Origin of the sequence: Erythrobacter westpacificensis (assembly GCF_039542285.1) — a bacterium.
GTDB lineage: Bacteria > Pseudomonadota > Alphaproteobacteria > Sphingomonadales > Sphingomonadaceae > Alteraurantiacibacter > Alteraurantiacibacter westpacificensis.
Window position 1 is genome coordinate 283262 of sequence record NZ_BAABHV010000017.1, and the last position, 57671, is coordinate 340932.

Sequence of the window (57671 nt, forward strand, 5' to 3'; positions counted from 1 at the left end):
GCCAACGGCATCGTGAACGTGTCCGCCAAGGACAAGGGCACGGGCAAGGAACAGCAGATCCGCATCCAGGCCTCCGGCGGCCTATCGGATTCCGACATCGAACAGATGGTGCAGGATGCCGAGAAGTTCGCCGACGAGGACAAGAAGCGCCGCGAATCCGCCGAAGTCCGCAACAACCTCGACAGCCTGGTGCACGCCACCGAGAAGCAGCTCGAGGAAAACGGCGACAAGATCGACGCTGGCCTGAAGGGCGAGATCGAAACCGCGGTTTCCGAAGCGAAGGAAGCTCTGGAAGGCGGCGAGATCGAAGCCATGAAGGCCAAGAGCGAAGCCTTGACGCAGGTCGCCATGAAGATGGGCCAGGCCATTTACGAGAAGGAACAGGCTGCCGGCGCTGATGCCGCTGCCGACGCCGCCGCATCCGACGATGCCTCCGCGCCCGGCGAGGAGGAAGAGGTTGTCGATGCCGAGTTCACCGAGGTGGACGAAGACAACGGCAAGTCCTGATCGGTTTAATGATGGACAAACCAACCGCCACCGACGCTTCCCGCGCCGGTGGCGGTACGGTTTGGGGGTTCTTTAATGTCTGCGACTGAAGTCGATTTCTACGAACTGCTTGGTGTCTCGCGCGATGCCGATGGCGCGACGGTCAAGTCCGCCTATCGCAAGATGGCGATGAAATACCATCCGGATCGCAATCCGGGCGATGCCGAGGCGGAAGCCCGGTTCAAGGCGTGCAGCGCCGCCTACGAAGTGCTGAAAGATCCGCAGAAGCGCGCGGCCTACGACCGCTACGGCCACGAAGCCTTCCAGCAGGGCATGGGTGGCGGTGGTGGCCATCACGGCGCCGAGTTCAGCGATCTCGGCGATATTTTTGAAACGATTTTCGGCAGCGCGTTCGGCGGCGGTGCCAGCGGCCGGGCCCGTCCGCGTCGCGGGGCGGACCTGCGCTACGACATGCAGGTTTCGCTGGAAGAAGCGTTTCACGGCAAGTCCACTCAGATCACCGTCGAAGTGGCCGCGACCTGCGACACCTGCGAAGGCTCCGGCGCGGAGCCGGGCACCGGCAAGCGTCGCTGCGAACTGTGTCACGGCCACGGCAAGGTTCGCGCGCAGCAGGGCCTGTTCGTGATCGAACGCCCGTGCCCCACATGCAGCGGCCGCGGCGAAGTGCTGGAACAGCATTGCCATTCGTGCCGTGGCGAGGGCCGCGTGGACCAGGAACAGGTTCTCGATGTCGAGATACCGCCCGGTGTCGATAACGGCACCCGCATCCGCCTCTCCGGCAAGGGCGAGGCCGGTCCCATGGGCGCACCGGCGGGCGACCTCTACATTTTCGTGCACATCAAGGAACACCCCGTCTTCGCCCGCGAAGGCACGGCCCTGTTCACCCGCGTGCCTGTCAGCTTCACAGTTGCCGCGCTGGGAGATACAATCGAAATTCCCGGTCTCGATGGCGAGAAGCACTCGATCGATATTCCTGCCGGCATCCAGTCCGGCAAGCAGCTGCGCAAGCGCGGCGCCGGCATGCCCGTGCTGCAAGGGCGCGGTCGCGGCGATCTGGTGGTCGAAGTAATGGTGGAAACGCCCACCAAGCTCTCATCCCGCCAGAAGGAACTTCTGCGTGAATTCCGCGAGACCGAAACGGGCGAGGAATGCCCGGAAAGCCGCGGCTTCTTCGACAAGCTAAAGGATGCCTTCGGGGGCTAACCCGCTCCCAGCTTGGCTATGATCTCACCCCGCAGCGCCGCGATCAGTCGCGGGCTGCAATTATCGCGCGCGTCCTCCTCGTCGCAGATTGCCAGGAAAGCATCGCGCTTCACGGCCAGGCAATGCGCCTCGTCGTGGCCGCCGGGGATTGTCGAACAGACGAGGTCGATCATCCGTTCGGCACCGTGAAGGCGACCCCAGAGATAATCGTTCTCGCGGTAGGCGCGGCTGAAGAAGGCGCCGAAATTGAAGAACTCGGTGCCTCTCAACGTGGCCGCCGTGCCGCCATCGCGGATGGCCTTGGCGTCTTCCGGGCTGATCCGGTCGACCTTCACCGGGTCAAATTCCGTCAGGCCCTCGTTCCTCAGCAGTGGAAGCGTGGCCACGTCGTAGAACGGGAAGCCGAGGTAGGCGAGCAGTACGCGACGCCGCAGGTCCTTGGGCATCGCACCCAGCGCCTCGCAAAGCACCTCTTCCGCCGCTTCGTCCGTTGCCCGCAATGCGCGCCGCTGGGCCAGTTCATCGAGGAACCGCGCTGGATCGTCCATCACCCCTGCGGCAATATCGTCGAAACCGGCGCCGAGATTCTGCGGGTCTTCCTTCGCGAAATAAAGCGTCAGCGTGCGATAAACGGCGTCCCGCGCGTCCTCCAGGCCCTCGTCCGGGATATCGGGATCGTGCTCCCAGTCACGTGAGAGCCTGCGGGCCAGCAGGCGGAGGCGGCGGATGCGGAAGGCAAGGTCATGGTCGCGGAAGAACGCGATCGCCGCCTCGCTCGCGCCGCTGCCCTTGGCCGCGCTCAGACTGCTCATGTCGTGCGCGTCGATTTCCTGCCGCAGACGCGCCGCGATAACGGGTGCGCCGGGCATTTCCGCCGTGTTGGCGGCCCGTCGAGCGAGGTCTGCCAGCCTGTCGATAATGCCGCTGAGCTTCGCCTGCGCGTAGGACTGAAAGGCGTAACCGGCCTGTTCCGCCGCTGCCTGCTGGGCCCGCGCGCGCCAGTTGGCGAGGCGCTTGCGATTGGGGCGATCGAGGAACAGCGTTCGGCCAAAAAGCCTGTCCACCGCGCCTTCCACTTCAGGACGCAGCGCCGCCACCATCTTGCGCAACCGCTCCGCTTCGCGCGTCTGCTCTTCCAGCACTTCGAGGTTATCGCGGATCGGCTGTTCGCGTGGGATGGCGGAGAGCGAGCCCGCAATGGCACCGAAGAAACTCACCGGCTTGACGGCCTCGCCTTCCTCGGGACGCGGACGGCGAGGGGAGGGATCGATATAGACGAAGCGCCGGTCCACCTCGCGTTGAGCCGGCCGCACGGTGAGAGCCTCGATAGCACCCTCGAACGGCGCGTTGTTCAGCACCGACCCATCGACCAGCGCGACATGATCCACCGTGCCACGCTTCACGTGGGTTGGCATGATGCGGCGCAGGAACTGTTCGCGTTCCTGCCAGTCTCCGCCGCAAACCTCGTCGATCTCTGCAATTCGCAGAGGAGGAAAAGCGCCCGGAAAACTCGCGGTCGCGCGTGCAGCAAGGGTGAGTTCGCACAGCCGCGCAAGGTTCTGACCACCGTCGAGCGGGGTGTGGGCACGAAAGCCGATGGGCATACGGTGTTCCGGTTCCTCCACCTGCGGCGGGCTGTTGAGCCTGAGAGTCTCGAGCCGCCCGCGAAAATCGGTAGCCGTTACCAGAAGGTCGAGCGGATGGCGCGGCGGCAGGAGCGGGGCGCCGGACTGGCTCTGCTCCATTGCCAACAGGGCGTTATGGATGAGCCGCGAGAAGCCCGCACCGGAGAACGGCGGTTCGAACCAGCGCCCGCGCACCAGGCTCGAAATCTTGCGCCGAACCTCGGTTCGGGTTTCGACCGCAACGGTTTCTGTCACGGTGTTGCCCGGGCCGCGCGTCAGATACCAGACGATCGGCCGCATGTAGACGCGCGCTGCGGGCGACCATGGCCGTGCCTCGGGCTCCACCAGTCGCTCGACATCGGCGTTCTTCAGCCACAGTTCCGTCAGCGGCTCCAGGCTCTGGCCGGAATGGATGGCCTGGGCAAGAAACACGGCGTTGATCCCGCCTGCACTGGCCCCGGTGATGATATCGGGCAGGATCCGCAGGCGCAGGCCGCGCTCTTCCTCGATATGGCGCAGCATATCATGGTAAACCGCCTCGACACCCGATAGTCGAGCGCGATCCGAAGCATGGTAGGCCCGGCTGGCGCGAGCGAGCTTCCAGATTTCCTTGGTAACGCCGTGCATGTAGACCGCCAGGCTGACACCGCCATAACAGACTAGCGCAATTCTTAGCTCTTTCTGCCGCATCACCTGTTCAATGGCAGATGGGACGCGCCGTGGCCAGATGCCGAATTCTACGCGCTTGCGTTCCGCTTTCGTTCCGGTTAGCGGTGAGCCATGGCAAAGCCTAAGAAGCGCTTCATCTGTACCGACTGTGGCAGCGTATCCCACCGCTGGCAGGGGCAGTGCCCCGATTGCTCGCAGTGGAATTCGCTTGTCGAGGACACGCCCGACACGGCGTTTACCGCAAAGCACGATCTCTCCAGCGGCGGCAGGGCGATTGCCTTCGAAACGCTGGATGCGCCGACGAAGCCGCTGTCTCGGCGGACCACCGGCATCGCCGAGTTCGACCGTGCGCTGGGCGGCGGGCTGGTGCCCGGTGCCGCCATCCTGATGGGCGGGGAGCCGGGCATCGGCAAGTCCACCCTGCTGTTGCAAGCGGCAGCCAGGATCGCTCAGGAAGGCGGCAATGCCGTCTATGTCAGCGGAGAAGAAGCGACCGGACAGGTCCGGATGCGCGCGGCGCGGCTGGGCCTGTCCAAGGCCCCGTTGAAGCTGGCGGCGGCAACCTCGGTGCGCGATATCCTCACCACCCTGGGGCAGGACGAGCCACCGCAATTGCTTGTCGTCGATTCGATCCAGACCATGCATTCCGACATGATCGAAGGCGCGCCCGGCACTGTCAGCCAGGTGCGCGCGAGTGCGTTCGAACTCATCCGCTACGCCAAGGAACGCGGCACCGCGCTGGTATTGGTCGGCCACGTTACCAAGGACGGCAATATCGCCGGGCCGCGCGTGCTGGAACACATGGTGGATACCGTGATGAGCTTCGAGGGAGAGCGCAGCCACCAGTACCGCATCCTGCGCTGCCTGAAGAACCGCTTCGGCGCAGTGGACGAGATCGGCGTGTTCGCGATGGAAGGCCACGGGCTGGACGAAGTGGGCAACCCGTCCTCGTTGTTCCTCTCGGGCCGGGACGAGCCTATCGCCGGGGCCGCGGTTTTCCCCGCGCTGGAAGGCACGCGCCCGGTGCTGGTGGAAATACAGGCGCTGATTGTTCGGCTGCAATCGGGCGCGACCCCGCGCCGCGCAGTAGTGGGCTGGGACAGCGGGAGGCTGGCCATGCTGCTGGCCGTGCTGGAGTCGCGCTGCGGCCTCAGTTTTTCAACGGCGGAAGTCTACCTGAACGTCGCGGGCGGATACCGCCTGGCCGATCCCGCCGCGGACCTGGCCGTTGCCGCTGCGCTGATCAGTGCGCTGGCAGACAAGCCGTTGCCGGCCAGCGCAGTGTGGTTTGGCGAACTCGCCCTGTCGGGGGAGGTTCGCCCGGTCGCCCACGGAAATGTGCGACAGAAAGAGGCGGCAAAGCTTGGCTTCAAGACCGCTTTCGGCCCTGCGGACGGGGGGCAGGACGTGTCTGGCTTGCGATATACGGACATCGGCGCGGTCTCGTCTCTCGTTGACCGGGTCATGGCATCAGCATAAGCCCTTCGCCGGATGACGGGATTTGATCTGATCGTTTTGCTGATCGTCGGCGTCGGCGCAATCGGCGGGTTTCTGCGCGGATTCGTGCAGGAAGTCTTGTCGATCATGGCATGGCTCCTGGCGATCTTCGCGATCCGCTTCCTGCATACGGACCTCACCGCCGCCATCCTTGAATTCATGGGTTCGCCCATCACGGCATCGATCCTCGCCTTCGCACTCCTGCTACTCATTCCCTATGCCGCGATGAAGCTGATCGCTCGCATCGCCGGACGATCCACTCGCAAATCGGTGCTGGGGCCGATCGACAGGGTGCTTGGCTTCGGCTTCGGCGCGCTGAAAGGCGTGATTATCGTTGTCATCGCCTTCTCCCTGCTGGTGCTGGGATACGATACCGTCTGGGGCGCAAAAGGTCGCCCGCTGTGGATCGCGGAAGCGCGCAGTTATCAGCTCGTCGATGCCGGATCGCGCGCGATGGTGCAGATCATTGCGGAACGCCGAGCGCGATTGCAGGAAGAAGAGGCGGAATGAGCGCCGAGAGGCTCTATACCCCCCAGATGCTGGCGGCCGCGGTAGAACTGGCGAATGTCCCGCCGCTGACCGGGGCCGACACCCATGGCTCGGCCCGTTCGCCTGCCTGCGGCTCCACGCTGGAGCTTGATCTCCGCATCGACGGGCAGGGGCAGATCGCCAATCTTGGCATGAAGGTGCGTGCCTGCGCAGTGGGTCAAGCCGCCGCCGCCATCTTCGCGCGTCATGCGAAGGGCAGGAGCGCGGCCGAAATCGATTCAGCGCTCGCCGATCTTACGGCATGGCTGGAAAGCGGTTCTGCCCAGCCGGACTGGCCCGATCTCGACCTGATCACACCCGCGCGCGACTATCCCGGTCGTCACGGGGCCATGCTGTTGCCGTGGAAGGCCGCCAGCGAGGCCCTTTCCAGCGCGAACGCGGCGGGCTAACGCTTCTCTCGTCGAATTCTCGGGGGAGCACATGGCGACAACGGCCGCAAGCACACACCACGAACCCAGCGCCAAGGAAATCCGGCTGGTCATCGCCGCCAGTTCCGCCGGGACCATCTTCGAATGGTACGATTTCTTCATCTACGGCACGCTCGCAGCCCTGATTGGCGCGGCGTTTTTCCCAAGCGACAACGAGACGCTGCAACTGCTGCTGGTCTGGGCTGGTTTTGCCGTGGGCTTCGGTTTCCGCCCCCTGGGGGCGATTTTGTTCGGCTTCCTGGGAGACCGGCTGGGTCGCAAGTACACCTTCCTCGTCACCGTCACCCTCATGGGCGTGGCGACAGCGGGCGTTGGCCTGATCCCGACAGCGGCGACCATCGGCATTGCCGCGCCGATCATCGTCATCCTCTTTCGCATCCTGCAAGGGCTGGCGCTGGGCGGTGAATACGGCGGGGCCGCGATCTACGTGGCCGAACACGCGCCGCCGGAAAAGCGAGGCTTCTACACCAGCTTCATCCAGGCCAGCGTGGTCGGCGGATTCGTTCTCTCCATTCTCGTGGTGCTGGCCTGCCGCGCGCTGATCCCTGCTGAGGATTTCGCCGAGTGGGGCTGGCGCGTACCATTCCTGCTTTCCCTCATCCTGCTCGCAATCTCGCTGTGGATGCGTTTCAAGCTTTCGGAAAGCCCGGTGTTCCAGGCCATGAAGGAGGCAGGCGAGACTGCCGGAAATCCCTTCATCGAGAGCTTCACCTATCCGGGCAACAAGCGCCGCATCTTCGTGGCCCTGTTCGGCATTACCGGCATCCTCACCACCATCTGGTACACCGCGTTCTTCTCCAGCCTCTCATTCCTGCGCGGCCCGATGCGCATGGAAGAAGGACTGGTGGAGGTCATCATGCTCGTGTCTGGCGCAATTGCTATGAGCTTCTACCTCGTCGTCGGCAAATGGTCGGACAGGGTGGGGCGCAAGAAGCCGATCATCATCGGCGCGCTGCTAACGCTGGTGCTGATCTTCCCGCTGTTCTGGGGCATGGGCTCGCTCGCCAATCCCGGCCTGCAACGCAGCGCCGAGGAAGCGCCGGTGGTGGTGAGCGGCCCGGACTGCAGCTTCGATCCATTCGCCGAGGTGCAGGCAACCCCCTGCGGCCGCGTGCTTCAGGATCTGACCGCGCTCGGCGTGCCTTACGACCTAGAGGGCGATGCCAGCCAACCCGTCGTCTCCATCGGCGCGGCAAGTCTCGATTACAGCGCGCTCGGTACGGACAATCGCAGGGCGGCCATTCAGGGCGCGCTGGAATCGCAGGGCTATGATTTCTCTGTCCAGACCCCGCCGCTGGCCAACGTCCTTGGCATCGTTGGCCTGCTACTCGGCTTCGGCATGTTATCTGCGCTGACTTACGGTTCGGTCGCGGCACTGCTGGCGGAGATGTTTCCACCGCAGATACGCTATTCCTCGCTCTCGATCCCCTACCACATTGGCGCGGGCTACCTTGGCGGCTTCCTGCCGCTGATTGCAGGCTACATCCAGGCGCGAACGGGGGATGTCTATTCCGGCCTCTGGTACACATGGGCCGTCGTCGCCTTCGGCGCGGTCGTGGCATGGTGGGGCATCAAGGGCGGACCTCCGCGCGAATTCTCCGATGAACATTCCTGAATTGCCGCCGGCGACCCTGCGCCTGCGGATCGACACTGCGGCCCTGTCCGATAACTGGCGCGCGATGAACAGGCTATCCGGCGCCGCCACGGCGGGCGCTGCGGTAAAGGCAGATGGCTACGGCCTCGGCATCGACTACGTGATGCCCACCTTGCTGGGCGCAGGGGCAAGGCAGTTCTTCGTGGCGCACTGGAGCGAGGTGCCCGGCGTACTTGCCTACACTGGTGGCGGTGACATCGCCGTGCTGCACGGGGTGGGAAATACGCAGGAAGCCGCCTTCGCCAAGGCAACAGGCGTCCTACCCGTCATCAATTCGCTCCACCAGGCCCAGGTCTGGCTGGAGGCGGGCGGCGGGCCGTGCCACCTGATGGTGGATACCGGGATGAACCGGCTCGGGGTCGAGACCGGTAACCTCGGCGACCCGGTGATCGGGCAATTGCAGGTCGATACGCTGCTTTCCCACCTGGCGTCGGCGGACGAAGAAACGGCGCAAAACGAGACGCAACTGCGGGCGTTCCGGCAGGCATCGCAGCAGGTGAAGCACAATGCGCTAAGCCTTGCCAACAGCGCCGGAATTGCCTTGGGGCCGGATTATCACTTCGATCTTACGCGGCCCGGCCTTGCTCTTTACGGCGGCGTTCCGCGCGGCACGCTGGCCGGTGTCGTGTCGCAGGTCGCCTACGTCGAGGCCGCCGTGTTGCAGGTGAGGAACCTGAGCCCCGGCGACAAGGTGGGATACAACGCCGTGTTCACCGCAACAAAGCCGATGCGCGCGGCCACGGTATCGCTGGGCTATGCCGATGGAATCCTGCGATCATGGGGCACGAAAGGTGCGATGCAGCATGGGGACCGGAAACTGCCGATAATCGGGCGCATCTCGATGGACATGGTCATCCTGGATTGCACCGGCACCGATCTTTGCGCAGGCGATTTCTGTAGCCTTTCCTATGATTTGCCGCAGGCTTCTCGAACGTCCGGCCTGTCGCAATACGAGCTTTTGACCCTGCTCGGCCACCGCTTCACAAGGGTGTGCTGACGAGAAGGATTGGCAATTTCATGCTGCAAGTGCTAAGCATGAAAAAACAAAAGCGCAGGAAATCGCATTATGGCCGCCAAGAATACTGCCGATGGTGAAACGATCATCATCAAGAAGTACGCCAATCGTCGCCTCTACAACACGCAGTCCTCCAGCTACATCACTCTGGAAGACCTGGCGCGGATGGTGCGCACGGGCGTGGATTTCCAGGTGCTCGACGCCAAGACCGGTGGTGACATCACGCACACGATCCTGACGCAGATCATCATGGAGGAAGAGGCCAACGGGGAGCACATGCTGCCCGTCAGCTTCCTGCGCCAGCTGATCGCCATGTACGGCAATTCCATGCAGGCCATGATGCCGCCCTATCTTGAAGCGACGATGGAAAATTTCCAGTCGAACCAGAGCAAGCTGCGCGAGGCGTTCCAGTCCAGCATGGGGCCCGATGCCTTCACCAAGATGGCCGAACAGAACATGGCGATGTTCCAGGCCGCAGCAGGTGCGTTCATGCCTGGCGCCAATGGCGCGCCGGTGGCTACGCAGCCGGAAACGAAGTCCGACGATATCGATGCCCTGAAAGAGCAGATGGCCGCGATGCAGCGCAAGCTGGACGAACTGGGCAAATAATTCCCCGACTGCGGATAGCCGCTTTCACGCAAAACTCGACATCGCCCCCGCACAGCGTCATGGGGGCGTGCACCTTCTTTCTGCCCGCGAGATTCGCCGATGTCTGCCATTCGCCACGCCCTCAACACCAAGCGCGAGGATGATTTCGCCGCCTGGTACCAGGAAGTCATTTCAGCCGCCGACATGGCCGAGGAATCGGGGGTGCGCGGATGCATGGTCATCAAGCCTTGGGGCTACGGTATCTGGGAACGGATGCAGCGCCTGCTGGATGACCGGATCAAGGCTGCGGGCGTGCAGAACGCCTATTTCCCGCTGTTCATCCCGCTCAAGAATTTCGAGCGCGAGGCCGAGCACGTCGATGGCTTTGCCAAGGAAATGGCCGTCGTCACGCATCACCGCCTGATTGCAGACGGGGAAGGGGGCCTGATCCCCGATCCCGAAGCCAAGCTGGAAGAGCCGCTGGTTGTCCGGCCGACGTCAGAGACGATCATCGGCGATGCCATGAGCCGCTGGATCCAGTCGTGGCGCGACCTGCCGCTGCGGCTCAACCAGTGGGCCAACGTGGTACGCTGGGAAATGCGCACCCGCATGTTCCTGCGCACCAGCGAATTCCTGTGGCAGGAAGGCCATTCCGCCCACGCAAGCGCGGAAGAGGCGCAGGCAGAAACCATGACGGCGTTGGAAATGTATCGCGCCTTTGCCGAGGAAGACGTGGCCATCCCCGTGATCGCGGGCGAGAAACCGGAGAACGAGCGTTTCCCCGGCGCTGTCGAAACCTGGTCGATCGAGGCCATGATGCAGGACGGCAAGGCGCTGCAGGCAGGCACCAGCCACTACCTCGGCACGAATTTCGCCCATGCCGCCAACATCAAGTACCAGAACGACGCCGGGCGCGAGGTGCTGTGCCACACGGTTAGCTGGGGGGTTTCCACCCGGATGGTCGGCGGCCTAATCATGGTGCATGGCGACGATGACGGGCTGCGCGTGCCGCCCGCGCTCGCGCCGTTCCAGGTGGTAATCCTGCCGATGCTGCGCGACAAGCCGGAGGACGAGGCGCTGCTCGACTACTGCGAGGGACTTCGCGCCGCGATCGCCGGGCAGACTGCGCTGGGCGAACCGGCCCGCGTGCTGCTGGACAAGCGCCCCGGCAAGGCCGCGGCCAAGCGCTGGGACTGGGTCCGCAAGGGCGCGCCGGTCATCATCGAGGTTGGTGGACGCGACATGGAAAACGGCGTCGTCAGCCTGCTGCGCCGCGATGCGCTGTGGAACACCGAAACCGGCAAGCCCGCGTTCCAGAACCCGGAGCGCGATCTTTGCGCGCAGAGCATTCCGGGCGTGCTGGCCGACATGCAGAACGGCATGCTGGTGGCAGCGCGCGAGCGGCGCGAGGCGAACATCCGCCGTGACATATCGGACATGGACGCGCTGGCCGAACATTTCAGCCGGGAGGCGAAGTATCCCGGTTGGGTCGAAGTCCAGTGGGCGAAGCCGACCGGCGATGCACTCGCCAAGGTGGTCGAAACCCTGAAGGAGCTTCGCCTCACCCTGCGCAACGTGCCGATGCACGCACCGCCCGCAGACGGCACCTGCATCTTCACCGGCGAACCCGCCGTGGAGCGGGTCTACGTCGCGCGCGCCTATTGATCGGAAAGGGTGAGGCCGCCCGGCCTCATTCCTCCGGCAATCCCTGCTCCAGGTCTTCGCGGAACGCGTCGAACGAGATATCGCGTCCCACGAAATCGCGTACCAGCTCGGCTGCGGGCTTCGTGCCGCCCGGCTCCAGCACCAGTCGGCGATAGTCTGCGGCGGTTTCGGGGTTGGTCAGCCCTTCTGCCTTGAAGCGGCTGAACATGTCCGCAGCGATCACGCGCGACCAGCCGTAGGTGTAGTAGGCCGCGCCGTAGCCATCGAGGTGCCCGAAGGCCGCCTGCATTTCGGATGTGGGGGAGATCGGCACCAGCGAATAGGTCTGCTGCCATTCGCGCGCCGCCTCGCCGAGGTCATCGGGAATCGGCTGCGTGTAGTAGTTGTAGGAGGTGGCCGTCAGCCCCAGCTGGCGCATCTCGAACATGCCCTGGTTGAAATGACGCACGGCGTTCATCCTCTCCACCAGGTCGCGCGGGATCGTCTCGCCCTCTGCGTTCACCGCGAAAGTGGCGAGCGTGTCGTAATCGTAGACCCAGTTTTCGAGGATCTGCGAGGGCGCTTCGATGAAGTCCCACTCCACGCTGATCATCGAGTTGCTGGCCATTTCGTGACGGCTGCCGAAGATAAAATGCAGCACGTGGCCGAATTCGTGCAGGAAGGTGGTCACCTGTCCGTGCTCCATCAGCCCTTCGGGCATGTTCTGCACGAGCGCGGCGACGGGCACCTGCCCATCGGCGGGCGAGCCTGCGTAAAGCGGCACCACATTGGCGTGGGTGTACTTGCCGGGGCGCGGGTGCGAATCGAGATAGAAGCGCCCTATCACTTCGCCGCCTTCCACGAGTTCGTATGCGCCGACGCTGTCGTGCCAGACGGGCGTGTTCCATTCACGCACTTCGACGTCGAACAGTCGCTCGGTCAGGTTGAAGATCCCGTCGCGCACATCGTCGTGCTGGAAGTACTGCCGCGCTTCCTGCGGGTCGTAGTCGTAGTTTGCCTGCTGAACCTTAGGGCCAAGCCAGGCAAGCTGGTAAGGCTCGATCCGCTCGGCACCGGGGCGCAGTTCCTTGAGCATCGCGAACAACTGCGCATAGTCGGCCTCTGCCACCGGTCGCGCCGCCGCATCGGTCTGCTCGATCAGGTCCTCCACCTGGTCGGGCGTGTTGAGCATCCGGTTGTCGAATTGCAGCGCGGCGTAGTTCTCGAAACCGGTCAGTTGCGCCAGTTCGTCGCGCAGCGTGAAGATCTCGCGCAATACCTCGTCGTTGGCGGGCCATGCGCGTTGGCCGTAGAGTTCGGAATAGCGGCGGCGCAGGTCGTCGCTCTCCGCATAGGTCATCACCGGCACATAATCGGGCGACGCCGTGGTGAGCGTAATCATGCCGTTCTCGCCCACTTCGCGCGCATTGATGTAGTCCTGCGGCAGACCGGCGAGCTCTTCGGGCGAGACTTCAATGGTCCGCACGTCCTCGGCAATGTTCTGGGCAAACTCGGTGGAAAGGTCCGCCAGCCGGGCGTTGATTTCCTGCACCCGCGCGCGCTGCGCATCGTCCAGCGAAACGCCTGCGCGACGGAAGGCGTCCATCGTCGTTTCGTAGAAGCGTTGGTTGGCCGGATCGGCACCGGACACGTCGAGTTCCGATAGCCGGTCATATATCGGGCGCGAGAGCGTGATCTCGCTAGCAAGCCCGGCGATCCGCGCCGCGCACGCACCGCCCGCCGCGCGCGCTTCGGGTGTCAGCAGAACTTGCTGGTAAAGCCCTGCTTCCGAACTGGCGGAGAACAGCAGCGCGGAAAGATCGTCGAAGCGGGCGAGGGTGTTGGCAACCGTTGCCGCCTCGGCATCGCCCAGCATGGCATCGCGGTAGAGATCGATCTGGCTGGCGTAGTAGTCGCAGCGATCCTCGATCTGGTCCACCGTGGGGTCGGTCATCACAGGGCCGAGCAGGTTGTAGGCCTCGCCCGCCTGTGCAGGCGATGCAAGCGCGGTGGTGGCAGCCAGTGCCAGTGCAAACTTTCTCACGATGATGTTCCCCTTCATGCCCGGACGGGCGGAAGCGGCGATGCTAGAACGAACCGGTTACACCTGCAATCGGCCACCTTGCATTGGGGCCGGGAATGGGCGACTTCTCGACGAATGCGCCATTATCTCCTGCCAGCGGCATGCATCGCCGCCTTCGCCACGCCCGTCCTCGCCCACGAAACAAGCGGCGATCCCGCCGCGCCCGTTTCGCAGGAGCGGTTGCAGTCCGATGTCGAGACAATGGTCTCCTTCGGCACGCGCCACACGCTTTCCAGCCTCGACGATCCCGAACGCGGCATCGGTGCGGCGCTGGACTGGGGCCGGGCAGAGTTCGAGGAAGCAAGCGCGGCTTGCGGCGGTTGCCTCGACGTCAGCTTCGTGGAGCGCGAGATGGGCGGTCGGCGTATTCCCGAGCCGGTGCTGATCCGCAACGCCGTCGCCATCCAGCGCGGCACGGAGCGTCCGAACGAGGTCGTCATCATCCAGGGCCATATCGACAGCCGCGCTTCCGACGTGATGGACGCGACAAGCGAGGCTCCCGGTGCGAACGACAATGCCAGCGGCAGCGCGCTTGTGCTGGAAGCCGCGCGGGTGCTGAGCCAGCGCGAATATCCCACAACCATCGTCTACGCCCTGCTGATGGGCGAGGAGCAAGGGCTTTACGGCGGGACCCTGCTGGCGGACTACGCGGCGGAGCAGGGCTGGACCGTAAAGGCCGTGCTGAACAATGACGTGGTCGGCGGATCGTGCGGCAGCGACGGGGTTTGCGACGCGGAGCACGTGCGCGTCTTCTCCGAAGGGGTGCGCGCCGACGCGGACGAACAGACCCGCGCCATGATGCGCAGCATGGGCGGCGGCAACGACAGCCCCAGCCGCAACCTCTCGCGCTTCCTCGACCAGTTGGCCGAGGGCGAACCGACCGGTCTCGACGTAAGGCAGACCTGGCGCAGCGATCGCATGGGGCGGGGCGGGGACCACCTGCCGTTCCTCGACCGTGGTTATCCCGCCATCCGCTTCTCTGTCGCCATCGAGGATTACGAGCACCAGCACCAGGACCTGCGCGTGGAAGACGGCACGACCTACGGCGACACCATCGACGAGATGGACTTCGGCTATCTTGCCGATGTGACGCGCCTGAATGTGCGCGCCGCCGACGTGCTGGCCCGCACGCCCATGCCGCCCGTTGTGCAGAGCGATGGCATCGTGCGGCCCGATGTGCTGCTGGAGTGGGAGCCGGTGGCAGGCGCGGTGCGCTACAACGTGTGGCGCAGGCGCACCGATGACCGGGACTGGTCGTGGCGCGAAACGCTGCGGGCGGACCCGGCGGCGGATCTCAATTCCATCGTCCTTGCGCCCGATCGCGGCGATGACTGGATCTTCGGGGTCAGTTCCGTGGCAGCAGACGGGGCGGAAAGCCCGGTCTCCAGCGCGGTGCCCGGCGGACAATTCTATCCGCTACCCGTCGACAGCGGGGAGTAGCGCCCCCATATGCGGGGCATATGAACAAACCGAAGAACACGAAGAAAATTGCCCAGAAGTTCCAGGGCCTGCCCAGCAAGGACCAGATCATGGAATTCATCCGCGGCTCCGACACGCGTGTCGGCAAGCGCGAGATCGCCAAGCATTTCCGTCTCAAGGGGCAGGAAAAGATCGCCCTCAAGGCGCTGCTGAAGGACATGGCCGAGGAAGGCCTGATCGATTCGAGCAAGAGCGCTTTTCACAAGATGGGCGGCGTGCCGCGCGTCACCGTGCTGCGCGTGGTCGAGATCGACGACGGCGAGCCCATCGCCGTGCCCGAAAGCTGGAACCCCGACGATGGCAGCGCCCCGCCGCGCCTCAGGGTGATCGAGAAGAAGAAGCAGGCAGCACTGCGTACAGGCGACCGTATCCTCGCCCGCACGGAAGAAAAGGGCAGCGGCTGGCTGGCGCACCCGATGAAGAAGCTGGCCGTGGCCGAGGACCAGATGCTGGGCGTCATCGAGATCGATGGCGGCGGCAAGGCATGGCTGGCGCCTGTCGACAAACGCATCCGCAATTCGTCCCCCGTCTCCGACCTCGGCAATGCCGAGAAAGGCCAGCTGGTGGTGGCCGAACCCGTCGGGCGCGGTCGCAACTCCTCGGTCAAAGTCACCGAGGTGTTGGGCGACCCGTTGGCACCAAAGAGCTTCAGTCTCATCGCCATTCACAAGTACGGCATCCCCAACCGCTTCTCGCAGGAAGTGCTGGACGAGGCCGAAAAGGCCGCACAACTCCCCTTGAGCGAAGACGACCGCGAAGACCTGCGCCACCTGCCGATCATCGCCATCGATCCCGCCGACGCGCGCGACCATGACGATGCCATCTGGGCCGAGAGCGACGGGGAGGGCGGCTTCAACGCGCTGGTGGCGATTGCCGACGTGTCGTTCTACGTCCGCCCCGGCTCCAACATCGACAAGGAAGCGCGCCGGCGCGGCAATTCGGTATACTTCCCCGACCGTGTGGTTCCCATGCTGCCCGAAGTCTTGTCCGCCGACGTATGCTCGCTGGGCGAGGGCAGGGACCGCGCCGCGATGGCTTGCCACCTTAAGATCGACGCCGATGGCCGCGTGACCGACTGGCGGTTCACCCGCGCCATCCTGCGCATCGAGCAGGTGATCGCCTACGAGGACGCGCAGGCACAGATCGACGCTGGCAATGCCACCGGACCGATAAACGCGCTGTGGGCCTGCTGGAAAGCGCTGAACGCCGCCCGCGATGATCGCGACCCGCTCGATCTCGACCTGCCCGAACGGCGCGTGGAACTGGGCGAGGACGGCAAGATCAAGGGCATCAAGGTGCGTGAGCGACTGGATGCCCACCGCGTGGTGGAAGACTTCATGATCGCCGCCAACGTCGCTGCGGCAAAGGCGCTGGAAAGCAAGGCCAGCCCTGTCGTCTACCGCATTCACGAACCGCCGACACGCGAGAAACTGATCGCGTTGCGCGAATATTTCGAGAGTATCGGCAAGAACCTTGCCCTGGGGCAGGTCATTACGCCGGGCCTGTTCAACCGCATGATCAAGGACATGGGTGACGATCCGGGCGAGAAGGCGCTGGTGATGGAAGCCGTGCTGCGCAGCCAGACGCAGGCCTATTACGGCCCGCAGAATGCGGGCCACTTCGGCCTTGCGCTCGGCAGCTACGCCCACTTCACCTCGCCCATCCGGCGCTATGCCGACCTGCTGGTGCACCGGGCTTTGGTGGACAGCTACAAGCTGGAACAGCCCAAGCCGAAGGGAAACACCATCCCTGCGCATTCGGGCCTGTCGGACAAGGACCGGGCGGACCTCGGCAAGATCACCGATGCCATTTCCATTACCGAACGCCGGGCAATGGAGGCTGAACGCGACACCATCGACCGCTACGTTGCCGCCTGGCTCTCGGGCCGCGTGGGCGAGGTGTTCGAGACGCGCATTACCGGGGTGCAGAAGTTCGGCTTCTTCGCCACCATCGTTGGCATGGGCGGGGATGGCCTCGTGCCGATCTCCACGCTGGGCCGCGAATATTTCCATTACGACGAAGGCGCGCACAAACTGACCGGCGAGGACAGCGGCACGACCTACACCGTGGGCGATGTGCTTGACCTGCGGCTGGGCGAAGCGAACCCGCTGACGGGCGCGCTGAAATTCGAACTGCCCGAAGGCGGCGGCAACCAGCGTGTCGAACCGCGCGGTCGCAGGCCGGAGAAGAAGCCTCGCGGCAAAGGGCCCGGAAAAGGTCCGGGCAGAGGTCCGCGCAAGGACAAGCAGGGCAAGCACACGGTCGGCAAGCGCGGCAGGCCCGGTAACATCCGTCATCAAGGGCGGGGCAAGAAGAAGAAATAGCGGAACGCTAGCGGCGGCGCGGGCATTGATCGGGCAAAGGAGAATTTCATGCTCAAGCCCGGTTTCACCGCCCCCGATATCGACCTGCCGCTCACCATCGATGCGCGCTTCGTGCTGTCGGACCAGACACCAGACAATTATACCATGCTGGTGTTCTATCGCGGGAAGCATTGCCCGATCTGCAAGCGTTACCTCGAGGAAATCGGCGGGCGGCTGGACGACTTCGTCAGCCGCGGCATCAACGTGTTTGCCATCTCCATGGACAGCGAGGAGCGCGCCATGGTGGTCGACAAGGAATGGAAAACCGGCAACCTGCCGCTCGTCCATTCGATGACCGAGGACCAGGCCCGCGAATGGGGCCTCTACATCAGCGAGAAGCGTGATGGCAGCGAGGAACCGGATGTGTTCAGCGAACCCGGCCTGTTCCTGCTCAAGCCCGATCGCACGGTGCACTTCGCCCAGACGCAGAATGCACCGTGGACCCGGCCGTCCCTTGACGACCTGCTGAAAGGCATCGATTTCACGTTGGAGAATGACTACCCGACGCGCGGCACGTTAACTTAACGCGTCGATTTCTTCGCTGGTCAGGCTGCCCGGCACGATGAAAAGCGGGCAGTGCAGGCTGCCGACATTCGTGGAGAAGTGCGTCACCAGCGGACCCGGCGCGCCCTCTGCGGCTGCGCCCAGCACAAGGGCGGCGACTTCAGGGTGTTCGGAAAGGTATTCCGACACGACCGTTTTCGCATCGCCGACGCGGACCGCGATCTGCGGCATCTTGCCGGATTCGTACATCAGCTCGCCCGCAGCAGAGTTCGCCAGCACCTCCGCGCGGTCGCGGGCTTCTTCCTCGATGGTGGCCTGAACGCCGCCGAACGCGTTGAAGGACTGGCGCGGAACCAGGGCAAGCAGGTGCACCACGCCTCCCGTCTTGGCCGCACGGCGCGCAGCGAAACGCAGCGCGGCGCGCGCTTCCTCGGTCTCGTCGACAATGGTGAGATAGACACGCATCATTGGTTCTCCCGCTCACGCGGTATCACGCGAAACCTTGATTTCCGCAAGATGCCTTGCCCCGCGCGGCCAAATTCGTCAGAGAGCATGCCACGCGAACCAACCTCTTCAGGGAGCCCTGCGCCTCTATGCCGATTGCCATTCAGATGCCCGCCCTTTCGCCAACCATGGAGGAAGGCACCCTTGCCAAATGGCTTGTGAAAGTGGGCGACAAGGTTTCCTCCGGCGACATTATGGCCGAGATCGAGACCGACAAGGCCACGATGGAATTCGAAGCCGTCGATGAAGGCACCATTGCCCATATCCAGGTGGAAGAGGGCACCGAAGGCGTAAAGGTCGGCACTGTCATCGCCACGCTTGCCGAGGAAGGCGAGGACGTGGGGGACGTGGACCCGATCAGCGGCGGCGATGCCGCTCCGGCCTCTGCCGCGAAGGACGAAAAGACCGAGGAAGCCGCACCTGCTCCGTCGCCGTCACCAAGCCCCGCACCGGCACCCGAACCGGAGGCATCCGCAGGCCCTGCGCCCACCAAGGACGGCGACCGCATCATCGCCTCGCCGCTCGCGCGCCGGATTGCCGAGCAGAAGGGCCTCGATCTCGCCCGCATCAAGGGCACCGGTCCCAATGGACGCATCGTCAAGGCCGACGTGGAAAGCGCCAAGCCTGGCGCGGCTGCGCCCGCACCCACCGCTACGGAGAAGGAAGCGGCCCCCGCAGTCGAGCAGAAGCCCGCCGAAGCACAGGATTTCGGCATCCCGCACGAGGTGGAAAAGCTGTCCGGCATGCGCAAGACCATCGCGCGCCGCCTGACCGAATCGAAGCAGCAGGTGCCGCACATCTACCTCACGGTGGATATCCGCCTCGATGCGCTGCTCAAGCTGCGCGGCGAGCTGAACCAGGCGCTGGAGCCGCAGGGTATCAAGCTGTCGGTGAACGACATGCTGATCAAGGCGCTGGCCAAGTCGCTGGAGCAGGTGCCCGCCTGCAACGTGCAGTTCGCGGGCGATTCCATGCTCAAGTTCGAGCGTGCCGATATCTCCGTCGCCGTGTCGATCCCCAATGGCCTGATCACCCCCATCGTGAAGGATGCAGGGGCCAAGGCCATGAGCAAGATCAGCACCGAGATGAAGGACCTTGCCACTCGCGCCAAGGACGGCAAGCTGGCGCCGGAAGAATACCAGGGCGGCACCGCCAGCCTTTCCAACATGGGCATGTTCGGTATCAAGCAGTTCGAGGCCGTCATCAATCCGCCCCAGGCGATGATCATGGCCATCGGCGCAGGCGAAAAGCGGCCCTACGTGGTCGACGATGCCCTGCAGATCGCCACGGTGATGAGCGCGACGGGCAGCTTCGACCACCGCGCCATCGACGGGGCGGACGGCGCGCAGCTGATGAAGGTATTCAAGGAACTGGTCGAAGCGCCGCTGGGTCTGGTGGCCTGATCGCTTTCCTACTTTTCGATGAGGTAGCGATAGACCGCCCCATGACGATTTCGCAAACCGCCCCTTTGATCGCCAACTGGCGTGATGACCTGCCGATCTGGAAGGTTACAGCTAGCGGAGCCGTTTCGGCGCGATTTACGGATGCGAGGGGGCTCCGGGCAAGTTTTCCAAAACACCCCGGTCGGTGTTCCATGTTGGATGCGCAAGCCTGATGCCGAAGCGCGATCCCGCCATGCGCGTCACCGCGATGCCCGCCGATGCCAACGCTTACGGCGACATCTTCGGCGGTTGGCTGATGAGCCTGATGGACTCGGGCGCTGGCCTCGTGGCCGCGCGGCGGGCGAAGGGCAGGGCGGTCACCATCGCGATGGACGGGGTGGAGTTTCATCGCCCCGTGAAAGTGGGTGACGAAGTGTCTGTCTATGCCGAGATCACCCGCGTCGGTCGCACGAGCATGGGCATCGACACGCAGGCCTGGCGGCGCGAGCGCCATTCGGAAAACGAGGAACTGGTGACATCGGCCAAGTTCACCTTCGTTGCCGTAGACGACGCCGGTCGTCCGCGTCCGATCGACGGAGGGGGCGCGTGATATGCCGCATTGCCGCCATTGCAGCCCTCGGCTTCGTGACGGCCTGCGCTCCGGCGACGGAAAGCGAGGCCGCGATGACTGAAGCCAGCGCCGACGAACACTATTACGCCTACCCGGCGAACGGCGACGGTCCGAAGCCGTGGATCGTCGTGCTGCCCGGTGGCGGCGGGATCGAGGTGTTCGGCGATACCGAGTTCTACTTCGACGTGGCGCGCCACTGGAACGCGCGCGGCCTCGATGCGCTCGTCGTTCACTACCAGGCCGCCGCGCCCGTGCTCGGTATCGAGAGCGAAGGCATTCCCGGCCCGATGGAGGCGCAGGTCGTGCGCGATGCGCTCGCCTCGGCAGAGCGGGAGGGCTGGCTGGACCTGTCGTGTCCCGGCTTCGTGATCGGCTTCTCGGCCGGCGGATCGGGCGTCATGTCGCTGGCGAACGATCCGGTGCCGGGCCTTGCAGGGGCTATCGGTTACTACCCGCTGGTGCTGGGCCAGCCCGAGGACTTCGAAGCCAAAGTGCCGGTGCTGGTATTGCAGGGCGAAAGCGACGACCTGACGACCGCCGAAGCGCTCGACGCCTTCCTCACCAGCGCGCGCCCTGCGGAGAACTTCACCGTCCACCGCTACCGGGGAGCCGAACACGGCTTCGACATTCCCTCGCTCACGCAGCCCGTCGAATACAACGGCGGGGTTTTCCTCTACCAGGAGGAAGCCGCCGCTGCCGCCGGTCGCGAGGCCGATGCCTTCGTCGCCCGCATCCTTGCCAATCGGCCGGGCGCCGAATGCGGGGGAGCCTAGGCCGTGCGCTGCGCCTCCCTCCTCATCCACACACCACTTTGCCTTCAGGATAGATCATGAGCAATTCCTACGACGTCATCGTTCTCGGTTCCGGCCCCGGCGGCTATGTCGCGGCAATCCGCTGCGCCCAGCTTGGCCTGAAAACCGCCATCGTGGAGCGCGAGAACCTGGGCGGCATCTGTCTCAACTGGGGCTGCATTCCGACGAAGGCGCTGCTGCGCTCGGCAGAGATCCTGCACTATGCCCAGCACGCCAAGGACTATGGCCTGAAGATTGCGGGCGAAATCGAGGCGGACCTGGAAGCCGTGGTGAAGCGCAGCCGCGGGGTTGCCAAGCAGCTTAACCAGGGCGTGACGCACCTGATGAAGAAGAACAAGATCGCCGTTCACATGGGGGAGGGCACGCTGACAGGCCCCACCAGCCTGACGGTGAAGGGCGAGAAGGGCGAGGAAAAGCTCACAGCCAAGCATGTGATCGTCGCCACCGGTGCCCGCGCGCGCGACCTGCCGTTCGCCAAGGCCGACGGCAAGCGCGTGTGGACCTACCGCCACGCCATGACGCCAAGCGAAATGCCGAAGAAGCTGCTGGTGATCGGCTCCGGCGCTATCGGTATCGAATTCGCCAGCTTCTACAACGACATGGGCGCCGACGTTACCGTCGTCGAAATGCTCGACCGGATCGTGCCTGTCGAGGATGCGGAGGTCTCCGCCTTCCTTGAAAAGAGCCTCACCAAGCAGGGCATGACCATCATGACCGGCGCTGGCGTGGAAGACATCAAGGCCACCGACAAGGCAGTGACCGCCAAGATCAAGGGCAAGGACGGCAAGGTTGCCGAAACCGAGTTCAGCCACTGCATCGTCGCCATCGGCATCATGCCGAATACGGAAAACGTGGGCCTCGATAAGCTGGTCGAAATGGATCGCGGCTTCATCCAGATCGACGATTATGGCCGCACCAAGTCCAAGGGCCTGTGGGCGATCGGCGACTGCACGCCGGGGCCGTGGCTGGCGCACAAGGCGAGCCACGAAGGCGTAACGACGGCAGAGGCCATCGCCAAGGAACTGGGCAACAAGGAGGTGCATCCGCACCCCCTCAACCGCGATGCCATTCCCGGCTGCACCTACTGCCACCCGCAAATCGCGTCGGTCGGCATGACCGAGGCCAAGGCCAAGGAAGCAGGCTACGAGGTGAAGGTCGGCGTGTTCCCCTTCATCGGCAATGGGAAGGCCATCGCACTGGGCGAGGCCGAGGGCTTCACCAAGACCGTGTTCGACGCCAAGACCGGCGAACTGCTGGGCGCGCACATGGTGGGCGCGGAAGTGACCGAGATGATCCAGGGTTATGTCGTGGGCAAGACGCTGGAGACGACCGAGGCCGAACTGATGCAGACGGTCTTCCCGCACCCCACGATCTCTGAATCGATGCACGAAAGCGTGCTCGGCGCCTTTGGCCGGGCGATCCACATCTAAGGCGATATTCGCGACGAACCGCTGGTCGCAAATACCGGAAAACAATCACCTCTCACACTTTTTGCGAGTGAGAGGTGATTGCGATGGAATACGAGATTTCAGACCAGCCCCAGGAAGGCTATCGCCCCGAGGGCACGGCAATCGATGGCGTCTCGCCCGAACGCAGGGAAGCGCCGGAGCCGGAAGATCAGCAGATGCAGTAAGCCTTGCTGGCGGACAGGGTGTCCGTCTAATCAGCGACCGCATCCATTCATGAGCGACCGATAAACCGCAGAATTCCAAGCATCATAGAAGAAACACCGGAAATACCCGTTCATCACTGTTCGCTTGCGTTCCCTTAAAACCGCGCTAGTTTATGGGCACAGTTAAGGGAACTCATGATGCCGCGGAAGGTCTACAACGCTCTCACGCCGCTCGCAGTGCGCAGCAAGGGACCAGGGCGTCATGCAGACGGCGGCGGTCTCTATCTACTCGTGAAGGCCAGCGGAGCCCGCTCATGGGTCTACCGGGCGACCGTGGAGGGCAAGGTCTGCGATGTCGGCCTAGGTCCAGCCGCCGGGGCCGAGGCAGTATCACTGGCTGAGGCGCGCGAGAAGGCGCAGGACATGGCTCGCGAAGTACGCAGCGGTGTCACTCCCATGTCGGAGCGAAGAAAGAAGGCGCTCATGTCCAAGGCAGCCGAGCAGGCGCAGCGCATCGCCACCACCACATTCCGCGCCGCAGCCGAACAATACATCGCGCTCAATGAGAGCGGCTGGAAGAATGACAAGCATCGGGCGCAATGGCGTTCGACCCTCGAAACCTATGTGTACCCGCAATTCGGCGACCTACCCGTATGCGACGTTGACACCGAACACGTCATGGCGGCGCTAAAGCCTATTTGGTCCGAGAAGCCCGAGACTGCCAGCCGAGTTCGCGGGCGCATCGAAACAGTACTGGATGCGGCGAAGGTCGAGGGCTTGCGGGAAGGCGAAAACCCGGCGCGGTGGCGGGGACATCTCGACAAGGTACTCCCCAAGGTCAGCAAGGCGAAAAAGCGGCGGAATGCGCGGCTGGGCGTGACCGAGCATCATGAAGCCATGCCCTACGATCAGGTTCCCGCATTCATGGAGGACCTCACCAAACGAACAGGCATGGGGGTGAGGGCGCTTGAGTTCACGATCCTGACCGCCGCGCGAACGGGCGAAACGATCGGAGCGACATGGGGCGAGGTCGACATCGAGGCCGCAGTATGGACCATTCCAGCCGTGCGAATGAAGGCCGAGAAGGAACACACGGTCCCGCTCTCGCCCATGGCCGTGGAGATCCTGAAAGACCTTCGCGACATCGGAGACACCGGTCCGGATGCCCCCCTCTTCCCTGCCACCAAGGGCGGGCACTTGAGCAACATGGCGATGCTCATGCAGCTGCGCCGGATGGTCGACGGGTTCACGGTCCATGGTTTCCGGTCGAGTTTCCGCGATTGGGCGGCCGAGTGTACCGGCTTTCCTCATGAAGTCTGCGAAATGGCGCTGGCTCACACGATCAGGAACGACTCCGAGGCGGCTTACCGTCGCGGCCAGATGTTCGAAAAGCGGCGTAAGCTGATGGACGCTTGGGCGACCTATTGCGCCACCGGCGCCAGCCGCAGCGAAGAGGATAACGTGACGCCGCTGCGGGCGCAAATTTCATAGGGCAATCCCGCCCATGAAGCGGGGGCGCGGCGATGGTGCGATCATGCCGGCCCCCTGACCACCTACGACCTAAGGAGTCGAGAAATGGCTGAGAAGAAAGTTAGCGAAGAAGTGAACCCGGCAATAGCGCGTTATTGGCAATACCGCGCTGCGCAGTCTGCCCATGATGCTCTGTCGTACGAGAAGGCCCTAGAGGACGCGACAATTCCGGACGAACAAATCGACCCGCTGTTTGACCGGCGGGCCGAGACTTTTCGCGATCTGATGTTCGCGCCGGCAGACGACCTTAACGCCCTGCGAGACAAGATGAAGGCGTTCACCATCGAAGATGCCCACGAGGACGTGAACGCGCGCGAGATTATCCAAGTCCTATTCGCCGATGTCGAGCGCATCCGTGAAAAGCTGGGCAACGAAGAGCGGCGGCGCGAGCGGGGCGCGTAGCGTCGCCAGCCAATCGCTGCTATCCAATTGCGCGGGGCTAGATCCGGCCGATCGAAAGGGTGTCGTCCGCCACCTTGCCCCGCCTTCACCAGCGGACCCGGAGCGGACCCGGTGACGACAGATTCCAACCACGATCCTCTGGCATCGCTATTCGCAGCAATGGGCCGCAGTTTCGATGGAGAGTGGCAGACTCTCGACGGGGCCTCGCTAGACGAAGCCCTGCGCTTCATCGGTACTGCCGAAGCGTCGCTTGAGCCGGCCCGCCAGCAAATCGTGAATGCGCTTTTCAAGAGCAGGGTTTGCACTGCCAGGACGGGTGAACACGTCTCCGCTAAGGAAATCCGCGAGGCGGTTAGCGGGATCGAAAAGGCACTGACTAGACTTGGCGAGGGAATGCGAACTCTGGCTCGCGCACGACAGACGACCGACGCCGCAGTTGCCCCTAGACGAGCCGAGGCATTGGAAGCGGCACATTGTCTGATCATCGAGGAAATCTGTAACGCTTTGCCTTACTCTTTCGGGATTGAGCCCAAGCAGGTCGCAGCGTCGGTGCCAAAGTACAGCCGAATGGGGTTCACAGACGAATGGGGCGGTTTTCGGCTGGCTGGGAAGAGCGTGAGCCAGAAACTAGCTAATCTCGACATGAATGCTTTCGCTTTGCCGACACGGATGCCTTCAATCGAGAGGGATGACCTGATCCGCGATCTTGGGGCAATCTACTCCCAAGTGACCGGGAAGGAGCCAACCGCGTGGCGTCCGGAAGGCAATTCCCAAGCGGATGCCAAGTCCGAATTTCATCAATTTCTGGTGAAGATTTGGCACGTCGCCGATATGGATCCGGTACCGTCGCCAGCCGTCATCAACGCCGCTTTGAAGCAATAGCACCTATTAGTGAGGCAATTGGGCTCACAATAGCTGCAATATCGCCAGCGCGAATCGCGTGGCAACTCCGTCCGGACAGAAACGAACGGAGAAAACCATGCACAACCAACGTGTAGAATCCGGCTCCCGCTGGGAGGACACTCGCACCTTCCTCGCGAACTCCCCCTTCAAGAAAACGATCGCGTACAAGTTGCTTGGCGAAGGAAAGCTGAGAGCGAAAAAACTGGGGTCGCGCACCATCTGGGACGCCCAATCGCGCGAAGAATATCTCGCTAGTCTGCCAGACTTCGATCAGGCAGCCTGATCATGACCGCGCGCAGCCCGAGCCGGCCGCCAGAGAAAATCTGGATCCACCGCGATGGATTGGCTTTCGTCGTGTGTGTTCTCGATGCGCCGGTGAGCCCTGATCGCTTTGACGACCGCCGAAAGGCCATCGCATTCGCGGAGATGCTCGCCAAGGCGACCGGATCGGAAATCATCGATGCCAGCGAAGGTTTGGTCCAATGACGACATCCTGCCTTCAAGCTCATCACGAACATGATGGCGATTTATTCGCGGCCTGGGACCCGACATCGCAACACGTCGAGCCTGGCGTCCGGTCCAGCCGCTTTGCGGCCTGGTTGGCACCATTCCCCTCACGAGAAGCAGCGGAACTCGCCTTGATCGACGCAGGCGCAATTATCGAGGGCGGGCGATGAAATGGCCGATGGACCGGGAAAGCGAAAAAAGAAACCGCGCTGGGCGGCAATGCCAGAGCGCGCGATCATGGATCCTGCGCTCAAGCCGCTTGAACTGCGATGCCTTATGGTGATTTCGCTCCATGATGGAATGAGCACCGTCCGCGGCAACGGAGGCGGCTGCTATGCACGCCTTTCGACGCTTGCTGAGAAGGCTCGCACGGACATCACTAACTTTTCCAAAGCAGTGAAGCGCCTAATCGAACTCGGCTACGTCATTCGAGAACAGCAACAGGGAGACAAGCGACGCTTCACTCTTCGCGTCGATTTCGAAAGTGAAGATAGTTGGTGCGGCGACCAACATTCTGACTCTGCCGATAACTACGCTTCGATCGATGAGCCAGCGACGATAGTTGGTGAAGATGCCAACCATGCCGCTGAGATAGTTGGTCACGGCGATCGGGAGAATGGCAGAACTCCGCCAAAAACCACCCCCCACTATATTCCGTTAAACGGGGAACTAAATTCCGATGAATCGGGAGAACTAAATTCCGATGAATCGGCGCACTTCGCTTTTCGCGAAATGCGTCGTGTGGGCGGTTCAAGATCATTGGGAGAACTTCTCCAAGGTGAGAAAGGAGATCCCGCCGAAGCGGGGCTTAGCGAGGGGGAGCAGGCTTCAATCAAAGCGCTCTTGCCGCGAAGCTGGCCTGATCTCTCGACCGACGCCCAGTTGCATCATTTCGAGCGCGCGTTCGGCAAGGTTGGACGGTCGCCCGAACTCCTCATTCCAGTTGAACGGCAGGAATTCGCATCCTGGCTGTTCTCCATCTCTGACAATTTTGCAGGCGAGGCGGTCGCCTACCGCGCTGAGCGCTTGCTCGACCAAATGGAGGCCTGACAGATGTCGACCGTTTTCCCAATTTTCCTTCGCGCCGAACATCGAGACAACCCGGCTGCCCGAACGTCATTTGTCGCCGAAGTTGAAGGCATGACCGACGCCGCCAGCCGAAAGTTTGCCGAGTTCGGAAATGAGGCTCGGCGACAGCTGGACAGCGCCTTGTCCCGGCCCCGCAATAGCGCCGGCAGCTTGGACCTTGGAGTGAGCGAACTTCGCGCCGCGGCGGATGCTCAGGAAGCGAGAGCAGCAGCCGCACGGGAAGTTGCCGCCGCAACTCGGCTCGCTGCCCAGGGAGAGGGAGACTACAGCCAGTCAGCCCGCCTTTCGGTTGCCGCCACGGAAGCACTGGCGCGCGAGGAACGCGAAGCCGCACAGGCTGCTCGCGCCCATGCCGATGCAGCAGAGCAGGTCCAGGCCCAACTTGACCGGCAGAGGTCCGCCACAAGCGCGCTCGTTGTGCAATCCGGCAGGGGCGCCAATGCGACGCGAGCAATGGCCGGATCGGCCGCGGCCTCGCGAACCGCATTCGTTCAACTGGGCCAGCAGATGCAGGATGTCACCGTCCAGGCTCAGCTAGGCACGAACGCCTTCACGATTTTTTCGCAACAGGTTCCTCAGGCAGCCTTCGCGCTCTCCGGCTTGGAACGCAGCGCCAACGCGACGCAGGCCCGCATTGGCCGCTTTGCAACCTTCCTCGCCGGGCCCTGGGGCGCCGCAATCTTCGCAGCAACAGCGGTGCTGGGCCCATTCATCGCCGACCTGATCACGGCGGGCGATGAGGCTGGCGACGCCGAAGACGCGACATTCGAATTTGCCGAAGGGCTGGACGTTCTCGAACTGAGCGCATCGCAAGCCGCGAATGCTATGGAGCAGCTGGCAGAGGCGACCCGCTCTGCCATCGCGGTGCAAGGCAACTTTCTCCGCTCGAACGCCCTGATCGCGGAGCAGTCGGTTTCCTCACTCGAACAGCGGCTGGCTGATGCGCAATCGACGCTGAGCGAACTTGAAAACGAGGGACGCGGGCTCAATGCGCTAATCCCGTTCAATGGCCCGGATTTCATCGCCATCGGTCGCCAGCGTCAGGAAGTCGCGGGCTTGCGTGATGCTCTCCGCGAAGCGCAGATTGCAGCGACGAATTCCCGCATCGCCACGGCGCAACAGGACGTGCTGGAACGGGCAGACCCTGCACTGGCAGCGCGCAACGAGTTCGAGCGGCAGGTCGGCCAGCTTGAGCAGCGATTCCGGCGAAGTCAGGATGACCCGATCGGGGCAACAAGCGCCGGGATATTCATCAGCGAAGCGCAGTACGAAGCTGAGTTCGAACGGCTCACCACCCTTCGCGACACGGCAATCGAAACGGCGCGGGAAGCGAACAGCGCCCGGACACGCGGCGGCGGCAACTCGCGCGCCGAGCGCCTGAGCGATGAGGAACGCGCGCTTCAACAGGCCACAGAGGCCGCAGAATCCTACATCGCAGCACTGGACCGCGAAATCGAAGCGATGGGCGCATCGGCGGGCCAGTTGCGGCAACTGGAGGTCGAACGCGCGAAGGCCGCCGCGCCGAATGACGATCTTCGCCGGCAGATCGAAGAACGCAACGCCTTGCGCGAGGAAGCCATCACGATCCAGCAGCGGCAGGAAGCCGCACGGCGGGACGCGCAGGCAACAGCAGAGTTTGAAAGCGGAACCCTGCAGGGTCTGCGTGATGAAATCGCCCTTCTTGGGCTTGCAGGACCTGCCCGGCAGCGTGCGGCGCTCGCGCTCGAAGAAACCGCGTTCAAGGCCCGGCTGGCTGCGCAGGGTGTCGATGACGTCAACGCCGCGTGGATCCGATACCGCGACCTGCAACTCGACCTCATCAATCGCGAGAGCGTGCTGGAGCGCGAGGCCCAAGCCGCCGAGTTGCTGGCGCGCGAGATTGACCGCCTCAGCGGCGCATTGTCTGGCCTTGGCGGGGCGGCTGGGGCGCTGGGTGGATTGTTCGACTTCATCAACGGGAGACCCCTTGGCGGTCCGCTGGGGGCCATCCTCGACACCACCATCGGTACGCGCACCGGAGATGATGGCGAACTCATCGCTCAAACACTTGGCGATGAACTCCGCGACGTATTCGGGGCGAACGGCGAATTTTCAGAAACCTTGTCGAAGGTGATTGGCGGCGCCGGAACTGGCATTCTGGCCGGAACAGCATTGTTCGGGCGGCAGGATACCATTTCCCAACTGTCCAGCGCGGTAGGCGGCGCGGTCGGCCAGGCAGCGGGCGAGGCGCTGACAGAGGGGCTCTCAGGTATCCTCGGCGCGGCCGGCGGCCCCCTCGGCTCCATCCTCGGCGGCATTGCAGGTGGCTTCCTTGGCGGCCTCATCAGTGGCAGCGACCGCGGCTCCGCCATCATCTCGGGAGGTAGGGTCTCCGGCTTCTACGGCGATACGCAAGAGTTCAAAGACGCATCGGGCCAATTGGCAGGGTCCGCATTGGAGGCGCTGGACCGGTTGGCGGAGGCCCTTGGAGCGCAATTCAACGGCGCCGTAGGCCGGGTATCCATCGGTATTCGCGACGGCGTGTATTCGATAGACCCGCAAGGCAGAGGGTACACCAAGACAAGCGAATTCCCCGATATTCAGACATTCGGCTCTGATGCAGAGGCGGCCGTGCGGGCAGCTATCCTCGACCTTATCAACGATGGCGTGATTGAAGGGCTATCCGCAGCGGAAGAGCGGTTGCTTCGCCAAGGTACGGACATCGAGAAGGCGTTGGCGGATCTCTTGGATTTCCGCAGCGTGTTCGATCGGCTGGCCCAGTTTCGCGACCCGGTGGGCTTCGAAATTGACCAGCTGAATAGCGAATTCGAGGGGCTCATCGATACCTTCACCAGAGCCGGCGCCAGCGCGGCCGAGTTCGCCGAACTGGAAGAACTCTATGCACTGGAGCGAGCGGAGATCATCGAGAAGGCGAGAGCGCGAGTATCAAGTGCGCTTCAAGACTTGCTCAATGACCTGAACATCGGCGACAGCGGGCTCTCCCTTCGCGACCGGCAGGCCAACGCCTTGGCGGAATATGAAGGGCTCGCGGCGCGCGTTGAAGCGGGCGATGTCACAGCGTTTGACGACTTCGCTCAGGCAGCGCGCGACCTGCTTGCCATCGAACGCGAGATATTCGGCAGCGGACAGCAATACTTTGACCGCTTCAACGAGGTACGCAGCCTTAGCGAAGGCGCGCTTTCGGCTCAGGGCCTCGCCTTGGAAGCGGAAGGCAGGGACAGCCCATTCGGCTCGAATGGAATCGACCCGGCAAATGTCCCCATCATCGCCTCGATCGACAGCGGCAATGCTCAAATCGTCAATGAACTCGGCTCGGTTGTCGCCCGGCTGGACGCCGCAAATCGCAACTTGGGGCAGCTGATCGCGAACACGAGCAGCGGCGCGGCGGGCTATCCGTTGCTCGGCGCTGAACCTCAATTCTTCTAACCACAACGAAAGGAGATTCCACATGTCACAGTACAGCCATTTAGGCAGGGCAGGAGCCCGAGCGAATGTATCGGAGCGGCTGGCCGCTATGCGCGGCGACCGTGCGCCGGCACCGCGGCGAACGCCTGCACCGGCCGCGAAGGCCGAGGAAGCGCCCAAGCCTAAGCCAGCGCCTACAGCGTCGGCGAAAGGTCTTGGATTGACCTCGCTCGACGTCGAAGCCGCGCGAAAGGCCGAGCGCCAGCGCGTCGCAGACGTATTCGCCAGCGCCGCTTCGCGGGGCCGTGAACGTACCGCTGCAGACTTCCTCGCTCATGACACCATGGGCGCCGCGGAGATCGTGAAGCACCTTGCCGCATTGCCTACGGACGGCGAATTCGAACGCCGCCGGGCAGCGGACAAGCAGCAGCGATCAACGAATGCATGGGACAAGGCCATTGCGAACCTGGGAGGCCGGAACAATGGATAGAGGCACCATGAAGCGCACCGCCGCCGCCATTGCTGCGCTCGACTTCGCAGATGAGAACCGCCGGCTGGCTGAAATCGAGGAAGAGATTGCGGCGACCGAATCCGCGATCCGAACGGCAACCTCGCGCTGCGAAGCCATCGCGACCGCCATTGCGGAGAAATCTTCGATGGACGGCAAAGCGGTGGCGGCTGCCCTCATGGAGCGAACCGACGCAACAATCGCCTCATACGCCGCTCGCGATGAATCCTCATTGCGCGAAGAGTCCGCTTCGCTTCGCGCCGGCATGAAGGAACTGCAGCACTCCGCGGAAGACTTGCGCTCCGAATTGTCGAGGGTCCGCGCCGAGGCTCAGTCCAGAGTGGCGCGAGCGATCAAACCGCTCGTGGATGAGTTGCTCGCCGAACAGCAGGATCTCGCCCGGCAGATGGTCGCGGGCTTTGCCACCATCTCGGCCTTGGATGCAGGCTTCGGCGGCGCAATGGCGGCGCGGGGTGCGATGGAAAAGGCAGTTGCAGGCATTGCAGGCCAGGACCGGCTGATACCGTGGCGGCGCAGCGAAGCAGTGCCTTCTGAAATCCTCGACCTTTTCCGCGGCATCGATGGCGGGCAGGCATTGCGCGCCCGCTGTCCTTCGGAGATAATGCTACCATGAATGCGGCCGGTCTGGGTTTCCCGGCTGCATAGGCGGGTGAATGGGAACCTCCCATCCCGTCACCCCGGGGCCGATCGGTTAGCGCCGGTCGGCCCTATTTCGTTGTCGTCTGGCGCAATACTGACTGCACCGGCATACCGGCCGGATGATTATCTCGACTCAGTGGTGTGCACTCGGCGTTTGGCCATGCCTTAGCCAAGCGGAATGGGTAGCCGTCTGGAGCGGCATTATCGGAGCGGGCGCCGCATTTCTCCTATCAATTGCATACCAAGCTGTTCGGCGAGGGAGGGAAGGAAGCGCTGCGAGGCGCAATCTCGACAAAGCGCTCGCGGCGTTGCGCACTCACCTTTGTGAACCTGATGACATCGATATGAGGGCAGCATCACAGGCTGTAATTCACGCAAGGGCAGCCTTCAGCTGGGTAATCGCCCATCCTGAGCATTTCCCATTCGATCAATGGACTAAAGTGCACAAAATGAGCGAAGCCATCGAAATCTGGTTCATTGATAACGGTCGATTGGGCGGGTTCCAAAATTCTCTCTATGCTGAGCAGGGATCTCCGAAATACTTGCAGCGCCTGGGCAAGCAACTCGCACCAATCCTCGCTGAAAGAGCAAACTCGAACTTCTGACTCTTGCTAACCTCCGCTCGGGGCTCAGTCCCGAAAAAAGCGGTCTGCAAGCGCTTTGGTATCCGGGTCTTGCTGGGTAGGACCCGCGAATTTCTCAGGCTCCCCCCTCCTCTGCATCACGTAACTGGCGCGCTTCGTGGATCTGCTTGCGGGTTAGGCCAGCATCGGCGGCGGTTGCAGGAACAATACCGTTCTCGTCAGGAACGGTTACGGGTTTACCTTGCCGCCCAATCTCCCCGCGCTCCTGCGCAGCGTCGTACTCATCAGCCAGCCGAGGAATCTCTTGATTTGAAGGAAGCATCGCGCCGAGGTTGGTGCTAGGAGCCGCGATCCACGTAGCATATAGTATTAGTTGCACAGATCGATGAATGATGATCCCTTCTTAGTATCGAAAAACGGCGAGGTTTGGGCGTGCTGGCTGAATGGGAAGCCAGCAGTCAATCTCGGCAGCGAGCAAAACTTCTGGATGGTAGCGGAGAAGCTTTTCAACGAGCTTCACCCGGATGAGCGCTCTGAGTCCGAAATATCAATAACGGACCAGCAGGCTGGGAAAACCAAAGAATTTGCCAAGCCGACGCAGGATCACATTGAGAGGGACGAACCAAGGTACGATGTTACGCTCGACGGCCGGCTGTACGGTACGAATGGCAGTCGGGCGGTGACGATATACGATCTATCGACACGAGGTTGCAGGGTGAAGGACCATACATTGGCAAACCCCGGTTCATTGGTGACGATCAAGATTGGACACGTCGGCCCCATTGCAGCCGTAATCAGATGGCGGCGCGGTAACTTTGTTGGCTTGAAATTTGAAAGCCCGATGCATCCAGCCGTTCTCGATAATATCCGCCAGCAAGAAAGTTTGCGCTGATAAAGCGGAATCTAGCCTGAGTGCGACCTGCCAAACTGGAAGAGACTGTCGCTAATTCTGACGCCGAACGTGGTCAGGGGGAGAGTGATTTGCGGATAGGCGCTCATGGATCACTGTTCGCAGGCATTCGCTCCAAGCGTCACTTTTTTATGGGCGCTATAAAGGGAACAATCGGAACAGCAGTGCAGAAACCGCAGTTTTCCGAGGCTCTCTGGCGGACAGGGTGGGATTCGAACCCACGAAGGGCTTGCACCCTTGCCGGTTTTCAAGACCGGTGCATTCAACCGCTCTGCCACCTGTCCGCGCGAGCAGGCGCTGGCTAACGACAACGGCGGCGATTGTCACCCATCAATCGGCACAACTGGCAGGTGACAGGCGCGAAAGGGCGCGCTAGAAATCGGATGAAGTCAATTTGCCGGGCCAACCGGCTGTCTTGTTCGAGAGGATCGCTCACCATGAATCGCAAGCTTTGCGCTACCCTTGCTGCAACCACCGCCATTGCACTTGCATCTCCCGCGCAGGCGCAAGGTGCATGCGACAGGGCGATGCTGGAAGGTATCGCCGGGGACTGGGTGGAAGCGCTGGAACAGGGCACGATGATGACCATGCAGCTTGGCGAATGGGTGGAGTACAACGAGAACTTCCAGCGCGGTTCGCTTGGCGGTTTTCTCACCCCTGCGCGGGAAGTGAACTGGCACCTTGCCTTGCTCGACACCACGACCTGCGAAATTTTCGTGGAGGCCGTGATGCTAAATGACGAAAGGCCCATCGTCGCTGCCACGCAGATCGGCAACGGGTTCTTCGGGGTCGGCCCGTTCGATAACATCGTGACCGACGAAGGCGACTGGCTGTTCGATGCCGAAGCCACCTACGAGTATGCGCGCCGTGAAGACTGGAGCGATATTCCCGAAAGTGAGCGGGCAACGCGCGACGAACTCATCGCCGCAGCCGATGCCTATCTCGATCTCTTCAACGATCCGACGGTCGAAGTTCCATGGGGCGAGCCGTGCGCGAGGCTGGAAGGCGGCGTCTACACCGGGCGCGGGGAACCGACCGACAGTTGCAACGTCGGCGTGCCCGAGGGCGTCGAGCTGAAAAACCGTCGCTACGTTGTCGATCCGGTAAAGGGCGCGGTGAACGTTTTCCTCGAATTCGGCGATAACGCACTGCCGGACAGCCACACCTTCCGCGTGGAGAACGGCAAGATCCGCTACATCCACACTGTCACCGCCTGCGAAACGGAGAATTGCGGCTTCCGCCCCTTCGCGGAAATGCTGGCAGAAAACCCGGGCATGCAGCCGCCCTACGCTCCGCTGGAGGAGTGAGGGCGGGTAGCCCGGCGCAAGCCAGCGGCACTTCGCCGCATCGGTGAATTGGGGGATTCCATATGCCGGGGCAGTGCAGTAGTCATTGTTCCATGCTTTTCAGAACCCTGCGCCAAGTCGGCGCCCTTGCCACCGTCGCCGTCCTTTCCGCCGCTCCAGCCAGCGCGCAGCAGGAATCGTTCGGCGAGTACCTCGATATCGTCGCCCAGCACGCACGATCCGAGGGGGTGAGCCAGGCGACCATCGACCGGGTGTTCACCGGGCTTACTCCGAACGACCGGGTGCTGGCGCTGGACCGCGACAACGTATCGTCCGGCGGCAGCACGACCAGCACGGGGTTCCCGTCGATGGCGGGATATCTCGCTCGGCACAATACGCCCTCGCGTATCAACGGCGGCGTGCGCAAGCTCTCCGAAGTTCGGTCCATCGGCTACGAAGTCGAGCGCCAGTACGGTGTGCCCGCGGAGATCGTCGTCGCGATCTGGGGGCATGAAACGGCCTACGGGGCGGTGATGGGCAGCTTCGATCTGCCGCGCTCGCTGGCGACACTCGCGTGGGAAGGGCGACGGCGCGAGCTGTTCGAGCGCGAACTGATCGACGTACTCAAGATGGTCGACATGGGAGTGCCGCGCTCCCGCCTGGTCGGAAGCTGGGCTGGCGCATTCGGCAACGGCCAATTCCTCCCCAGCGTGTACCTGCGTCTTGCCGTCGACGGCGATGGCGACGGGGACCGGGACCTGTGGAACTCCGATGTCGACACCATGCATTCGATCGCGAACTATTTCCGTGACGCCGGTTGGCGCACGGGTGAACCCTGGGCGGTGCGCGCCTACGTTCCCAATTCGGCAGATCGCAGCGGTATCGAAAACCGCGTCGTCTCTCCCGTGTGCCCACGCGTGCACGAACGCCACAGCCGCTGGCTGACCGTTCGCGAGTGGCGCGAGAGGGGCATCGAGCCGCGCGCCCCCATCGGTGATGACGTGATGGCATCGCTGTTCGAACCGGATGGCCCTGCGGAACCCGGCTACCTCTTAACCCAGAATTATAAGGTTATCCTCGAATACAACTGCTCGAATTACTACGCGATGAGTGTGGGATTGCTTGCAGATGAGATCGGTAGATAGCCCCAGGACCAGTTTCCAGGCACGCGCCCTGGCAACCATATTGCTTACCGCTGGCCTTGCCGCCTGCGGCGTGTCGGGGCGGGAGAACGTGGCTTCGGCTTCCGACTTGCCGGCTTTCGGCCCTCAGGCGGACTACCCCGTCCTGATCGGCGAGCCTTACGAAGTCGCGGGCATGGTCTACACACCCGCAGACGTGCTCAACTACGACGAGGTCGGCTATATCGCGCTCGATGCAGGAACGACCGGCTATTCCGCAGCGCATCACACCCTTCCGGTGCCGAGCTACGTCGAAGTGACCTCGCTTGAATCCGGACGGACGATACTCGTGCGCCTGGATCGCCGGGGCCCGATGGACACCAATCACATTCTCGCGCTTTCACCTGCGGCCATGGCACAATTGGGTGCAAATGTGGAAACGCCGGTGCGCGTGCGCCGCGTCAATCCGCCCGAAGAGCAGCGCGCGATGCTGCGCCAAGGCAATGCGGCGCCGCTGCGGATGGAGACACCTGGCACCTTGCTCGCTGTCCTGCGTCGCCGCCTGCCGGAAAGTGGCGCGGCTTCCCTGGCTGCCAGCGCACAGGCACCGCAAGCGCTCGAAACTGTCGAGCTGACCGCTTCAACTCTCGCGCCTGAGCCGTCAGGGGCGCTGCCGGAAATCACGACTGCTCTTGTGGAAGCCCATACCGACGTGGCGACGGTTTCCGCCAACGATGCCCAACAGGAGCCTGCGTCCAGCGAGCGCCCGGCGCAGGTCGCCAAGGCCGAAGTCGAGTCCGGCTTCGTTGTGCAGGCTGCAGCCTTTGCGAATCCTGACAATGCCCGCCGCGCGGCCGAAACGCTCGGCGGCGAGGTTTCCCGGTCCGGGCAGTATTTCCGCGTCCGCACCGGCCCCTTCGCGACTCGTGGAGAAGCCGAGGCCTCCCTCGCCAACGTGCAGCGGGCGGGCTATAGCGATGCCCGAATCCTGACCAGCGGCTGAGGCCTTGCCTGCCGCGACAAGCGGTGGAGCGCGTGTGTATCGATTGAAGGCCCTGGCACTGGCATCGGCGGCCTTTTGCCTCGCTGCCACCCCTGCCTTGCCTGCCTCCTCGCAAGCGCCAGTACCCGCTCCGGTGCCGGAAGATATTCCCGTCGGCCTGCTTGTCGACCTGTCGACCGGGCAGACGCTTTTCAGTCGCGAAGAGACGCGGCGCTTCGTCCCCGCGTCCGTTACCAAGGTGATGACGGCCTATACCGCTTTCAAACTGATCGACGAAGGTGAATTGCGCCCGGATATGCGGTTCGAATATCCGGAGGAACTGGAAGATGCCTGGTATAACGAGGGTTCCAACATGTTCCTGCGCGCGGGCGAACAACCCACCATCGGGCAACTGCTTCTGGGGATAACGACCGTCTCCGGCAACGATGCGAGCGTGGCCATGGCCGTCGCGGCAACCGGGTCGCTGGAGAACTGGGTCGCATTGATGAACGCCAATGCGGCAGAACTTGGCATGCGCGACACCCATTTCGGGTCCGCTAACGGCTACCCCGATGGCGGACAGACCTACACGTCCGCGCGGGATCTGGCGAAACTGGGCCGCGCCATCGTGGAGCAATATCCCGGCCTCTACGATCGCTATTTCGGGCATCGATCGTTGCGCTGGCGCGACATCGCGCAGGTCAATCACGATCCGGTGACTGGCCGTGTCGATGGCGCCGACGGTATGAAGACCGGTTACACGCGGGAGGCGGGCTTTACCTTCCTCGGTTCTGCGGAGAGGAATGGTCGCAGGCTTGTGATGGTCCTCGCCGGAGCTCCCGATGGCAGGACGCGGGACGAAACCGCGCGCGCCCTGCTTGAATGGGGTTTCGATGCGTTCGAACAGGAGCTTATCATGCCAGCCCGTGTAGGGGTAGGACGCGCACTGGTGCAGGACGGGGCGGAAAGCAGCGTGGTGCTGCGCACGCCCAAGCCGGTGATCGCCGCTCTTCCGCAAGGTGCCGACACATCGCGCTGGGAAATGGAGATCGAATATCGAGGGCCGATCCAGGCCCCGGTCATCGCGGGCGACCGGATTGCGCAACTTCGCCTGACACTCGGCGGAGAGACGATGCTGGAAGTGCCGCTTGAGGCCGCCGAAACCGTCCCGCAGGCCAATGCCTTCCAGCGCGTCGCCAACGCCCTGAAGAAGTGGCTGGCATGACGAGCGGACGCTTCATTACCCTCGAGGGCGGCGAAGGCGTGGGCAAGTCGACCCAGGCGCGCATGCTGGTTGATGCCCTGCGCGGTCGCGGATTGGGCGTAGTGCAGACGCGTGAACCCGGCGGCACGCCGGGGGCCGAGGCGATCCGCGACCTGCTGCTGGACAAGCGTTTCGACTGGGATACCCGCGCGGAGGCGCTGCTGTTTGCCGCCGCCCGGTCCGACCACGTGAGAAACCTGATCGGCCCGGCGCTGGACCGCGGCGACTGGGTGGTGTGCGATCGCTTCATCGATTCCTCCCGCGCCTACCAGGCTGGGGGGGGGGAGTGGTCGGACGATGCCGTGCTGTCGCTGCATACGCTCGGCTCCCACGCATTGATGCCGGACGTTACCTTCCTGCTCCAGGCCCCGACCGACGAGATCGCCGAGCGATTGCACGCCCGCGATGGCGAGAATTCCGACAGGATCGGCGGCAAGGCGGCCGCCTATCACGCACGCGTCGCAGAGCATTTCCGCAAGATGGCCCAGACCGACCCGGAGCGCTTCGTGATCATCGACGCCAGCGGCACACCGGGCGAGGTGCATGACCGTATCATGCGCGCCATGGCTCCTTTCACCGGGGAAGGCGGTTGACCTACATCGGCCATGAGAAGGCGTGGGACGACTGGCGCCGCGCGCTTTCGGGCGCACGCATGCACCACGGCTGGATCCTCTCGGGGCGAAAGGGCGTGGGCAAGAGCGCCTTTGCGCTGGCCGCCGCCCGCGAGCTCGTGGCCGAGCCCGGCATTCCGCAGCCTGAGGGCGAGCATCCCGATATCCGCTACATCAGCCATCCGCCGAAGAACGATGCGGAGGCGAAGAAGCGCGACGACGGCAAGCCTTACGAACTGGCGCGCAACATCAAGGTGGATCAGGTGCGCGAACTGCAACGCCGCCTCACCACGCGGCCAACGCTGGGAAGCCGCCGGGCCGTCATCATCGATCCGGCGGACGACATGGAAACCAGCGCCGCCAACGCCCTCCTGAAGAGCTTGGAGGAGCCGCCCGCCGGCACCTATTTCCTGCTGATCGCCCATCGCATCGGGCGGCTGCTGCCGACGATCCGTTCGCGTTGCCGGGTGCTGGATTTCCCGCGCATATCCGATCTCGACATGGATGCCGTACTGGCGCGCGAAAGCCCCCAGGCCAGCCCTCAGGAGCGCGCGGCAGCCATTGCTGCGGCCAGTGGTTCGCCCGGCGCCGCCATCGACTTCGTGGAACTGGACCTCGGCAAGATCCATACGCTGATGAAGCAGGTGGTAGAGCAGGGCGATCCGGACTTCGCGCTGCGGGGCAGGCTGGCGAGCGCGATGGGCCAGCGCCCGAGCCGCGAAAAGCAGCTTGCCGCGATCGAGCTGGCCCGGGCCGTCGTGGCGGACCAGATGCGCGTTGTCACACCTGGGCAGATCCCCGCCATGGTCGATACGCATGGCGAACTCGTCCGCCTTGCTGGCCAGGCGCCGACATACAATTTCGACCCCGGCCTGCTGGTGATGGAAATCGGCACCTTGCTTGCAGGTCTGGCGGGTTCTAGGACGCCCGCAAATGGCTGAAACCTTCTATCTGACCACCGCGATTCACTATCCCAACGGCAAGCCGCACATCGGCCATGCCTACGAGACCATTGCGGCTGACGTCCTCGCCCGCTTCCATCGCCAGATGGGCCGCGAAGTGCGCTTCCAGACCGGCACCGACGAGCACGGCCTTAAGATGGCGCAGAAAGCGCGCGATCTCGGCATGAGCCCGCGCGAGCTGGCTGACGAAATGTCCGGTTATTTCCGAGATTTGTTCGAGACTCTCGATATCTCGTATGATCGCTTCATCCGCACGACGGAAGAGGATCATTACCGCGCTAGCCAGGCGATCTGGAAAGCGATGGAGGCCAATGGCGACCTCTACCTCGATCGCTACGAGGGTTGGTATTCGGTCCGTGACGAGGCCTATTACGACGAGAGCGAACTGGAAGAGGGCGAAGACGGCGAAAAGCTTTCTCCTCAAGGCACGCCGGTCGAGTGGACTGCCGAGGAAACGTGGTTCTTCCGCCTTTCCGCCTACGGCGACAAGCTGCTGGCGCTCTACGAGGAGAACCCGGACTTCATCCGGCCCGAAAGCCGCCGCAACGAAGTGATGCGCTTCGTCGAGGGCGGTCTGCGCGATCTTTCCGTCAGCCGCACCAGTTTCGACTGGGGCGTACCGGTGCCGGGCAGCGAGGGGCACGTGATGTACGTGTGGGTCGACGCACTCACCAACTACCTCACCGGACTCGGCTATCCGGACGAGACGGAAAACATGGCGAAGTTCTGGCCTGCGGACCTGCACCTCGTCGGCAAGGATATCACGCGGTTCCACACCGTGTACTGGCCCGCATTCCTGATGAGCGCCGGGATCGAATTGCCCAAACAGGTCTATGCCCATGGCTTCCTGCTCAGCCGCGATGGCAAGAAGGAAAGCAAGTCCGCCGGAAACGTCACCGATCCCGCCGCATTGGTGGATTCCTACGGCGTGGACGTGCTGCGCTATTTCCTCCTGCGCGAATTTTCCTTCGGACAGGATGGCAGCTATTCGGCAGAAGCCATTGTCAACAGGGCGAATTCTGAACTCGCTAACAGCTTTGGCAACCTCGCCCAGCGCGTGATGAGCTTCATTGCCAAGAACTGCGATAGCGCGATCACCGCAGAAGCGCCCGTGGAAGAAGTCGACGAGCAACTGCGCGCCCGCGTGCGGCAGGCCTGCGCCGTCGAACTGCCCGCGCAGTTCGAACAACTCGCCTTTGCCGCCGGCCTCGAAGCATGGATGCAGGCCGTTTACGCCTGCAATGCCTACGTGGATGAACAGGCACCGTGGGCGCTGCGCAAGACGGACCCTGATCGGATGAAGCGGGTACTCGCCACCCTATGTGGCTGTATCCGCGACCTAGCGATCGCCGTTGCCCCGGTCATACCCACCGCTTCGGGCAGGATTCTCGATGCGCTGAGCATTCCGGCGGCCGAGCGCGATTATGCGGCGCTATCTGCTGCCGATCCCGCCATGGGCACGATCACGATCGACAATCCCAAACCCGTCTTCCCGCGCCTGGACATGCCTGCCCGGGAGGGCGCATCGTGACGATCCAAGCTCCGCTGATCGACAGCCATTGCCACCTCAATTACAAGGGCCTTGCCGAGCGGCAGGACGAGGTGCTGGCCAATGCCCGCGCTGCCGGCGTCACTGGCTTCCTCAATATCTCAACCCGCGAAAGCGAATGGCGCGATGTCGTTGCCACGGCGGAGCGGGAGAGCGACGTATGGGCCACCGTGGGCATACACCCGCACGAGGCGGACAAGCATGCCGATCTCGGCCGCCAAGTGCTGCGCGAGGCGACCGACGCCCCGCGAGTGATCGGCATCGGCGAAAGCGGGCTCGACTATTATTACGACAAGTCCGACCGCGCGGTGCAGCGCGACCTTTTCCGCATGCATATCGATGTGGCCCGCGAGACCGGACTGCCGCTGGTGATCCATACGCGCGAGGCGGAAGACGATACCGCCGATATCCTGGCCGATGAAATGGGGAAGGGCACCTTCCCGGCACTCATCCATTGCTTCACCGCCAGCGCCGAATTCGGTCGCAAGGTGCTGGACCTTGGCCTCACGATATCGCTGTCGGGAATCGTCACGTTCAAGAACGCGGCGGAGTTGCAGGAATTCGCGAAAGAGGTCCCCGCCGACAAACTGCTGGTGGAAACCGACAGCCCGTTCCTTGCCCCGGTTCCGCATCGCGGAAAGACCTGTGAGCCGGCTTTCGTGCGCCATACGGCGGAATTCGTGGCGGAACTTCGGAGTGAAGCTGTCGAAGAACTCGCTGCAAATACCTCGCGCAACTTCTTCAATTTGTTCACGAAAGCAGAAGGCGGTTCGTGAAACTGATCGTGCTTGGATGCGGCACGTCCACCGGTGTGCCCCGGATCGGCAACGACTGGGGCGAATGCGATCCCCATGAGCCGAAGAACCGTCGTAGCCGCGTTTCCATAGTTGTCGAAAGCAACGAAGGCGCGCGCGTCCTGGTGGATACTTCTCCGGACCTGCGCAACCAGTTGCTCGCCAACAACATCGGCAAACTCGACGGAGTTTTCTGGACGCACGATCATGCAGACCATTGCCACGGCATCGATGACCTTCGCCCCATGCGATATGGCCGCGGCGGACCGATTGCAGGCTTCGCGTCGACCGAATGCTGTCGCCGGTTGCGCAACCGCTTCGGTTACGTGTTCTCCGGCCAGTACGGCTATCACACGATCGTGGAACTGAACTCGCTGGATACGCTGCGAATTCACGCGGGCTTCGGCGTCGAAAGCGTGGAAATGCCGCACGGGCCGATCACGACGACTGCCTATCGTTTCGAAGCCGACGGTAAATCAATAGGTTACGCGACAGACTTCAGCGAGATTACCGATGACATGATCGATCTGTTCGAGGATGTCGACATTCTCGTGACCGATTGTCTGCGCCGGGAGCCACACCCAACGCATGCGCACCTTGGTATGGCTCTGGAACTTGCCGAGCGGTCGGGAGCGCGCAAGACCGTGCTGTCACATCTCGACAAGAGCATGGATTATGCGGCGTTGAGCGGCGAAGTGCCCGACGGCGTGCTGGTCGGGTATGATGGCATGGAGCTGGTCGCGTGACCGACGCCTCGCTCGTTTCGATGGTGGCCCTGGCGGGCTGGCTGATCCTGGCGCTCGGTGCCTATCGCTCGCATCAAGTCAACATGTCGAAAACGATCCGCATGGCGCTGATCTGGGGCTGCATCTTCACCGGGATGGCGTTTTTCTTCTCGCTGGTGATGTGACCGGGGCGAGGAAGCGGTCTTCTGTATTTTTCAACATAATATATATTATCATTCTTAAATAATGGCTCGCCGGAGCAACGCATGTCCGAACAACTGACCCGCCTCCTCTCCATCATGGCACATCTGCGCGATCCGCAGCGCGGTTGCGAATGGGACGTCGCGCAGACATTCGAGACAATCGCGCCGTACACCATCGAAGAAGCATACGAAGTCGCCGACGCGATCGATCGCGGTGACATGGCTGACCTTCGCGGCGAACTCGGCGACCTGCTGCTGCAGGTCGTATTCCATGCGCGCATGGCCGAGGAAGCCGGGCATTTCGATTTTCACGACGTCGCGCGCGCCATTGCCGACAAGATGGAAGCGCGCCATCCGCATGTCTTCGGTGACGAAGGCGGCGTGATGGACAGCCAGCGGTGGGAAGATATCAAGGCAGCGGAACGCGCGGAAAGCGGATCGAACAGCACGATGGACGGCGTAGCCCGCGCGTTGCCCGCGTTGCTGCGCGCCGAGAAACTGCAGAAACGTGCCGCTCGCGACGGTTTCGACTGGCCCGATCACGAAGGTCCGGCGGACAAGCTGGCCGAAGAAGTGCGCGAGTTGCAGGAAGCCGAAGAGCAGGACCGCGCCGAAGAAGCGGGCGACCTGTTGTTCGCGGCGGTCAATCTCGTGCGGTCATATGGGATCGGCGCGGAAGAAGCCCTCAAGGCTGCAAACGCCAAGTTCGAGCGTCGGTATCGTGCGATGGAAGGACTGGCAGGCGGCGACTTCGCAAGCCGCGACCTCGATGCGCAGGAGGCTCTCTGGAAGGAAGTGAAGCGGCAGGAACGCGAGGCCTAAAGCGTCTCGAACCGTCCCCATTCCTTTTCGGTCAGCCGCACTTCGATGTGACGCATCGGGCCGTCGGCACCCTGCCCGCCGTCATTGTCCGACAGGACCTCGCCGTGCGCATGGAGCCAGGCGATTCGCGCACCGTCGCTTGCGGGAATCATCAGGGAATGACGCCGCGCACCTTGGGTGAGCACCGCGCCCAGCTTTTCGCGCAACCGTTCGATGCCTTCACCGGTCACGGCGGAGATCGGCATCACCTTTTCGTTGTTGGCAGCAACGCCGGAGAGCTCTTCGCGAAGCTCGTCATCCAGCAGGTCCCACTTGTTCCAGACCTCGAGGATGGTCGTAGGCTCCCCTTCCCCATCCTCTTCGTCGATCACGCCGAGATCGGACAGGACCTGCAACACCTGCTTCTTTTGCGAGGCGCTGTCCGGATTGGCGATATCGCGCACATGCAGCACGATATCGGCGGCGGTCACTTCCTCCAGAGTCGCGCGGAACGCGGCGACCAACTGGGTCGGGAGATCGGAAATGAAGCCCACCGTGTCCGAGAGAATGGCCTTCTCCACGCCAGGCAGCGTGATCGCACGCATCGTGGGGTCCAGCGTAGCGAACAGAAGATCCTCCGCCATCACATCTGCGCCGGTCAAGCGGTTGAAAAGCGTGGATTTCCCCGCATTGGTGTATCCGACCAGCGCGATAACCGGCCAGGGTGCCCTGCCCCTGCGCTTACGGTGCAATTCGCGGGTCTTGCGTACTTGTTCCAGTTCGCGCCGCAGCTTTGCCATGCGGTCACGGATGAGGCGTCGGTCGGCCTCGATCTGTGTTTCGCCGGGACCGCCGAGGAAGCCGAAGCCACCGCGCTGACGTTCGAGGTGAGTCCAGCTGCGAACAAGCCGGCTCGCCTGATAGTCGAGGTGCGCCAGCTCCACCTGCAACCGGCCTTCGGCCGTTGCCGCGCGTTCCCCGAAGATTTCCAGGATCAGCCCGGTCCGGTCGATCACCTTGCGACCGATCTTTTCTTCCAGGTTGCGCTGCTGGATTGGCGACAAGGCACCATCGACGATGACCAGTTCCGCCTCGTGCAGTTCGCAATCGGTTGCGATGCGCTGCACCTGCCCTTCCCCGAACAGGGTATTGGGCCGCACTTCGCGAACGGGGATGATGTACGCCTCGGCCACGACGATACCGATCGCGAGCGCCAGACCCTTGGCCTCTTCGAGACGCGCATCGGGATCATCGTCGCGGCGCTGGGCACGGATGTCCGGACAAACGACAAGCGCCCGCGCACCGCGGGTCACTTCGCCTTCAATATCGTCGTCTACAATCAGTCGTTGTCGCCTTCGTCATCGTCCATGTCATCATCGGTCAGATCGACCGGCCTGTCCGGCTGGATCGTGGACACGGCGTGCTTGTAGGCGAGCTGGACGTATCCGTCACGCTCGAGCAGCATGCAAAACAGGTCGAAACTGGCGATACGCCCCTGCAGCATGACGCCGTTCACGAGGAACATTGTCACCTGCACACCCGAATCGCGCACACGGCTGAGGAAAATGTCCTGCAACAGGCGCATCTTCTTGCCGCCGTCGGGACCACTGCCGAACTGGTCAGCATCAACAGGCTGGCCCGGCATGATCGTGGAAATCGCGTGCTTGTAGACCAGTTGCGACTGTCCGTCCCGCCGCAGCAGGATGGAGAAATTGTCGAACCAGGTCACGATGCCCTGTAGCTTCACGCCCTTCACGAGGAACATGGTGACGGGCGTCTTCTCTCGGCGAAGGTGGTTCAGGAAAACATCCTGCAGGTTGGCATTCTTGTTGCCATTTGCAGGTTTTGCGGCGCGCGGTTCGGGCTCTGCCACCGGTCGTGGTCGTGCCGAAAGGGTGCCCTTGGTCATTTCTTTGACTCCATCGTTCTTGGCGAGCCGAAACCCGCAGTCTGGCAATCCCGCATGACAACTGCGAGACTCACCGGCTGCACTTTTGTGCAATGCAGCGTATATGAGCAAAAACTTCCGAGCGGCAAATAGTTCCTGACCTCGGCGAAGTCCTGATCGCTTTTTTTCAGTCTTCGTCGCCGTTCCCGTTGCGCTCGTTCATGCCGAGCAGCTTGAGCTTGCGGTGAAGAGCGGAGCGTTCCATGCCGATAAAGCCTGCTGTCTTGGAGATATTTCCGGAAAAGCGCCGGATCTGGATGCGCAGGTATTCCCGCTCGAAACTCTCGCGCGCCTCGCGCAGGGGAACGCCCATCAACGAGGAGATGCCCCCCGAACCCTCTTCCGAACCTCCGGTGATCTCGGTGGGCAGCATGCCGGGCGTGATGGTCTTGAAATCTTCACGCGGCGCAAGGATTACCGTGCGTTCGATCACGTTGCGCAACTGGCGCACGTTGCCCGGCCAGTCATAGGCCTGCATGGCCGCCAGCGCTTCCGGGGCGATGGTGGGCGGTTCCAGACCCTGCTCTCGCGCGTAGCGAGTGAAGAAATGGTCCGCCAGCGCGGGAATGTCGTCGCGGCGTTCGGACAGGGGCGGAATCTCGATCGGCACCACGTTCAAGCGATAGAACAGGTCTTCGCGGAAGCGCTTTTCCTCGATCTCCGTCAGCAAGTCCCGCGCAGTCGACGAAACGACGCGAACATCGACCCCGACCTGCCGGTTGCCACCAACGCGAACGAAGCTCTGGTCGGTCAGGACGCGCAGGATACGCGCTTGCGTGCTTTCCGGCATGTCGGCAACCTCATCGAGGTAGAGAGTGCCGCCATCGGCCATTTCCAGCAGCCCGGCTCGCACCAGCTTGCCGTCGGCCTCTTCGCCGAAGAGCTCGTGCTCGAAGCGCTCGGCAGTGATGCGCGCGGAATTGACCGTCACGAAGGCCTTGTCGGCGCGCGGGCTCCAGGCATGCAGCAGGCGCGCCGCCACTTCCTTGCCCGCCCCTGCCGGGCCGCTCACCAGAACGCGACTGCCGGTATTGGCCACGCGCTTCAGCGTAGCGCGCACGGCATTGATGGCGCTGGAATTGCCCGTGAACTCGTCGTGAGAAGCCATGCCTTCGCGCAGGCGCTCGTTCTCGCGGCGCAGGCGCTCGGTTTCGGTCGCGCGCGCGACAAGGTGAAGCAGCTTTTCTGCTTCGAACGGCTTCTCGATGAAATCCATCGCCCCGCGGCTGACTGCCGACACCGCCGTATCGACGTTGCCGTGGCCGGAGAAGATGATGACGGGCAGGTTCGGCTCGCGCTGTTTGATGGCATCGAGCACTTCGAGCCCGTCCATCGGGCTGCCGTGCAGCCACACGTCCAGCAGCACGAGGCTGGGCCGACGTTCGTCGATCATCGCCAGCGCGCCGTCGCTGTCTCCGGCAGTGCGGCATTCGTAGCCTTCGTCGCTGAGTACGCCGGCGACGAGATCGCGAATGTCGCGTTCATCGTCGACGACGAGGATATCGAGTGCCATTCAGTGCTCTCCTGCAAAAATCATTCAGCCGCCTCGCTGTTCTCATCCAGATCGCCCGGGTGGATGGCGAAGCGCAGTATTGCCTTGGTGCCCCCATCCGGGAGGGCGGAAAATTCGAGGTCACCGGCGTGTTCCTCGACAATCTTCTTCACGATCGCGAGGCCAAGGCCGGTCCCTTTCTCGCGCGTGGTGACATAGGGTTCGATGACGTTCTCCCCGCCTTGCGGCAGGCCGATGCCATTGTCCGTTATGGCGATCTCGATGTGCTCCCCGTCCTGGCGCATTGCGACGTTGATGCGGCCACGCCAGTCGGCCGGTGCATCCGGCATGCGCGCGTCGACGGCCTCGGCAGCGTTCTTCAAGACGTTGGTCATGGCCTGGCCAACCTGGTGGCGATCGCACTCGACCGGGGGAATGTCGCGCTCGGCAGAGAAGCCGTAGGTGATTTCGGGATGCGCCACTTCCTGCAGGAACAGCGCCTGGCGTACGAGATCGACTGCGTCCTCGCTGCGGAACACGGGCTTGGGCAATCGCGCAAAGCTGGAGAATTCGTCGACCATCTTGCGCAGGTCGCCCACCTGCCGGATGATCGTGCCGGTCAGTTCGTCGAACAGCTCGACATCCTTGTCGATCTGCTTGGAATAGCGCCGCTTCAGCCGCTCCGTCGCCAGCTGGATGGGGGTGAGCGGGTTCTTGATCTCGTGCGCGATGCGCCGCGCCACATCGCTCCAGGCTGCCTGCCGCTGATCCAGCAGCTGACGGGTGATATCCTCGAAAGTGATGACGTAGCCATCGGCATCGGGCGCAAGCTGCACCGCCAGCGTGAGCAGTTCACCGCCGCGGCTGAGCTGGATGATTTCACTCATCGAGCCTTCGTTGACCAGCTTGGCCATCTGCGGCGCCACTTCCTCCAGCGGCATGTTCACGGGAACCGGCCCTTCCTGCCCCAGCAGCAGGCGCTGGGCGGAATTGTTCATCAGCTGGATGCGCCCCTCGCCGTCGATCGAAACGATACCGGCAGTGATCGATTGCAGCACGGCCTCGATAAAGGCGCGGCGTTCGTCAAGCTGCTGGTTCGCGCCGAGCAGGGCATCGGTCTGCCGCTCGATCTGGGCAGTCATCCGGTTGAAGGCGCGATTGAGCAGGCCGATCTCGTCCTGCCCGGTGCGGCCCGACACCCGCATGGCGTAATTGCCCGCGCCGATCTCCTGCGCAACTTCAGCCAGTTCGGCAAGCGGCTTCACCTGTCGGTCGGCAAAGCGCAGCGCGGCCCAGACGGCAAGGGCCACAAGGGCCAGGGATACGCCGAACAGGGCAAAGTTGAACTGCAATTGCAGGACCCGCGCCCGTTCCGTGAGATCGTCATAGGCGCCTGCGACATTTTGCGCCTGACGATAGAGCCGCGCCGCTTCAGGCCGGGCATCGCGGGCGACATAGACATACAAGTCCAGTTCCTCGTCGAGCCTGGCTATAGCCTCTGTCCGCTCCGGCGTGGAGGCCACGGTAAACGACTGTCCATCGCGCAGCGGGGCGACCGCCTCGTTCGTGATGCGCTGGCGCTCTCGATCGTCGTCGGGATCGGCCAGGGCTATCAGGCGATATTCCCCGTCTTCGGGAAGACGGATTATCGCCGCCTCGCTCAGTTCGCGCGAATAGGTCTGGTACAGGAACTGGTCGATGAATTCGTTGCTCGCCACGGGCACGGTCTGCATGATGAAACGCATGTCGCCTGCCATGGCCACGGCATTGTTGCCCACGCCTCTGAGGTTCTCGTTGTAATATCCCTCGGCCAGGTTGTTGGCGCTTTCCAGGATGCCGCGAGAATCGTCGCTGAACCAGAATTGCACGCCGGACTGGAAAAGGATGGAGGCAAATACCGCGACGAACAAAGTCGGGATCGCTGCAAGCAGCGAGAAAAAGAACACCAGATTCACGTGCAGCCGGGCGGTCGTGCTGCCTGCCCGGCGAATAGCGATGCGCCGGCCCCAAAGCACGATCAGGCCCAGCGCCGGGAGCAGGGTTCCCACCAGCAACGCAGCCGCCTGCCACGAGGGGATCGGCTCTCCGTAAGCGGGGCGGCCTGCCAGCGTGAACCAGACCGTCAGCACCATCAGCGCTAGCGCGATGTAGCACAGGATTTCGAGCCAGAAGAACAGGTTGAGGCGCCGCGACGCCACTGCTGCGCGGCGGAGGAAGCGTGAGCTCTTCGGGGCGTTGCTGGCCGTGTCGGGGTGTGGCGTTTCTGTCACGTTGCAGGCATACAACAACGCTGTTGCCGCTTTGCAAGTTAAAAGCGCCGTTATCCCCTAATTGCGCGAGAAACTCTCCGGATCGATGTCGAGTTCTGACAGGCGCTTGCGCAGAGTGTTACGGTTTATGCCGAGGAGCTGCGCGGCCTTCAACTGGTTGCCACCGGTTTTCGATAGAGCATGGCGGAACAGCGGCCGCTCTAATTCGGCAAGGGCGTCATGATAGAGATTGCCCTCGCCGAACCGGCTGCTCTCGAGCCAGCGCGTGATGGTGCTCCCGATATCCTGCGCTTCTGAATTGCCACTGCCTTGCGGCGCAGTGTCGAGGAGGGATTCTACTGTCTCGGCGTCGATCACGTCGTCGCGCGAAAGCAGCGCGGCGCGGTAGATCAGGTTCTGCAATTCGCGCACGTTGCCGCGCCACGGCTGCTGGGTCAGCAGTTGCGCCGCATCCTCTCCCAACGATCTCTTGGGTAGCCCTTCACCCGCAGCGCGCGAAAGGAAGTGCAGGGCGAGAGGGGCAATGTCGCCAGCCCTGTCGCGCAAGGGCGGCAGTTTGATCGGCACGACGTTTAGGCGATAGTAGAGGTCCTCGCGAAACTCGCCAGCCGCAATCATCGGCAGCAGGTCGCGATTGGTGGCCGCGATGATGCGCACGTTGACGGCGATTTCCTCGCTTCCTCCCACGCGGCGGATGCGGCCCGATTGCAGGGCGCGCAGCAGGCGGGTCTGCGCTTCGGCAGGCATGTCGCCGATTTCGTCGAGGAAGAGCGTGCCGCCCTGCGCCTGCTCGAACTTGCCGATGCTGCGCGCGGTTGCGCCGGTGAAGGCACCCTTCTCGTGGCCGAACAACTCGCTCTCGATCAGTTCGCGCGGGATCGCGGCAGTGTTGACGGGCACGAAGGGCCCCGTCTTGCGGGCACCGAGTTCGTGAATTGCCTCGGCAACCAGTTCCTTGCCCGTCCCGCTTTCTCCCAGAACCAGTACGGTCAGATCGTTATGCAGCACGCGCGTGATGAGGCGATAGACTTCCTGCATTGCCTGGCTGCGCCCGATCAGAGGCAAGCCCTGCCCCGGGTCCTCCTCCCCGGAGATACTGCTCTTCCCGCTCTCCACTGCTTGCCGCGTCGCGCGAACCAGTTCGTCGAGGTCGAAAGGTTTTGGAAAGTATTCGAAGGCGCCCCGATCGGTCGCGCGCACAGCGGTATCCAGCGTGTTCTGGGCCGAAAGTATAATGACCGGCATGTCCGGATATTCGTCCCTCACGGCGCCCAGCGTTTCTATGCCGTCGCCGTCGAGGAGTATCACGTCGGTCAGCATCACGTCATAATGGCGCGCCGCCAGGGCCTCGTCGCGGCCTGCCACCGCATCGGTGCTGTCGACTTCGAACCCTTCATCCTCCAGCGCGGCACGGATGACCGTGGCGATGGCGTTGTCGTCTTCTACCAGCAGGGCGCGTTGTGCCATGCCTTCCCCTCTCGAATTCTAGCGGGCCATGGGCAGGTGTATGCGGAAATGCGTCCACCCCCCGGCCTCGTCACGTTCATGGCTGACCCGACCGTCCATGTCGCGCACCAGTTTCTGAACCAGTGCCAGCCCCAGCCCCTGCCCGTTCGTCTTGCTGGACACGAAGGGCTCGAAGATGTCGTCGCGGATCGAGGGATCGATGCCCGGACCATTGTCGCTGATGCAGATTTCGATGGGCAGCTTCACCGGGCGGCCAAGGCGGATCACGTTCATCACCATGCCGCTGACGAAGCGAGTGCGTACCGTCACTTGCGGCGCAACGCTGTCGCTGCAGGCATCGCAGGCATTGGCCATCAGGTTTACCAGCACCTGCACCAGCGCGCCTTCGTTGCCGAGGACCGGGGGCAAGGAAGGGTCGAACTCATCCCGCCATGCGACCGTGGTATCGCTTGAAATGCGTACAGTTTCCTGCGCCCGGCGGATGGCCTGGTGCAGGGTCACGGGGCCGACAGGCTCTGCCCTCTCGCGCCCCAGGCGCTGCATCCGGTCGATCAACTGCGCGATGCGATCCACTTCGTCGGCAATCAGTCCAGTCAGCGCCGCTTCGCCCTCGCCCACTTTCCTTTGCAGCAATTGCGCCGCCCCGCGAATGGCGGCCAGCGGGTTTTTGATCTCGTGTGCCAGCACGGCAGGGCCACGCAATTGCCCGCGTCGCTCGTGCTCCCCGAACCGTTCGCCCTGACTTGCGTCGGAAAGCGTCGCCATGCGCCAGCCGGGGTGATTGGAAAGCGTGGACAAGGTGATGTTGAGGCGCAGATCGCGCTTGCCGACACTCACGTCCACGCCGCGCGCCACCAGCTGTCGCTCCGTATCCATGAGACGGTCCTTCACACCGCTGTGCCCGAATTCAAGGATGTCGAGGAAGGACTTCCCGCGCATCCGCTTCATGCTGAGGCCCAGCAGGCTTTCCGCCGCGGGATTGACTTCGCGAATGACGTGTCGGGGGTCCAGCAGCAACATGCCGAAGCCAAGGCCGTTCAACTGTTCGCGCGGGCCCGGTAGCGGCGGATTGGGTAGCGCCGGATCGGACTGCGCGGGCGATTGCTCGCTCACGCGGCCCGGCGCCTCAGGAACGGCTCGTAGAACCGCTCCAGTTCACCCTTCACCTGCGCGGGATCGTCGATGAAGTTCACCTTGTTGCGGAAATCGGCGCTGCCGTGCATTCCCTTGGTGTACCAGCCAAGGTGCTTGCGGGCGATCTTCACGCCCACGTCCTCGCCGTAATGCTCCAGCATGGCATCGTAATGTTCGGTGACGGTTTCGTATTGCTCGTCGAAGCTCGGGCTTTCCAGCATCTCTCCGGTGCGCCACCAGTGCATGACCTGCCCCAGTAGCCACGGCCTGCCATAAGCGCCGCGCCCGATCATCAGCCCGTCCGCACCCGATTGCTCCAGCGCCTGCGCGGCATCCTGGATGGAGCAGATATCGCCATTGACGATCACAGGGATCGACACCGCGTCCTTCACCTTGCGGATGAATGACCAGTCTGCGCTGCCCTTGTACATCTGGTTGCGGGTGCGGCCGTGGACGGTGATCATCTTCACGCCCAGGTCCTCGGCAATGCGACTGAGTTCAGGGGCGTTCAGGCTGGCATGGTCCCAGCCCATGCGCATCTTCACCGTCACCGGCACGGAGACAGCCTTGACCGTCGCTTCCATCAGCTTTGTGGCAAGCCCCACCTCGCGCATCAGGGCGGAGCCTGCGAGCTGGCCGACGACCTTGCGCACCGGACATCCGAAGTTGATGTCGATCACCGCCGCGCCGTTGTCTTCCTGAAGCTTGGCAGCTTCGCCCATCGAAACAGGATCGCAGCCGACAAGCTGCATCGATACCGGTTCCTCGGTCGGATGCCACTCGGCCTTCTGAATGGACTGGCGCGTTTCGCGGATAGCCGCCTCGCTAGCGATCATCTCGGTTACATTCAGGCCGGAGCCGTATCGGCGCACCAGCGTGCGGAACGGCAGGTCGGTCACGCCCGTCATCGGTGCGAGCACGACCGGGCAATCGATCCGCACGGGACCGATGTCGATGGGCGTGATCGCCGGGGGCGAAGGGATAGCGTGGGTGCTCATAAGAATTGTGCCTAAAATATAGGCAGGCGCATAGTGGATTGCGAGGACAGTCTCAAGCCGCTAGCGCGCGGCTGTGTCAGAGAGCCCAGCAAGCCCCCCTGCCCCCAGCTTCGCGGCGGTAATCGTCGCCGCCGGGAAGGGCACGCGTTCCGGCCAGTCGGTGCCGAAACAGTTCGCACCGTGGAAAGGCAAGCCGGTGCTTGCTCACTCGGTGGCTGCCCTGCGAGAGGCGGGCTGCGGAATGATCGTAATCGCTGCGCCCTCGGGCAGGCACCAGATGGCGCTCGACGCGGCAGGCGTAGAAGAGAGCGTGGTGGTGATCGACGGTGGCGAGACACGCCAGCAGTCGGTCGCGGCGGGCCTCGAACTGCTTGCCGAGTTCGAATTCGCAAACGTCCTGATCCATGATGCGGCGCGGCCCGACCTGCCGCAAGCGGTCGTCGCGCGCTTGCTCGCAGCGCTGGAAGACCATCCCGGTGCAATCCCCGTGCTGCCGGTGGTGGATTCGATGGTGGTCGCCGATGGCGGACTGATGGCCGCCGACGCCAGGCGGGAAACACTTCGCCGGGTACAGACCCCGCAGGCTTTCCGCTTCGCCGATATCCTTGCTGCCCATCGCGGCTGGGAAGGTGCCGCGACAGCCGGAGACGACGCACAGGTACTGCGCGCCGCCGGCGGAGAAGTCGCACTGGTCGCGGGTGACGAGCGCCTGAAGAAACTTACTTACGCGGAGGATTTCGTGTCCGAGACTGGCTTACCCTCACCCGTGCGTGTCGGCATGGGATACGACGTTCACCGGCTCGCGGCGGGTGAAGAGTTGTGGCTCTGCGGGATCGAGATCGACTATCACAAGGGCCTTGCGGGGCACTCCGATGCCGATGTCGGCCTGCACGCCGTGGTCGACGCGATACTGGGTGCGGTGGCACAGGGCGATATCGGCCAGCATTTCCCGCCCAGCGATCCCCGCTGGAAAGGCGCGCGTTCGGCGCAATTCGTCGAGCACGCGGTGAAACTTGCCGCAGAGGCAGGTTACGCGGTGGGCAACGTCGACCTCACGCTGATCTGCGAGGCACCCAAGATCGGCCCGCATCGCGATGCCATGCGGGCAAGGCTGGCGGAACTGCTGGGCGTTGCCGTGGGTTCTGTCAGCGTGAAGGCCACGACGACCGAAAAACTTGGCTTCACCGGGCGCGGCGAAGGTATCGCTGCGCAGGCCGTGGCAACGATGGTGGCAAAAGCATGAACGACTTCCTCCTTCCCGAAGATATCGTGGCTCTCGCCCGCCGTGTGGTGGAGGAGAACACGGCCGCCGGACGCAAGGTTGCGCTGGCGGAAAGCTGCACCGGTGGCCTCGTCGCTGCCGCCATTACCGAGATTCCCGGCAGCTCCGCAGTCCTGGACCGATCCTTCGTCACCTATTCGAACGAGGCGAAACAGGGTGAACTCGGCGTCGCGAGCGATATTATCGAGGCTTTCGGGGCCGTCTCCGTCGCCTGCGTCTATGCCATGGCGCGCGGTGCGCTGGAACGCAGTGATGCGGACGTTGCCGTTGCCATCAGCGGCATCGCAGGCCCTGGCGGCGGCAGCGACACGAAGCCTGTCGGCACGGTGGTGTTCGCGCGGCTGGAAAAGGGGCAGGATGAGCCCGAGGCGGAGGACCGGTTGTTCAGGAACACCGGCCGTTCCGGCGTGCGCCGTCAGGCGACGCTTTGCGCGCTGGAACTGTTGTTGCCGTAAAGCTCGTGGGCGCGTTTCTCGAAGGCGTCCACCATCTTGCGGAAGGCGCGGTCGATGTATTGGCCGGCCAGCGTTTCGAACATGATGTTCTTGAAGCTGAAATCGACGCAGAAATCGATCTCGCAGCAATTCTCGCCGCAATCGCGGAAGGTCCAGTTGTTGTCGAGATCGCGCAGGGGCCCATCGACGTAGTGAACGTTGATCGAGTTGGGGCGATCCTTCACCACCTTTGACGTGAACTTCTCGCGCAGCGCCTTGAAGCCCACCAGCATGTCGGCGGTCATTTCCGTATCGCTGTCGCGCCTGACGCGCGTCGCCACGACCCACGGCAGGAATTCCGGGTACTTGTCGACATCGGCGACAAGGTCGAACATCTGCTCTGCCGTGTAGGGCAGGCGGTGCGTTTCGCGGATGGAGGGCATCAGGCCCCCTTCCCTTCCTTCGCGCGCTGCTTCGCCAGCTTGGCTTCGCGGGCAGCCTGCATCTGGGCGAAATCGTCGCCCGCATGGTAGCTGGACCGCGTCAGCGGGGTGGAGGCGACCTGAAGGAAGCCCTTGGCCCGCGCGATCGAACCGAATGCATCGAACGCCTTGGGCGTGACGAAGTCTTCCACCTTGGCGTGTTTCGGCGTGGGCTGAAGATATTGGCCCATCGTGATGAAATCGACGTCCGCGCTGCGCATGTCGTCCATCACCTGGTGCACTTCCAGCCGCTGCTCGCCCAGGCCCAGCATGATGCCGGACTTGGTGAAGATCAGCGGATTGTGGCTCTTCACCTCTTCCAGCAATCGTAACGATGCATAGTAGCGCGCACCGGGACGAATGGTGGGATAGAGACGTGGCACGGTTTCGAGGTTATGGTTGTAAACGTCTGGCCCGGCTTCACAAATCGCCTCCACCGCCGCGCGCATCTTGCCGCGAAAATCGGGAGTGAGGATCTCGATCGTCGTGTTCGGGGTCTCGCGCCGCAGGGCCTGGATAACCTTCACGAACTGGCCAGCGCCGCCGTCTGGAAGGTCGTCACGGTCAACGCTGGTGATGACGATGTGCTCCAGCCCCATCTTGGCAGCCGCGATGGCGGTATTCTCCGGCTCCATCGGGTCGACGATGCGGGGCATGCCGGTCTTGACGTTGCAGAAGGCGCAGGCGCGGGTGCAGACGTCGCCAAGGATCATCACCGTGGCGTGCTTCTTGCTCCAGCATTCGCCGATGTTCGGGCACGCCGCCTCTTCGCACACCGTGTTCAGGTTGAGCTCGCGCATCATCTTGCGCGTCTCGTGATAACCCTTGCTGACGGGGGCCTTTACGCGGATCCAGTCGGGCTTGCGCTGGCGGACCGGGCGATCGTCTTCGGGGGCGGGCGTGGATGAGAGGTCGTTCATTGGCTGCCCACTTAGTGCCCTGTCCCGCCCTGGGCAACCCGCATGCGGCCTTGAGCCCTTGCCGAATCCCGAAAATCACGGCAGCGATGCGCGCATGAAGACATTCGATGAAATGATCGACGGCTACGGCCGATTTCGCGAAACCGACTGGCAGCACCAGCGCGAACGCTGGGAAGAACTGAGAGAAGGCCAGTCACCGCAGGTGATGGTGATCTCCTGTTCCGACAGCCGCGTGGACCCGGCGCAGATCTTCGACGTTGCTCCCGGCGAACTGTTCGTGGTGCGCAATGTCGCCGCGCTCGTCCCCCCGTTCGAGACCACGCCGGGGCGTCACGGCGTTTCCGCCGCGCTGGAATTTGCCGTCCAGTTCCTGAAAGTGAAGGAAGTGGTGGTCATGGGCCACGGCATGTGCGGTGGCTGCCAGGCCGCGCTGACGCAGGATTTGCACGGTAATGATCTCGGGGCGGGCGGCTTCGTGGCCCACTGGATCGACATGCTGGACGAAACGCGAGAGCCGATTGCCGAGAAATTCGGCACCGCCGGCCGCGAAGCGGAACGCGCGATGGAACTGGCGGCGGTGAAGGTAAGCCTCGCCAACTTGCGCACTTTCCCGTGCGTCCAGGAAAAAGAAGCGTCGGGCGAATTGAAGCTGCGCGGAGCCTATTTCGCCATTTCCGATGGCGTGCTGCATCTGCTCGACGAGGAAAGCGGCGAATTCCGGCCTGCATAAACAAAACCCCCGCGCCATTGCTGACGCGGGGGTCTTCTTTGTCCGAAGGCGGTCGGCTTACATGTTGTCGACAGCCTTGCTGACGAGAATGTTCACCGAAACGCGGCGGTTCTGCGCCCGGCCGGCCGCAGTGGTGTTGTCAGCCAGGGGGTCCGCCTCGGCCATGCCGGTAGGCGTCAGCATGCGCCAGGGTGCCCAGTCGCACTCCTGCTGGAGGTAGTTGACCACGCGGCCCGCGCGGCGCTCGCTCAGCGTCTGGTTGTAGTCGTAGTCACCAACGTCGTCGGTGTAGCCGACCACGAGCAACAGGGCGTTGTCCATCTCGCTCGCTTCACGCGCGGCGTTGCAGAGATCGCGCTGCGCTGCGGGCGTGAGGTTCCACTTGCCGGTATCGAAATAGACATTGGCCGTACCGCGCACATTGTACTGGTCGATGTTGGCAACCCGGCCACGCAGGGCTTCGGTGGCAACCGCGTTTTCCTCGATCGCCATCTCGTTCTCGGTGAAGCGCTGGTTGGTCGCGCCGCGGATCATTTCGGCGGTCTCAAGGTCATCGTCCTTGAAGCGCACGCTGCTGGCGACGAGGCCGCCTTCCCACTGCACCGTTTCCACGGTGACGGGCAAGCCGTTGAGCAGGGCTTCGGGGCCGAGCTCCGTGCGGCCGAGTCCGAGGAAGCCACCGCGCGCACGAATGTCCGTGGTGTCTGCCACGAACACATTGGTGGCCGCGCCGTTTTCGGTCGTCACCGTCAGTTCACGGCCGCGACGCTGGGAGATGAAGCCATCGAGTTCGGGGCCTTCGGCAAGACCGGAAAGGTCCGTCGGCAGGGAACCGACGACGTCGATCCGCTCTTCGCGTACTTGTGCACTGGAAGATGCCGGATCGAGTTCCTGGGCGGAGAGGCTGCCAGCGGTCGGCAGGGCCAGGGCGGCAACCAGAGCCAGCCCGATCGGCTTTTTCGCGGTGGT

Annotated in this window: 54 protein-coding genes and 1 tRNA gene (2 of these 55 running past the window's edge); 41 read left to right on the forward strand and 14 right to left on the reverse strand. The window is 63.2% G+C overall.

The genetic code is table 11. From position 1 onward, the window contains the following. Together dnaK and dnaJ are read left to right on the forward strand one after the other, a co-directional pair. Positions 1-507 carry the end of a molecular chaperone DnaK gene (gene dnaK / locus ABFX23_RS12260; RefSeq protein ID WP_346033330.1) on the forward strand. It extends 1434 nt beyond the left edge of the window, so 507 of the gene's 1941 nt are visible here — the last part of the coding sequence; its start codon lies off the left edge, out of view; the stop codon is at positions 505-507. A gap of 75 nt (positions 508-582) precedes the next feature. After that, positions 583-1710: a molecular chaperone DnaJ gene (dnaJ, locus tag ABFX23_RS12265; protein WP_346033331.1), complete on the forward strand. Its 1128-nt coding sequence runs from the start codon at positions 583-585 to the stop codon at positions 1708-1710. Here dnaJ and ABFX23_RS12270 read toward each other — a convergent pair. Further along, positions 1707-4025, reverse strand: a complete 2319-nt coding sequence (locus tag ABFX23_RS12270; protein ID WP_346033332.1) for a patatin-like protein — start codon at positions 4023-4025, stop codon at positions 1707-1709. The genes dnaJ and ABFX23_RS12270 overlap by 4 nt on opposite strands. Before the next feature lie 90 nt (positions 4026-4115). Between ABFX23_RS12270 and radA the strand changes: the two genes are divergently transcribed. From radA to ABFX23_RS12305, 7 genes are all read left to right on the forward strand, one after another. Next, a complete protein-coding gene (radA, locus tag ABFX23_RS12275) occupies positions 4116-5483 on the forward strand; it encodes a DNA repair protein RadA (protein WP_346033333.1) in 1368 nt (455 codons plus the stop codon). Positions 5484-5495: 12 nt separating this feature from the next. Beyond that, entirely contained in the window at positions 5496-6011 is a 516-nt protein-coding gene (locus tag ABFX23_RS12280; protein ID WP_346033334.1) for a CvpA family protein, read from the forward strand. Beyond that, complete coding sequence (locus ABFX23_RS12285; RefSeq protein WP_346033335.1) at positions 6008-6439, forward strand: iron-sulfur cluster assembly scaffold protein; 432 nt, start codon at positions 6008-6010, stop codon at positions 6437-6439. The genes ABFX23_RS12280 and ABFX23_RS12285 overlap by 4 nt, the downstream gene beginning before the upstream one ends. A gap of 31 nt (positions 6440-6470) precedes the next feature. Next, positions 6471-8093, forward strand: a complete 1623-nt coding sequence (locus ABFX23_RS12290; RefSeq protein ID WP_346033336.1) for an MFS transporter — start codon at positions 6471-6473, stop codon at positions 8091-8093. Next, positions 8080-9129: an alanine racemase gene (gene alr / locus ABFX23_RS12295; RefSeq protein ID WP_346033337.1), complete on the forward strand. Its 1050-nt coding sequence runs from the start codon at positions 8080-8082 to the stop codon at positions 9127-9129. Before ABFX23_RS12290 ends, alr begins: the two co-directional genes overlap by 14 nt. Positions 9130-9198: 69 nt before the next feature. Further along, a complete protein-coding gene (gene phaR / locus ABFX23_RS12300) occupies positions 9199-9756 on the forward strand; it encodes a polyhydroxyalkanoate synthesis repressor PhaR (protein ID WP_346033338.1) in 558 nt (185 codons plus the stop codon). Positions 9757-9855: 99 nt separating this feature from the next. Next, complete coding sequence (locus ABFX23_RS12305) at positions 9856-11400, forward strand: aminoacyl--tRNA ligase-related protein (protein WP_346033339.1); 1545 nt, start codon at positions 9856-9858, stop codon at positions 11398-11400. A 25-nt stretch (positions 11401-11425) separates the two neighbouring features. Here the strand turns inward: ABFX23_RS12305 and ABFX23_RS12310 are convergent, their stop codons facing one another. Then, a complete protein-coding gene (locus tag ABFX23_RS12310) occupies positions 11426-13423 on the reverse strand; it encodes a M3 family metallopeptidase (protein ID WP_346033340.1) in 1998 nt (665 codons plus the stop codon). 114 nt (positions 13424-13537) lie between these two features. On the opposite strand from ABFX23_RS12310, the gene ABFX23_RS12315 reads away from it, so the two are divergent. The 3 genes from ABFX23_RS12315 to ABFX23_RS12325 are packed head-to-tail and all read left to right on the forward strand — an operon-like array spanning position 13538 to position 17829. Further along, entirely contained in the window at positions 13538-14902 is a 1365-nt protein-coding gene (locus ABFX23_RS12315; RefSeq protein WP_346033341.1) for a M28 family peptidase, read from the forward strand. Positions 14903-14922: 20 nt separating this feature from the next. Continuing rightward, complete coding sequence (locus ABFX23_RS12320; protein ID WP_346033342.1) at positions 14923-17265, forward strand: ribonuclease R family protein; 2343 nt, start codon at positions 14923-14925, stop codon at positions 17263-17265. A gap of 48 nt (positions 17266-17313) precedes the next feature. Beyond that, positions 17314-17829 (forward strand): peroxiredoxin-like family protein, encoded by a 516-nt coding sequence (locus ABFX23_RS12325; protein WP_346033343.1) that lies wholly within the window; start codon positions 17314-17316, stop codon positions 17827-17829. On the opposite strand, the gene ABFX23_RS12330 is transcribed toward ABFX23_RS12325, so the two are convergent. Then, positions 17821-18273 (reverse strand): universal stress protein, encoded by a 453-nt coding sequence (locus ABFX23_RS12330; RefSeq protein ID WP_120078787.1) that lies wholly within the window; start codon positions 18271-18273, stop codon positions 17821-17823. The two genes, ABFX23_RS12325 and ABFX23_RS12330, sit on opposite strands and share 9 nt — an antisense overlap. A gap of 128 nt (positions 18274-18401) precedes the next feature. On the opposite strand from ABFX23_RS12330, the gene ABFX23_RS12335 reads away from it, so the two are divergent. The 15 genes from ABFX23_RS12335 to ABFX23_RS12405 all read left to right on the forward strand — a co-directional run bounded on the left by ABFX23_RS12335 (position 18402) and on the right by ABFX23_RS12405 (position 33229). Further along, the gene (locus ABFX23_RS12335) at positions 18402-19715 is read left to right on the forward strand and encodes a pyruvate dehydrogenase complex dihydrolipoamide acetyltransferase (protein ID WP_346033344.1); all 1314 of its coding nucleotides are present in this window, start codon (positions 18402-18404) and stop codon (positions 19713-19715) included. A gap of 211 nt (positions 19716-19926) precedes the next feature. Then, positions 19927-20304 carry an acyl-CoA thioesterase gene (locus ABFX23_RS12340; RefSeq protein WP_346033345.1) on the forward strand — a complete coding sequence of 126 codons (378 nt, stop codon included), beginning with the start codon at positions 19927-19929 and terminating at the stop codon, positions 20302-20304. Further along, positions 20301-21098 carry a dienelactone hydrolase family protein gene (locus ABFX23_RS12345; RefSeq protein ID WP_346033346.1) on the forward strand — a complete coding sequence of 266 codons (798 nt, stop codon included), beginning with the start codon at positions 20301-20303 and terminating at the stop codon, positions 21096-21098. Before ABFX23_RS12340 ends, ABFX23_RS12345 begins: the two co-directional genes overlap by 4 nt. Before the next feature lie 56 nt (positions 21099-21154). Further along, positions 21155-22567, forward strand: coding sequence for a dihydrolipoyl dehydrogenase (gene lpdA, locus ABFX23_RS12350; RefSeq protein WP_346033347.1), 1413 nt, complete (start codon positions 21155-21157; stop codon positions 22565-22567). A 380-nt stretch (positions 22568-22947) separates the two neighbouring features. Continuing rightward, the gene (locus ABFX23_RS12355; RefSeq protein ID WP_346033348.1) at positions 22948-24240 is read left to right on the forward strand and encodes a tyrosine-type recombinase/integrase; all 1293 of its coding nucleotides are present in this window, start codon (positions 22948-22950) and stop codon (positions 24238-24240) included. Positions 24241-24324: 84 nt separating this feature from the next. Next, positions 24325-24681 carry a hypothetical protein gene (locus ABFX23_RS12360; RefSeq protein WP_346033349.1) on the forward strand — a complete coding sequence of 119 codons (357 nt, stop codon included), beginning with the start codon at positions 24325-24327 and terminating at the stop codon, positions 24679-24681. A gap of 111 nt (positions 24682-24792) precedes the next feature. Then, positions 24793-25563: a hypothetical protein gene (locus tag ABFX23_RS12365; protein ID WP_346033350.1), complete on the forward strand. Its 771-nt coding sequence runs from the start codon at positions 24793-24795 to the stop codon at positions 25561-25563. Positions 25564-25660: 97 nt separating this feature from the next. Further along, on the forward strand, positions 25661-25867 hold the full coding sequence (locus ABFX23_RS12370) for a hypothetical protein (RefSeq protein WP_346033351.1): 207 nt from the start codon (positions 25661-25663) through the stop codon (positions 25865-25867). A gap of 2 nt (positions 25868-25869) precedes the next feature. Further along, positions 25870-26070, forward strand: a complete 201-nt coding sequence (locus ABFX23_RS12375) for a hypothetical protein (RefSeq protein WP_346033352.1) — start codon at positions 25870-25872, stop codon at positions 26068-26070. A gap of 192 nt (positions 26071-26262) precedes the next feature. Beyond that, positions 26263-27141 (forward strand): helix-turn-helix domain-containing protein, encoded by an 879-nt coding sequence (locus ABFX23_RS12380; protein WP_346033353.1) that lies wholly within the window; start codon positions 26263-26265, stop codon positions 27139-27141. A 201-nt stretch (positions 27142-27342) separates the two neighbouring features. Then, the gene (locus ABFX23_RS12385; protein ID WP_346033354.1) at positions 27343-30606 is read left to right on the forward strand and encodes a phage tail length tape measure family protein; all 3264 of its coding nucleotides are present in this window, start codon (positions 27343-27345) and stop codon (positions 30604-30606) included. Positions 30607-30805: 199 nt separating this feature from the next. Beyond that, positions 30806-31075, forward strand: coding sequence for a hypothetical protein (locus ABFX23_RS12390; RefSeq protein WP_346033355.1), 270 nt, complete (start codon positions 30806-30808; stop codon positions 31073-31075). Between the two features lie 7 nt (positions 31076-31082). Next, positions 31083-31727 carry a hypothetical protein gene (locus tag ABFX23_RS12395; RefSeq protein ID WP_346033356.1) on the forward strand — a complete coding sequence of 215 codons (645 nt, stop codon included), beginning with the start codon at positions 31083-31085 and terminating at the stop codon, positions 31725-31727. A gap of 145 nt (positions 31728-31872) precedes the next feature. Further along, positions 31873-32358: a hypothetical protein gene (locus ABFX23_RS12400; RefSeq protein WP_346033357.1), complete on the forward strand. Its 486-nt coding sequence runs from the start codon at positions 31873-31875 to the stop codon at positions 32356-32358. Positions 32359-32722: 364 nt separating this feature from the next. Beyond that, on the forward strand, positions 32723-33229 hold the full coding sequence (locus ABFX23_RS12405; protein ID WP_346033358.1) for a PilZ domain-containing protein: 507 nt from the start codon (positions 32723-32725) through the stop codon (positions 33227-33229). Between the two features lie 212 nt (positions 33230-33441). On the opposite strand, the gene ABFX23_RS12410 is transcribed toward ABFX23_RS12405, so the two are convergent. Further along, a tRNA-Ser gene (locus ABFX23_RS12410) sits at positions 33442-33531 on the reverse strand. Positions 33532-33684: 153 nt separating this feature from the next. On the opposite strand from ABFX23_RS12410, the gene ABFX23_RS12415 reads away from it, so the two are divergent. The 11 genes from ABFX23_RS12415 (at position 33685) to mazG (ending at position 43566) form a co-directional block, all read left to right on the forward strand. Then, positions 33685-34554: a DUF8021 domain-containing protein gene (locus ABFX23_RS12415; protein ID WP_346033359.1), complete on the forward strand. Its 870-nt coding sequence runs from the start codon at positions 33685-33687 to the stop codon at positions 34552-34554. Positions 34555-34646: 92 nt separating this feature from the next. Next, positions 34647-35678 (forward strand): lytic murein transglycosylase, encoded by a 1032-nt coding sequence (locus tag ABFX23_RS12420; protein ID WP_346033360.1) that lies wholly within the window; start codon positions 34647-34649, stop codon positions 35676-35678. Further along, positions 35662-36657: an SPOR domain-containing protein gene (locus ABFX23_RS12425; RefSeq protein ID WP_346033361.1), complete on the forward strand. Its 996-nt coding sequence runs from the start codon at positions 35662-35664 to the stop codon at positions 36655-36657. Before ABFX23_RS12420 ends, ABFX23_RS12425 begins: the two co-directional genes overlap by 17 nt. A 133-nt stretch (positions 36658-36790) precedes the next feature. Next, positions 36791-37861 (forward strand): D-alanyl-D-alanine carboxypeptidase family protein, encoded by a 1071-nt coding sequence (locus ABFX23_RS12430; RefSeq protein ID WP_346033362.1) that lies wholly within the window; start codon positions 36791-36793, stop codon positions 37859-37861. After that, complete coding sequence (tmk, locus tag ABFX23_RS12435) at positions 37858-38493, forward strand: dTMP kinase (RefSeq protein WP_346033363.1); 636 nt, start codon at positions 37858-37860, stop codon at positions 38491-38493. The genes ABFX23_RS12430 and tmk overlap by 4 nt, the downstream gene beginning before the upstream one ends. Beyond that, complete coding sequence (locus tag ABFX23_RS12440) at positions 38490-39452, forward strand: DNA polymerase III subunit delta' (protein WP_346033364.1); 963 nt, start codon at positions 38490-38492, stop codon at positions 39450-39452. The genes tmk and ABFX23_RS12440 overlap by 4 nt, the downstream gene beginning before the upstream one ends. Continuing rightward, entirely contained in the window at positions 39445-41004 is a 1560-nt protein-coding gene (gene metG / locus ABFX23_RS12445; protein WP_346033365.1) for a methionine--tRNA ligase, read from the forward strand. Before ABFX23_RS12440 ends, metG begins: the two co-directional genes overlap by 8 nt. After that, a complete protein-coding gene (locus ABFX23_RS12450; protein WP_346033366.1) occupies positions 41001-41798 on the forward strand; it encodes a TatD family hydrolase in 798 nt (265 codons plus the stop codon). The genes metG and ABFX23_RS12450 overlap by 4 nt, the downstream gene beginning before the upstream one ends. After that, complete coding sequence (locus ABFX23_RS12455; RefSeq protein WP_346033367.1) at positions 41795-42562, forward strand: MBL fold metallo-hydrolase; 768 nt, start codon at positions 41795-41797, stop codon at positions 42560-42562. The genes ABFX23_RS12450 and ABFX23_RS12455 overlap by 4 nt, the downstream gene beginning before the upstream one ends. Then, positions 42559-42726 (forward strand): hypothetical protein, encoded by a 168-nt coding sequence (locus ABFX23_RS12460; RefSeq protein WP_346033368.1) that lies wholly within the window; start codon positions 42559-42561, stop codon positions 42724-42726. Before ABFX23_RS12455 ends, ABFX23_RS12460 begins: the two co-directional genes overlap by 4 nt. A gap of 81 nt (positions 42727-42807) precedes the next feature. Further along, positions 42808-43566, forward strand: a complete 759-nt coding sequence (mazG, locus tag ABFX23_RS12465; RefSeq protein ID WP_346033369.1) for a nucleoside triphosphate pyrophosphohydrolase — start codon at positions 42808-42810, stop codon at positions 43564-43566. On the opposite strand, the gene hflX is transcribed toward mazG, so the two are convergent. From hflX to dusB, 7 genes are all read right to left on the reverse strand, one after another. After that, positions 43563-44858, reverse strand: a complete 1296-nt coding sequence (gene hflX, locus ABFX23_RS12470; protein WP_346033370.1) for a GTPase HflX — start codon at positions 44856-44858, stop codon at positions 43563-43565. The two genes, mazG and hflX, sit on opposite strands and share 4 nt — an antisense overlap. Positions 44859-44884: 26 nt before the next feature. Then, a complete protein-coding gene (gene hfq, locus ABFX23_RS12475) occupies positions 44885-45454 on the reverse strand; it encodes an RNA chaperone Hfq (protein WP_346033371.1) in 570 nt (189 codons plus the stop codon). A gap of 166 nt (positions 45455-45620) precedes the next feature. Continuing rightward, on the reverse strand, positions 45621-47006 hold the full coding sequence (ntrX, locus tag ABFX23_RS12480) for a nitrogen assimilation response regulator NtrX (RefSeq protein ID WP_346033372.1): 1386 nt from the start codon (positions 47004-47006) through the stop codon (positions 45621-45623). Positions 47007-47026: 20 nt separating this feature from the next. Beyond that, a complete protein-coding gene (locus ABFX23_RS12485; protein WP_346033373.1) occupies positions 47027-49255 on the reverse strand; it encodes a sensor histidine kinase in 2229 nt (742 codons plus the stop codon). Positions 49256-49312: 57 nt separating this feature from the next. After that, a complete protein-coding gene (locus ABFX23_RS12490; RefSeq protein ID WP_346033374.1) occupies positions 49313-50722 on the reverse strand; it encodes a sigma-54-dependent transcriptional regulator in 1410 nt (469 codons plus the stop codon). 18 nt (positions 50723-50740) lie between these two features. Then, positions 50741-51835, reverse strand: a complete 1095-nt coding sequence (locus ABFX23_RS12495) for a two-component system sensor histidine kinase NtrB (RefSeq protein ID WP_346033375.1) — start codon at positions 51833-51835, stop codon at positions 50741-50743. Further along, a complete protein-coding gene (gene dusB / locus ABFX23_RS12500; protein WP_346033376.1) occupies positions 51832-52854 on the reverse strand; it encodes a tRNA dihydrouridine synthase DusB in 1023 nt (340 codons plus the stop codon). Before dusB ends, ABFX23_RS12495 begins: the two co-directional genes overlap by 4 nt. Positions 52855-52927: 73 nt before the next feature. On the opposite strand from dusB, the gene ABFX23_RS12505 reads away from it, so the two are divergent. Together ABFX23_RS12505 and ABFX23_RS12510 are read left to right on the forward strand one after the other, a co-directional pair. Continuing rightward, positions 52928-54097, forward strand: coding sequence for a bifunctional 2-C-methyl-D-erythritol 4-phosphate cytidylyltransferase/2-C-methyl-D-erythritol 2,4-cyclodiphosphate synthase (locus ABFX23_RS12505; protein WP_346033377.1), 1170 nt, complete (start codon positions 52928-52930; stop codon positions 54095-54097). Then, a complete protein-coding gene (locus ABFX23_RS12510; RefSeq protein WP_346033378.1) occupies positions 54094-54591 on the forward strand; it encodes a CinA family protein in 498 nt (165 codons plus the stop codon). The genes ABFX23_RS12505 and ABFX23_RS12510 overlap by 4 nt, the downstream gene beginning before the upstream one ends. Here ABFX23_RS12510 and ABFX23_RS12515 read toward each other — a convergent pair. Both ABFX23_RS12515 and lipA read right to left on the reverse strand, forming a co-directional pair. Next, positions 54552-55013, reverse strand: a complete 462-nt coding sequence (locus tag ABFX23_RS12515; RefSeq protein ID WP_120078535.1) for a type II toxin-antitoxin system RatA family toxin — start codon at positions 55011-55013, stop codon at positions 54552-54554. The two genes, ABFX23_RS12510 and ABFX23_RS12515, sit on opposite strands and share 40 nt — an antisense overlap. After that, positions 55013-55972, reverse strand: coding sequence for a lipoyl synthase (gene lipA / locus ABFX23_RS12520; protein WP_120078534.1), 960 nt, complete (start codon positions 55970-55972; stop codon positions 55013-55015). Before lipA ends, ABFX23_RS12515 begins: the two co-directional genes overlap by 1 nt. Before the next feature lie 94 nt (positions 55973-56066). Here lipA and ABFX23_RS12525 point away from each other — a divergent pair, with 94 nt between their 5' ends. Then, the gene (locus ABFX23_RS12525; protein ID WP_346033379.1) at positions 56067-56702 is read left to right on the forward strand and encodes a carbonic anhydrase; all 636 of its coding nucleotides are present in this window, start codon (positions 56067-56069) and stop codon (positions 56700-56702) included. A 57-nt stretch (positions 56703-56759) separates the two neighbouring features. Here the strand turns inward: ABFX23_RS12525 and ABFX23_RS12530 are convergent, their stop codons facing one another. Beyond that, positions 56760-57671, reverse strand: the 3' portion of a protein-coding gene (locus ABFX23_RS12530; RefSeq protein ID WP_346033380.1) for an OmpA family protein. The gene runs 6 nt beyond the window's last position; the window shows 912 of its 918 coding nt (coding positions 7-918); its start codon lies off the right edge, out of view; it ends in the stop codon at positions 56760-56762.

Bases quoted from the DNA above. Each gene is read 5' to 3' on its own strand.
- dnaJ (WP_346033331.1), top strand. From the start codon at position 583: ATGTCTGCGACTGAAGTCGATTTCTACGAACTGCTTGGTGTCTCGCGC.
- ABFX23_RS12270 (WP_346033332.1), bottom strand. From the start codon at position 4,025: ATGCGGCAGAAAGAGCTAAGAATTGCGCTAGTCTGTTATGGCGGTGTC.
- radA (WP_346033333.1), top strand. From the start codon at position 4,116: ATGGCAAAGCCTAAGAAGCGCTTCATCTGTACCGACTGTGGCAGCGTA.
- ABFX23_RS12280 (WP_346033334.1), top strand. From the start codon at position 5,496: ATGACGGGATTTGATCTGATCGTTTTGCTGATCGTCGGCGTCGGCGCA.
- ABFX23_RS12285 (WP_346033335.1), top strand. From the start codon at position 6,008: ATGAGCGCCGAGAGGCTCTATACCCCCCAGATGCTGGCGGCCGCGGTA.
- ABFX23_RS12290 (WP_346033336.1), top strand. From the start codon at position 6,471: ATGGCGACAACGGCCGCAAGCACACACCACGAACCCAGCGCCAAGGAA.
- alr (WP_346033337.1), top strand. From the start codon at position 8,080: ATGAACATTCCTGAATTGCCGCCGGCGACCCTGCGCCTGCGGATCGAC.
- phaR (WP_346033338.1), top strand. From the start codon at position 9,199: ATGGCCGCCAAGAATACTGCCGATGGTGAAACGATCATCATCAAGAAG.
- ABFX23_RS12305 (WP_346033339.1), top strand. From the start codon at position 9,856: ATGTCTGCCATTCGCCACGCCCTCAACACCAAGCGCGAGGATGATTTC.
- ABFX23_RS12315 (WP_346033341.1), top strand. From the start codon at position 13,538: ATGCGCCATTATCTCCTGCCAGCGGCATGCATCGCCGCCTTCGCCACG.
- ABFX23_RS12320 (WP_346033342.1), top strand. From the start codon at position 14,923: ATGAACAAACCGAAGAACACGAAGAAAATTGCCCAGAAGTTCCAGGGC.
- ABFX23_RS12325 (WP_346033343.1), top strand. From the start codon at position 17,314: ATGCTCAAGCCCGGTTTCACCGCCCCCGATATCGACCTGCCGCTCACC.
- ABFX23_RS12330 (WP_120078787.1), bottom strand. From the start codon at position 18,273: ATGCGTGTCTATCTCACCATTGTCGACGAGACCGAGGAAGCGCGCGCC.
- ABFX23_RS12335 (WP_346033344.1), top strand. From the start codon at position 18,402: ATGCCGATTGCCATTCAGATGCCCGCCCTTTCGCCAACCATGGAGGAA.
- ABFX23_RS12340 (WP_346033345.1), top strand. From the start codon at position 19,927: ATGCCGAAGCGCGATCCCGCCATGCGCGTCACCGCGATGCCCGCCGAT.
- lpdA (WP_346033347.1), top strand. From the start codon at position 21,155: ATGAGCAATTCCTACGACGTCATCGTTCTCGGTTCCGGCCCCGGCGGC.
- ABFX23_RS12355 (WP_346033348.1), top strand. From the start codon at position 22,948: ATGCCGCGGAAGGTCTACAACGCTCTCACGCCGCTCGCAGTGCGCAGC.
- ABFX23_RS12360 (WP_346033349.1), top strand. From the start codon at position 24,325: ATGGCTGAGAAGAAAGTTAGCGAAGAAGTGAACCCGGCAATAGCGCGT.
- ABFX23_RS12370 (WP_346033351.1), top strand. From the start codon at position 25,661: ATGCACAACCAACGTGTAGAATCCGGCTCCCGCTGGGAGGACACTCGC.
- ABFX23_RS12375 (WP_346033352.1), top strand. From the start codon at position 25,870: ATGACCGCGCGCAGCCCGAGCCGGCCGCCAGAGAAAATCTGGATCCAC.
- ABFX23_RS12380 (WP_346033353.1), top strand. From the start codon at position 26,263: ATGGCCGATGGACCGGGAAAGCGAAAAAAGAAACCGCGCTGGGCGGCA.
- ABFX23_RS12395 (WP_346033356.1), top strand. From the start codon at position 31,083: ATGAAGCGCACCGCCGCCGCCATTGCTGCGCTCGACTTCGCAGATGAG.
- ABFX23_RS12400 (WP_346033357.1), top strand. From the start codon at position 31,873: ATGATTATCTCGACTCAGTGGTGTGCACTCGGCGTTTGGCCATGCCTT.
- ABFX23_RS12405 (WP_346033358.1), top strand. From the start codon at position 32,723: ATGAATGATGATCCCTTCTTAGTATCGAAAAACGGCGAGGTTTGGGCG.
- ABFX23_RS12415 (WP_346033359.1), top strand. From the start codon at position 33,685: ATGAATCGCAAGCTTTGCGCTACCCTTGCTGCAACCACCGCCATTGCA.
- ABFX23_RS12420 (WP_346033360.1), top strand. From the start codon at position 34,647: ATGCTTTTCAGAACCCTGCGCCAAGTCGGCGCCCTTGCCACCGTCGCC.
- ABFX23_RS12425 (WP_346033361.1), top strand. From the start codon at position 35,662: ATGAGATCGGTAGATAGCCCCAGGACCAGTTTCCAGGCACGCGCCCTG.
- tmk (WP_346033363.1), top strand. From the start codon at position 37,858: ATGACGAGCGGACGCTTCATTACCCTCGAGGGCGGCGAAGGCGTGGGC.
- metG (WP_346033365.1), top strand. From the start codon at position 39,445: ATGGCTGAAACCTTCTATCTGACCACCGCGATTCACTATCCCAACGGC.
- mazG (WP_346033369.1), top strand. From the start codon at position 42,808: ATGTCCGAACAACTGACCCGCCTCCTCTCCATCATGGCACATCTGCGC.
- hfq (WP_346033371.1), bottom strand. From the start codon at position 45,454: ATGACCAAGGGCACCCTTTCGGCACGACCACGACCGGTGGCAGAGCCC.
- ntrX (WP_346033372.1), bottom strand. From the start codon at position 47,006: ATGGCACTCGATATCCTCGTCGTCGACGATGAACGCGACATTCGCGAT.
- ABFX23_RS12490 (WP_346033374.1), bottom strand. From the start codon at position 50,722: ATGGCACAACGCGCCCTGCTGGTAGAAGACGACAACGCCATCGCCACG.
- dusB (WP_346033376.1), bottom strand. From the start codon at position 52,854: ATGAGCACCCACGCTATCCCTTCGCCCCCGGCGATCACGCCCATCGAC.
- ABFX23_RS12510 (WP_346033378.1), top strand. From the start codon at position 54,094: ATGAACGACTTCCTCCTTCCCGAAGATATCGTGGCTCTCGCCCGCCGT.
- ABFX23_RS12515 (WP_120078535.1), bottom strand. From the start codon at position 55,013: ATGCCCTCCATCCGCGAAACGCACCGCCTGCCCTACACGGCAGAGCAG.
- lipA (WP_120078534.1), bottom strand. From the start codon at position 55,972: ATGAACGACCTCTCATCCACGCCCGCCCCCGAAGACGATCGCCCGGTC.
- ABFX23_RS12525 (WP_346033379.1), top strand. From the start codon at position 56,067: ATGAAGACATTCGATGAAATGATCGACGGCTACGGCCGATTTCGCGAA.